39 protein-coding genes and 2 pseudogenes (2 of these 41 cut by a window edge) are annotated in these 57671 nt (G+C 60.4%); 25 read left to right on the top strand and 16 right to left on the bottom strand.

The annotated features are described in order from the left end of the window. Both ACTG20_RS13635 and ACTG20_RS13640 read right to left on the bottom strand, forming a co-directional pair. On the bottom strand, positions 1-763 hold the beginning of the coding sequence (locus tag ACTG20_RS13635) for an ATP-dependent endonuclease (RefSeq protein WP_194496334.1). Its footprint begins 875 nt before the window's first position; only the first 763 of its 1638 coding nucleotides appear in the window; the start codon lies at positions 761-763; its stop codon lies beyond the left edge, outside the window. A 262-nt stretch (positions 764-1025) separates the two neighbouring features. Then, positions 1026-1904 carry a helix-turn-helix domain-containing protein gene (locus ACTG20_RS13640; RefSeq protein ID WP_194496333.1) on the bottom strand — a complete coding sequence of 293 codons (879 nt, stop codon included), beginning with the start codon at positions 1902-1904 and terminating at the stop codon, positions 1026-1028. A gap of 168 nt (positions 1905-2072) precedes the next feature. Here ACTG20_RS13640 and ACTG20_RS13645 point away from each other — a divergent pair, with 168 nt between their 5' ends. Both ACTG20_RS13645 and ACTG20_RS13650 read left to right on the top strand, forming a co-directional pair. After that, positions 2073-2990 (top strand): DMT family transporter, encoded by a 918-nt coding sequence (locus tag ACTG20_RS13645; RefSeq protein ID WP_064338078.1) that lies wholly within the window; start codon positions 2073-2075, stop codon positions 2988-2990. Positions 2991-3059: 69 nt separating this feature from the next. Then, positions 3060-3926, top strand: a complete 867-nt coding sequence (locus ACTG20_RS13650; RefSeq protein ID WP_194496332.1) for a LysR family transcriptional regulator — start codon at positions 3060-3062, stop codon at positions 3924-3926. A gap of 76 nt (positions 3927-4002) precedes the next feature. Here the strand turns inward: ACTG20_RS13650 and ACTG20_RS13655 are convergent, their stop codons facing one another. The 4 genes from ACTG20_RS13655 to ACTG20_RS13670 all read right to left on the bottom strand — a co-directional run bounded on the left by ACTG20_RS13655 (position 4003) and on the right by ACTG20_RS13670 (position 8927). Continuing rightward, positions 4003-4779 (bottom strand): TSUP family transporter, encoded by a 777-nt coding sequence (locus ACTG20_RS13655; RefSeq protein WP_005333472.1) that lies wholly within the window; start codon positions 4777-4779, stop codon positions 4003-4005. Positions 4780-4982: 203 nt separating this feature from the next. After that, positions 4983-5738 carry a tRNA-uridine aminocarboxypropyltransferase gene (locus ACTG20_RS13660; protein WP_042080946.1) on the bottom strand — a complete coding sequence of 252 codons (756 nt, stop codon included), beginning with the start codon at positions 5736-5738 and terminating at the stop codon, positions 4983-4985. A gap of 177 nt (positions 5739-5915) precedes the next feature. Next, positions 5916-7127, bottom strand: a complete 1212-nt coding sequence (locus ACTG20_RS13665; RefSeq protein ID WP_005333476.1) for an ROK family transcriptional regulator — start codon at positions 7125-7127, stop codon at positions 5916-5918. 132 nt (positions 7128-7259) lie between these two features. Further along, a complete protein-coding gene (locus tag ACTG20_RS13670; protein WP_005352447.1) occupies positions 7260-8927 on the bottom strand; it encodes a methyl-accepting chemotaxis protein in 1668 nt (555 codons plus the stop codon). Positions 8928-9050: 123 nt separating this feature from the next. On the opposite strand from ACTG20_RS13670, the gene ACTG20_RS13675 reads away from it, so the two are divergent. The 4 genes from ACTG20_RS13675 to glpC all read left to right on the top strand — a co-directional run bounded on the left by ACTG20_RS13675 (position 9051) and on the right by glpC (position 13931). After that, positions 9051-9506, top strand: a complete 456-nt coding sequence (locus ACTG20_RS13675; RefSeq protein WP_194496331.1) for a YchJ family protein — start codon at positions 9051-9053, stop codon at positions 9504-9506. A gap of 242 nt (positions 9507-9748) precedes the next feature. Then, positions 9749-11422, top strand: coding sequence for an anaerobic glycerol-3-phosphate dehydrogenase subunit A (gene glpA / locus ACTG20_RS13680; RefSeq protein WP_194496330.1), 1674 nt, complete (start codon positions 9749-9751; stop codon positions 11420-11422). After that, positions 11412-12677, top strand: a complete 1266-nt coding sequence (gene glpB / locus ACTG20_RS13685; protein ID WP_439987728.1) for a glycerol-3-phosphate dehydrogenase subunit GlpB — start codon at positions 11412-11414, stop codon at positions 12675-12677. Before glpA ends, glpB begins: the two co-directional genes overlap by 11 nt. A 51-nt stretch (positions 12678-12728) precedes the next feature. Further along, a complete protein-coding gene (glpC, locus tag ACTG20_RS13690; RefSeq protein ID WP_075115084.1) occupies positions 12729-13931 on the top strand; it encodes an anaerobic glycerol-3-phosphate dehydrogenase subunit GlpC in 1203 nt (400 codons plus the stop codon). A gap of 98 nt (positions 13932-14029) precedes the next feature. On the opposite strand, the gene ACTG20_RS13695 is transcribed toward glpC, so the two are convergent. Beyond that, a complete protein-coding gene (locus ACTG20_RS13695) occupies positions 14030-24718 on the bottom strand; it encodes a retention module-containing protein (RefSeq protein WP_194496328.1) in 10689 nt (3562 codons plus the stop codon). Positions 24719-25442: 724 nt separating this feature from the next. Between ACTG20_RS13695 and nrfA the strand changes: the two genes are divergently transcribed. The 7 genes from nrfA to nrfF all read left to right on the top strand — a co-directional run bounded on the left by nrfA (position 25443) and on the right by nrfF (position 33151). Further along, positions 25443-26879, top strand: coding sequence for an ammonia-forming nitrite reductase cytochrome c552 subunit (nrfA, locus tag ACTG20_RS13700; RefSeq protein WP_376787913.1), 1437 nt, complete (start codon positions 25443-25445; stop codon positions 26877-26879). A gap of 53 nt (positions 26880-26932) precedes the next feature. After that, positions 26933-27532, top strand: a complete 600-nt coding sequence (nrfB, locus tag ACTG20_RS13705) for a cytochrome c nitrite reductase pentaheme subunit (protein ID WP_106843831.1) — start codon at positions 26933-26935, stop codon at positions 27530-27532. Continuing rightward, on the top strand, positions 27529-28209 hold the full coding sequence (gene nrfC, locus ACTG20_RS13710) for a cytochrome c nitrite reductase Fe-S protein (protein WP_194496327.1): 681 nt from the start codon (positions 27529-27531) through the stop codon (positions 28207-28209). Before nrfB ends, nrfC begins: the two co-directional genes overlap by 4 nt. An 87-nt stretch (positions 28210-28296) precedes the next feature. Then, complete coding sequence (nrfD, locus tag ACTG20_RS13715) at positions 28297-29250, top strand: cytochrome c nitrite reductase subunit NrfD (RefSeq protein WP_194496326.1); 954 nt, start codon at positions 28297-28299, stop codon at positions 29248-29250. Positions 29251-29412: 162 nt separating this feature from the next. Further along, positions 29413-31380 carry a heme lyase NrfEFG subunit NrfE gene (gene nrfE / locus ACTG20_RS13720; RefSeq protein ID WP_439987730.1) on the top strand — a complete coding sequence of 656 codons (1968 nt, stop codon included), beginning with the start codon at positions 29413-29415 and terminating at the stop codon, positions 31378-31380. Next, positions 31377-31952: a DsbE family thiol:disulfide interchange protein gene (locus tag ACTG20_RS13725; RefSeq protein ID WP_194496324.1), complete on the top strand. Its 576-nt coding sequence runs from the start codon at positions 31377-31379 to the stop codon at positions 31950-31952. The genes nrfE and ACTG20_RS13725 overlap by 4 nt, the downstream gene beginning before the upstream one ends. Beyond that, a complete protein-coding gene (gene nrfF, locus ACTG20_RS13730) occupies positions 31949-33151 on the top strand; it encodes a heme lyase NrfEFG subunit NrfF (protein WP_194496323.1) in 1203 nt (400 codons plus the stop codon). The genes ACTG20_RS13725 and nrfF overlap by 4 nt, the downstream gene beginning before the upstream one ends. Positions 33152-33292: 141 nt before the next feature. Here the strand turns inward: nrfF and phnX are convergent, their stop codons facing one another. From phnX to phnW, 3 genes are read right to left on the bottom strand one after another with little or no spacing between them, the layout of a single operon-like run. Continuing rightward, positions 33293-34132: a phosphonoacetaldehyde hydrolase gene (gene phnX, locus ACTG20_RS13735; RefSeq protein ID WP_194496322.1), complete on the bottom strand. Its 840-nt coding sequence runs from the start codon at positions 34130-34132 to the stop codon at positions 33293-33295. Beyond that, positions 34125-35564 (bottom strand): aspartate aminotransferase family protein, encoded by a 1440-nt coding sequence (locus tag ACTG20_RS13740; RefSeq protein WP_439987732.1) that lies wholly within the window; start codon positions 35562-35564, stop codon positions 34125-34127. Before ACTG20_RS13740 ends, phnX begins: the two co-directional genes overlap by 8 nt. Then, on the bottom strand, positions 35561-36703 hold the full coding sequence (phnW, locus tag ACTG20_RS13745) for a 2-aminoethylphosphonate--pyruvate transaminase (RefSeq protein WP_439987733.1): 1143 nt from the start codon (positions 36701-36703) through the stop codon (positions 35561-35563). Before phnW ends, ACTG20_RS13740 begins: the two co-directional genes overlap by 4 nt. A 265-nt stretch (positions 36704-36968) precedes the next feature. On the opposite strand from phnW, the gene phnR reads away from it, so the two are divergent. The 6 genes and pseudogenes from phnR to ACTG20_RS13775 all read left to right on the top strand — a co-directional run. Then, positions 36969-37676 carry a phosphonate utilization transcriptional regulator PhnR gene (phnR, locus tag ACTG20_RS13750; protein ID WP_219263784.1) on the top strand — a complete coding sequence of 236 codons (708 nt, stop codon included), beginning with the start codon at positions 36969-36971 and terminating at the stop codon, positions 37674-37676. Between the two features lie 120 nt (positions 37677-37796). Then, a complete protein-coding gene (locus tag ACTG20_RS13755; RefSeq protein WP_043824248.1) occupies positions 37797-38816 on the top strand; it encodes a putative 2-aminoethylphosphonate ABC transporter substrate-binding protein in 1020 nt (339 codons plus the stop codon). Positions 38817-39088: 272 nt separating this feature from the next. After that, the gene (locus tag ACTG20_RS13760) at positions 39089-40183 is read left to right on the top strand and encodes a putative 2-aminoethylphosphonate ABC transporter ATP-binding protein (RefSeq protein WP_439987734.1); all 1095 of its coding nucleotides are present in this window, start codon (positions 39089-39091) and stop codon (positions 40181-40183) included. Beyond that, the gene (locus ACTG20_RS13765; protein WP_439987735.1) at positions 40180-41916 is read left to right on the top strand and encodes a putative 2-aminoethylphosphonate ABC transporter permease subunit; all 1737 of its coding nucleotides are present in this window, start codon (positions 40180-40182) and stop codon (positions 41914-41916) included. Before ACTG20_RS13760 ends, ACTG20_RS13765 begins: the two co-directional genes overlap by 4 nt. An 18-nt stretch (positions 41917-41934) precedes the next feature. Beyond that, complete coding sequence (locus ACTG20_RS13770) at positions 41935-43341, top strand: FAD-dependent oxidoreductase (RefSeq protein ID WP_194496316.1); 1407 nt, start codon at positions 41935-41937, stop codon at positions 43339-43341. A gap of 359 nt (positions 43342-43700) precedes the next feature. Next, a pseudogene (locus ACTG20_RS13775) lies at positions 43701-44330 on the top strand (SDR family NAD(P)-dependent oxidoreductase); the annotation flags it as partial. 68 nt (positions 44331-44398) lie between these two features. On the opposite strand, the gene ACTG20_RS13780 reads toward ACTG20_RS13775, so the two are convergent. The 4 genes and pseudogenes from ACTG20_RS13780 to ACTG20_RS13795 form a co-directional block, all read right to left on the bottom strand. Next, the gene (locus ACTG20_RS13780) at positions 44399-44866 is read right to left on the bottom strand and encodes a GNAT family N-acetyltransferase (RefSeq protein WP_194496314.1); all 468 of its coding nucleotides are present in this window, start codon (positions 44864-44866) and stop codon (positions 44399-44401) included. Positions 44867-45045: 179 nt separating this feature from the next. Next, positions 45046-45378 (bottom strand): annotated as a pseudogene (locus tag ACTG20_RS13785) (helix-turn-helix domain-containing protein); the annotation flags it as partial. 135 nt (positions 45379-45513) lie between these two features. Continuing rightward, on the bottom strand, positions 45514-46275 hold the full coding sequence (locus ACTG20_RS13790) for a zinc-dependent peptidase (RefSeq protein ID WP_196783551.1): 762 nt from the start codon (positions 46273-46275) through the stop codon (positions 45514-45516). 76 nt (positions 46276-46351) lie between these two features. Beyond that, positions 46352-46789 carry a GNAT family N-acetyltransferase gene (locus ACTG20_RS13795; RefSeq protein WP_194496312.1) on the bottom strand — a complete coding sequence of 146 codons (438 nt, stop codon included), beginning with the start codon at positions 46787-46789 and terminating at the stop codon, positions 46352-46354. 350 nt (positions 46790-47139) lie between these two features. Here ACTG20_RS13795 and ACTG20_RS13800 point away from each other — a divergent pair, with 350 nt between their 5' ends. Next, entirely contained in the window at positions 47140-48639 is a 1500-nt protein-coding gene (locus ACTG20_RS13800) for an alanine/glycine:cation symporter family protein (protein ID WP_139476900.1), read from the top strand. 71 nt (positions 48640-48710) lie between these two features. On the opposite strand, the gene ACTG20_RS13805 is transcribed toward ACTG20_RS13800, so the two are convergent. Continuing rightward, entirely contained in the window at positions 48711-49517 is an 807-nt protein-coding gene (locus ACTG20_RS13805; protein ID WP_194496311.1) for a crotonase/enoyl-CoA hydratase family protein, read from the bottom strand. Positions 49518-49685: 168 nt separating this feature from the next. On the opposite strand from ACTG20_RS13805, the gene ACTG20_RS13810 reads away from it, so the two are divergent. The 5 genes from ACTG20_RS13810 to ACTG20_RS13830 all read left to right on the top strand — a co-directional run bounded on the left by ACTG20_RS13810 (position 49686) and on the right by ACTG20_RS13830 (position 55928). Further along, a complete protein-coding gene (locus ACTG20_RS13810) occupies positions 49686-51473 on the top strand; it encodes a putative nucleotidyltransferase substrate binding domain-containing protein (RefSeq protein WP_194496310.1) in 1788 nt (595 codons plus the stop codon). Positions 51474-51475: 2 nt separating this feature from the next. Next, the gene (locus ACTG20_RS13815; RefSeq protein WP_194496309.1) at positions 51476-52102 is read left to right on the top strand and encodes a 3'-5' exonuclease; all 627 of its coding nucleotides are present in this window, start codon (positions 51476-51478) and stop codon (positions 52100-52102) included. Positions 52103-52207: 105 nt separating this feature from the next. Continuing rightward, a complete protein-coding gene (locus ACTG20_RS13820) occupies positions 52208-52519 on the top strand; it encodes a DUF485 domain-containing protein (RefSeq protein ID WP_040068110.1) in 312 nt (103 codons plus the stop codon). Then, complete coding sequence (locus tag ACTG20_RS13825) at positions 52516-54168, top strand: cation acetate symporter (protein ID WP_194496308.1); 1653 nt, start codon at positions 52516-52518, stop codon at positions 54166-54168. The genes ACTG20_RS13820 and ACTG20_RS13825 overlap by 4 nt, the downstream gene beginning before the upstream one ends. 167 nt (positions 54169-54335) lie before the next feature. Further along, positions 54336-55928, top strand: a complete 1593-nt coding sequence (locus ACTG20_RS13830) for an ABC-F family ATPase (RefSeq protein ID WP_040068106.1) — start codon at positions 54336-54338, stop codon at positions 55926-55928. 205 nt (positions 55929-56133) lie between these two features. Here ACTG20_RS13830 and ppiD read toward each other — a convergent pair whose 3' ends face one another. Then, a protein-coding gene (gene ppiD / locus ACTG20_RS13835) for a peptidylprolyl isomerase (RefSeq protein WP_194496307.1) crosses the window boundary here: on the bottom strand, positions 56134-57671 show its 3' portion. Its footprint extends 376 nt past the window's final position; the window shows 1538 of its 1914 coding nt (coding positions 377-1914); its start codon lies off the right edge, out of view; the stop codon is at positions 56134-56136.

Consider the following 57671-nt stretch of genomic DNA (forward strand, 5'->3'; position numbering starts at 1 on the left):
TGTCGGCGCGGCGCAGCAGGGTATGCAGGTTGCCAGGATTGCGCAATGTCATGGGGCGATTGATGATGTCGCGCTGACTGCGCGGCTTGTTCTTGATGGGGGCCAGGGCGTTGAAGTAGTGATCCATCAGCTGGCGCACCGCCTGCAACGCCTCTTTGAGCTCCGGCTCGCCGATCCGCTGGGGTTCGTCGATCAGCTTGTCCGCCAGCTCGCTCAGGCGATGCTCGGAGAGATCACCCCACTGCAATGTCTCCACCCCGTTGCGAGCGGTACGAGCGTCCCGCAGCCGGAACACCGGGTTCATGGTGATGAGCATGCAGACCAGCTCGTGGGTGTTGGCGATGGGCAGGCTCTTGCCTACCCCGTCGAGAAAGTCGTGAATGGTGAGCACAGAGCCATCCGCCTGCAGCTCGGCGCTGGCGCGATAGTGAATGCGGTGGAATTTGTCCTTGTGCAGCACCCAGGAGGGGCAAAGACGGGCCAGCCGACGGGAGTGCTGACACATCTGGGGTCTGTGCTCACTGAAGGTGAGCACCAGTTGCAGGTGGCGCGCCGGGACCAGTTCGGGATCTTCCGGTTGGTGAAAATCCTCGGCGGTGAACTGATAGGGCTCGGCATCCTGCCCCAGCAGACACCAGAGGGCGCGCAGCAGGCTCGATTTACCCCAGGTATTCTCACCAATCAGCACTGTGGTCTGATCCAGCCCGAGCGACAGGCGATTAATCCCGCGAAAACCTTTTACTTCAATACGTTCCAGAAACATCCAGCCATGTCCACATCATTGTGATGGGGCAATAGTGGCAAAGTTACCGGAAAAATCCTATCGCAGGCGGGGCTTTTTCAACGTGAACTGTGAGGCACTGCAGGTTCGGGAGGGGTAACAACAGCGGTGCGATCTTGCGGGGCATTCCAGTGGCTGAACCAGAGATGACGGGTACGGATTTGACGTTTGCGATAATTCAATGGGCATTCCTTTCAATGGATAAGTGGTAGAGAGTACACCTCTTTTGCCCAAAGTCTCAGGGTTATCTGTGACGAGAAGATGACAATTGCGCCCGCCACTGCCCCGGCGTCAAACCAAACGCCTCGCGAAAACGATTACCGAAATGGGCCTGGGAAGAGAAGCCACACTGACTGGCGATGCTGGCCAGCGGCTCGGGGCCAGCCAACAGCTGCTTGGCCCGTTTGAGCCGCAGCCCAAGCAGATAACGATGGGGCGGGCAGCCGAGACTCTGACCGAACATGCGGGCAAAGTGATACTCGCTCAGCCCCGCCTGCTGGGCCAGCTCTGCCAGCGTGACCGAATCGGCCAGATGGGCCTGCAGATACTCCTGCACCCGTTTGATCACCACGGGCGCCAGCCCACCGCGTAGAGGCGGCAGACCGGGAGCCTCCTCGGTGTGGTGGCGATAGGCGTGGAGGATCAACATCCAGGCGCCGTGGGAGAGTGCCAACCGATCGACCCCGTGCTGCCACTGAAGCGGCATCAACTGGCGCTGCACCAGTCCGGCCGCCTGCGGATCGTCGATAAAGGTCTTGTCCACCAGTTGCAGGTGGCGCCCCTCCTTGTCACACACCTCCTCGGCGATACGGGTGAGGTGAGCCGGGGTGAAGTAGAGATGAAAGAAGCGAAACTCTTCGCGCACCAGCCACTCGGATCTGTGGTGATCCGGCATGATGCACACCTTGCCGGTGCCGCCGTGGCCACCCGGCCCATCGAGTCGCTCGGTCTGCTCGCCTCCTTGCAGATAGACGCTCAGGGTGTGGTGGCCCGGCTTGTGATAGCGGGTCTGGTCATAGCAGTTGCGCCAACTGGCGACGCCAAGCCCGGGTTCGAGCCAGCAGGCGTCCTCCAGCCGGGCGCCGGTGCTGACCAGTGCATCAAATACCCCTGCTGTTTTCATTCGCCCCTGCCGCCTGTTCCGGTGTACATGTTATGCCGCTGCCATCCATCTTACCGACCGCGCCCGCAGATGACAGCGCGTGACGATGAAAAACCGCAAGATGGTGCAATCCAGCCATCAGGGCTCGCCCCATAGTGGGTCATCTCTCCCTGACTCACCGGAACTGTGATGAATCTGATGCTCTATCTTGCCACCGTGCTTATCTGGGGTAGCACCTGGATTGCCATCGCCTGGCAACTTGGCCCCATCCCCATCGAGGTGTCGGTGCTCTATCGCTTCCTGCTGGCAGCGGTTGCGCTGTTTGCACTGCTCACCGCCAGCGGCCGCTTTCCGCGCCTCCCCTGGCACGGCCAGCGTTACGCAGCACTGCTCGGTGCCCTGCTCTTTTCCACCAACTTTCTCTGCTTCTACCACGCCACCCGTTACATCCCGAGCGGCATGTCGGCAGTGATCTTTGCCAGTGCCAGCATCTTCAACGGCCTCAACCTCTGGCTGTTCGAGCGCAAGCGCCCCACCCTGCGCTGGTTGCAAGGCTCCTTGCTGGGGCTCTTTGGCACCCTGTTACTGTTCTGGCCGGTGCTGGCAGATGCACAATTGGGTGCAAACGGCTGGAAGGGGCTGCTGCTCGCCTGCGGCGGCACCCTCTGCTTTTCGCTGGGCAATCTGGTCTCGGCCCGGGGCCAACGCCGCGGCTACCACGTACTGCAACTGGTGCCCTGGGGCATGGTTTACGGCGTGGTGCTGTTGCTGGGCTGGGTCACATTGCTCGGGCAGCAACTGGTGGTGCCGACCGATGGCCACTATCTGGCGGCCATGGTCTATCTCGCCCTGTTTGGCTCGGTAATCGCCTTTACCGCCTACCTGACCCTGGTTGGGCGCATCGGTGCCAGCAAGGCCTCCTACGCCACTGTGCTCTTTCCGCTGGTGGCGCTTACCCTCTCCACCTTTTACGAAGGTTTTGTCTGGCAGCCGGTCTCGGTGGCCGGAGTGGTGATCAGCCTCATCGGCAATCTGGTGATCTTCGCGCCGCCCTTAAGTGAGTGGCGCATTCGACCGGCCAAGACAGCAAACGACCCTTGCTCCTGAGCCAGTCAGCCCCTAAGGTAGCGCTGATCAATCTGTGACGATCCTGATGGCGATAAACAAGGGGGCGAGATGTTACTGGAAGGGCTGGAGACGCTGAGCCTGCTGGCAAGTGAAGGAACCATGGCCAAGGTGGCCAGTCGCCTCTATATCAGCCAGTCGGCGGTGAGCAAGCGGATTGCCCAGCTGGAGCAGCGCCTTGGCAAGAAGTTGATTGAGCCGGAGGGGCGCCAGATCCGGCTCACCCCGCAGGCGCAGGAGCTGCTGGAGAGAGTTGCCCCGAGTCTGGCAGAGATGAAGGGGGTGCTTGCCGATAGTCAGGATCTGGCGGATCAGAGTCCCCTCCCCATCGCCTGCTCCGAAACCCTGCTGGCGGGTTATCTCGCCCACTTTATGCGCGACTATCTGGAGCGCGATCCACACCTTGCCCTCTCCACCCACCACACGCCGGTCATTCTGGCGCGGGTGCGCAGCGGTGATGCCCTGCTCGGCATCTGCGCCGGTCGGCTCCCACCCGGCCATGGCCTCGGCGCCGATCTGCTGCTTGAGGAGCCCTTTTATCTGGTGGGCGAAACGCAGCAGAGCCTGCCACCAGCCAACACAGAAAGCAGGCGCAAGATCCTCACCATGGATCTGGAGAACCCCTCCAACCGCTACCTACGCGAACCGCTGGCAGATATGGGATTGGAGCCCACCATGGAGCTCGACTCCTATCTGGCGCTCATCGAACTGGCCAAGGCAGGCATTGGCCCTGTGCTGCTCCCCGCTGGCCTGCTGGGGCTGGTGGGAGAACAGGGGGAGATGGCGCGCCCACTGCCCGGACTGGGCCGCCCCCTGCATCTGGTCTACCGACCAAACAGCCTCAAGCGAGAGCGGATCGCCAGGCTGGTGAGCGCCCTGCACCAACACTTTCACCACTGCAGCGACACGCCGCGCTAGCCGTGTAAAACACCAGATATGACAACGGGGCCCAAGGGCCCCGTTAACAATTGCGATGCGGCAAGCAAGGCGCACATCAGATCCAGGCAAACAGCTCCGGATACTGGCTCCACACCAGCTTGGCAGACATCAGCAAGGAGACGGTCACCAGCAGCGGCTTGATCAGCTTCACCCCTTTTTTCAGCACCATCTTGGAGCCGAAGCGGGCGCCGATAAACTGCCCCAGCGCCATGCAAAAACCGACACTCCACACCACCTTGCCACCGAGCGCAAAGAACAGCAGGGAGGCGATATTCGAGGTGAAGTTGAGCAGCTTGGTATGGGCGGTGGCGCGCGCCATGCCAAAGCCCGCCAGCGCCACGAAACCGATGGCAAAAAACGAACCTGTGCCCGGCCCGAAAAACCCGTCATAAAAGCCGACACCGCCCCCCACCAGCAACGCAAACAGCATGGGAGTCAGACGGCGGGAGCTCTCGGCATCGCTTACCCGCGGCGAGAAGTAGAAGTAGCAGGCAAAGGCCATCAGCAGGAAAGGGAGCAGGCGCTCGAGAATGGCCGCGTCTATGGTCTGCACCGCCAGCGTGCCGATGGCCGCACCGATAAAGGTGCAGATTACCGCAGGCCAGATCATCGCCCACTCAAGCAGCCCCTTGCGGGCATAGAACCAGGTGGCGGAGAAGGAGCCAAAGCTGCTCTGCAGCTTGTTGGTGCCAAGCACCAGCGCGGGCGGCATGCCGGTGGCCAGCAGAGCAGGCACCGTCAGCAGACCGCCGCCACCGGCGATGGCATCGATAAAACCGGCGACAAGCGCCACACCGAACAGGGCAAACAGGGTAACCAGTTCCAATTCCATCCATAGACCTCACGAGAGTGGGTTGCCCGAAGGGTCGAGCAACCGGATATAACCAAAACGACGTTGTGCGGGGGGCTGCACAGGCTGCCCGCTATCCTAGCGGGCCCCTGAACATGAATCTAACGAAACAGTGGCAGCCAATTGATTCCTGATTTTCATTAATTTGAGCGGCCATGCCCCTGCCCCAACCCTCAGAGGGCCCGTTAGCAAGCCGATGAAGCGACGTTCGCTTCCTTGATGGCCGCCAGCGCCTCACAGAGATGATCCTCATCGGCACCGGGGAAACGGCTGACCCGACCGGCCATGTAGCGGCTGCTGAACAGATTGAACCAGTGCTGCAGTGCCTGCCCCGCCTTGAGCTCTCCCGCCACTTCCAGCACGCAGGCCGCCACTTCGGCGGTGCAGAGGTGCTCCTCGCTGTTGGCCACCCGCATGCCGTAGGTGGAGAGCGCATCGGGTTTGATGGCGAGCACAGGAAAACCGTCCAGGTAGGGGCTCTTGTTGAACATCTTGCGCGCCTCCGGCCAGGTGCCGTCGAGCAGGATAAAGAGCGGCTTCTTGCCCGGAGCCAGCGTCACCTCGCCGGTCAGGCGGGCAGGCTCCTTCTCGCAAGCGGGAAAGACTACATAGGGCTGCCACGCGGGATCGGCCAGCAGGGCCAGCAACTCTGGATGGGGCTGGGTACGTGACCAGAGAAACGCCCAGGTGGTATCCGGCAACACATCGGCGATGAGGCGACCGGTGTTGGAGGGCTTCATCGGCTCGCTGTCATACATCAGCAGGCAAAAGCCCGCCTCCGCTTTGAGCTCGGGGCGCCACTCGCAGGCACACCAATCCTCGCGCAGCTGACAGGCCGGACAGCGGGCCAGGGTGCCGCCACGGGCAAGAAACGGTCGGGTAGAGATACTCTTGCGCCAGGCCCGCAGGCGGTTGACGGCGTGATCAGGAACAGGCTTCATCTAGGTTCACAACTGGAGTCAAAACAGGAACGGCAGCAATACATACCAACATGCCACGGCGCGACAGGGCACGATAACAGGGGGCTGCCGGAAAAGCGCAAGATTGTACCGAGTTACGCGCTGGCGGAACAGCAATCCGTGCCCCTTTCGCCAAACGCAGTGCCAACCCCTCTTGCCTTACGACTCCTGACAGCTGCGCAGCAGCTCCAGCAACAGGCTGCCATCGCGCAGTGCCTTGTGCACCTGCACCGAGGTGGGCTTGGTGGGGTCTTCGTAGAAGTGGGTGGATTCAATCTGCAGCCGCACCAGATATTCGGCGGGCAGCTGGCTGGCTAGCGACTGGTGCAGCATGGGGAACAGCAGCCGATCGGCACGGGTGATTTCCCCCCCCAGCAGCAGCTTGCCCGGATTGAGCAGGCAGATGAGATTTGAGAGCACCTTGGAGAGGCGACCCGCCGCCTGATGGAGAATATCCTGACAGAGGCTGTTGCCCGCCAGCGCCAGCTCGCACAGCTCGCGGATGGTAACGCTCTCGGGCAAGTCATGCTCCTGCATCCGCTCGCGCAGATCCCGGTATTGCGCCTCCAGCGCCTGATTGGTCACCAGGGTACAGGCGCAGCCAAAGCCGCCGCAGTAGCAGCGCTGGCCATAGGGCTCGAGCTGCAGGTGGCTGAGATCACCGAGCAGCGCATTCTCGCTCTCGATGAGCTGGCCATTGACCACCATGCCAACCCCGATGTCGTTGTGGACAAACACCAGCACCGCATCGGCGCAATTTTTGGCGGCCCCCCACTCCCGCTCGGCCTGGATCCAGGTACGCACGTCACCGCTCACCAGCACAGGTACCGAGAACGCCTGTTGCAGAGTCGGGCCAAGGGGCCAGTTGCGCAGATCGTAGAAGGGGAAGTGCTTGACCATGCCGGAGTGGCGCTCTACCTGACCCGGCAGGCAGAGGGCGATACAGGCCAGACTGAGGGACTTTCTCGGCAAAAACACCTTGATGGCGTGCACCAGACTGCCCAGCAGATCGGCGCGCTCCTCCTCGGTAAAGAGGTGGCGCTGGCGAGCCAGCGAGCGACCGGAAAAGTCAAACAGCGCCATATCCACGTAGCCACGGCCGAGACGCATGGAGAGAAACTGGAAGCGGCGCTCGTTAATGCGCAGCAAGGTCTGACGACGGCCGCGCCCCACCGAACTTTCACCACAGGTGACCACCAGACCCCCATCGAGCAATTCCCGGGTGATCTTGGTGATACTGGCAGGTGAGAGGCCGGTCAGGCGGGAGAGATCGGTGCGCGACAGCTCCTTGTGCTCTTCCAGGCTGGCATAGACCAGGCCGTAGTTGAGCTGCCGGATCAAATCGATACTACCTTTCACGATCTCATTCATAGGGTATGGGGCAAAGGCTGAAAAAAAGAGGCTGGCAATTTTCACACATTATTGGTCAATCCCCAAATAAAGTGCGGCCTGAACCGGGGGTCAGGCCGCATCTTGTGGTTGCCGTCACGGACCATTGCAAGATCAATAACGGAATTGCGATACCAGTTTGCGCAATTTGTCGCCGGTACTGGCCAGATCGCGGGTGGTGCTGTTGGACTCTACCGCCGCGCTGGTCAGCTCGCTGACAATCTGCTGAATGGCCACCAGGTTCTTGTTGATCTCCTCGGAGACCGCGTGCTGCTCCTCGGCGGCGGTGGCGATCTGGATGTTCATGTCGTTGATGGTACTGACCGCCATCACCATGCTGTCGAGGGAGCTGGCGATATGGCTTGCCTCCTGCACCGTCTCCTGACTGCGATCCTCGCTCGCCTGCATCACCTCCACCGCCTGCTTCACCCCGCCCTGCAGACGTTGCAGCATCTCGTTGATCTCCTTGGTACTCTGTTGGGTACGACCGGCCAGCGAACGCACTTCGTCCGCCACCACCGCAAAACCCCGCCCCTGCTCACCGGCGCGGGCCGCCTCGATGGCTGCGTTCAGCGCCAGCAGGTTGGTCTGCTCGGCAATGCCGCGAATAACCTCCACCACCGATCCGATCTTGGCGGTCTCTTGCGCCAGCTGTTCGATAACGCCGGAGGCGGTATGCACCTCCCCCACCAGCCGGTTGATACTGTTGATGGCCCCGCTCACCACACCCCGGGCGGCGTCCGATTCACGGGCCGCATCGCTGGTTGCCGTCGCGGCATTGGAGGCACTGGCAGCCACCTCCTGCGCGGTGGAGCTCATCTCGGTCACCGCTGTGACCACCTGATCGGTCTCGCGACTGTGGCCCTGCATCTGATGGTCATAGTGTTCGCTCAGATGGTGCAGCTTGTCGACCGCGCTAAAGAGGTGGTTGCTGGTCTCGCCCACCTGACTCACCACCGACTGGATCCGCTCGACAAAGCGGTTGAAAGCGCTGGCCAGCTGGCCAATCTCGTCCTGGCTCTGCACCTTGAGCCGCTGGGTCAGATCCCCGTCGCCGTTGGCGATATCGTTCAATGCCAGTACCGCATCCGCCAGCGGCTTGGTGACCCGGTTGCCCACAATGACGGTCGCCGCCAGGGTGATACCCAGGATCAGCAGGATCACCAGCACACTGCTCTGCAACGAGGCATGCATGTTGCTCTCGCGCTCTGCCCGCAAGGCCGCCAGCTCGTTGTCGATATCATCGATATAAAAACCGGTGCCAATGGCCCACTGGTATTTGTCCAGCACCAGAGTAAAGGCCAGTTTGGGAGCATCGCGACCGATGGAGGGCTTGGCCGTCCAGTATTCGGTAAAACCATCCCCCTGACGTGCCGATTTAAGGATCTCCTGGATCAGCAATTTGCCCTTGGCATCCTTGTCGTTCCAGCGGTTTTTCCCCTCCAGCTCGGTACGCACCGGCAACAGTATGGTGTTGCCCTCGAAGTCATAGACAAAGAAGTAGCCGTCACTGCTGTAACGCAGCGGCCTGAGCAACTCTTTGACCTTTTGACGATTTTCCGGAGAATCCGGCAGGGAATACACGGCATCGACGGCGGTTTTGGCCATCATGATGTAACTGCTGAGCAGCGCTTTACGCTCCTTGATGGCATTTTCCCTCGCCACCACCAGATCAGACTCCAGATCGCGCTTGGAGACCATGTAGTTACTGAGATTGACCACCAGGGCCATCAACAGTACGGGGACTGCACCCAGTAACAGGATTTTCTGCTTTAGCGTCATCTTTCACATCCTTGCAGCTGTTTTTATTGGAATTCCTTGCTTACTCATCAGTATAGGTGCTGGCAGGGCGAGCCCAGCTTTCGTTACAATTCCCTTAAACAAATCGGCCAGAACGTGAAAATCATGAATCTTTGTCCTTGCGGCTCAACCCTTTCTCTCGAATTGTGCTGTGGCTCACGTCACAGTGGCGCTGTGGCTGACACCCCGGAACAGCTGATGCGCTCGCGCTACAGCGCTTTTGTGCTTGGTCTGGGGGAATATCTGGTCCATAGCTGGCACCCGGCCCACCTTGGCGGTCTCACCGCCGAAGAGCTTTCACGCATCGACACCCGCTGGGATGGTCTCGAGATCATCGCCAGCCAGGGCGGCCCGGAGGATGAAACCGGGATGGTGGAGTTCAAAGCCTGGTTTCTGGAAGGGGATGAGCGTCACTACCTCCATGAGCGTTCCCGCTTCGTGCGTTATCAGGGGCGCTGGGTCTACACCGAGGGAGAGCAGGATCCGGCGCCCCTCAAGGCGGGGCGCAACGATCCCTGCCCCTGTGGCAGCGGCAAAAAGCACAAGAAGTGCTGCGGCTGACGCATCACACACCCACCAGACTCGTCAAACAGTGACAAGGGGCATCCGATGCCCCTTTTTTGTGCCTGCCATTCGCTACCAGCCCATTAACCGCTGCGATAACAAGCGTGACAAATGTCACATAATGCTCATTAACGCGCGAGCAAATGAGCGTTTGCGAGCGCAAATTTGGCCCGTATCAAACATTTCCACTCAGAAGTAGGCCACACTGGCCTCATCTGGAAGAGATGAGACGGGCAACAATGAAAAGAATAACTACACAAGTCGTCATCATAGGCGGCGGTGCCACAGGGGCCGGCATCATGCGCGATTGCGCACTGCGCGGCATCGACTGCATCCTGCTCGAGCGCGATGATATCGCCGCCGGCACCACCGGTCGCAACCACGGCCTGCTCCACTCCGGTGCCCGCTACGCGGTGACGGATCAGGAGTCCGCCCGCGAATGCATCCAGGAAAACCGCATCCTCAAGCGGATCGCCAGCCACTGCGTCGAGGACACGGGCGGCCTCTTCCTCACCCTGCCGGAAGATGACATCAATTTCCAAACCACCTTTATGGATGCCTGCGCCCTGGCCGGTATCGAAACCCGCCAGCTCGATCCCGGTGAAGCCCTGCGCATGGAGCCCAACGCCAACCCGGCGATGATCGGCGCCATCCATGTACCGGATGGTACGGTCGACCCGTTCCGCCTCGCCGCCGCAAACGTCTTGGACGCCAAAGAGCACGGCGCCCGCATTTTCACCCACTGCAAGGTGCTGGGGCTGCTGCGCACGCAAGATCGGGTACACGGGGTCAAGGCGATCAATACCCGCACCGGCGAAGCGTTCGAGGTGGAGTGTCAGGAGGTGATCAACGCCGCCGGCATCTGGGGCCAGCAAATTTGCGAATACGCCGATCTCGGCATCCGCATGTTCCCGGCCAAGGGCTCCCTGCTCATCATGGATTACCGGATCAACCAGCTGGTGCTCAACCGCGCCCGCAAACCGGCGGATGCGGACATTCTGGTGCCGGGCGATACCATCTCCCTCATCGGCACCACCTCCAGTCGCATCGATTACAACAAGATTGACCAGCTCACCGTCGAGCCCGAAGAGGTCGAGGTGTTGCTGCGCGAGGGGATCAAGCTCGCTCCCATCATGGCGCGCACCCGCCTGCTGCGCGCCTACGCCGGGGTACGCCCGCTGGTGGCGGTGGACGGTGACGACACCGGCCGCAACATCAGCCGCGGTATCGTGCTGCTGGATCACGCCGAGCGCGACGGTCTCAAGGGCTTCAACACCATTACCGGCGGCAAGCTGATGACCTACCGTCTGATGGCGGAGTGGGCCACCGATCTGCTGGCCAAGAAACTCGGCAACAGCACACCCTGCCAGACCGCCGAACTGAGCCTGCCCGGCTCGCGGGATCCGGAAAAGGTCTCCGCCCCCGGTCTCTCGGTGCCGGTCGAAGGCTCCGCCCAATACCGCCACGGCGAGCGGGTCATCGCCTTCTTCCGTGACAATCCCAAGGCCAACGCCCTTATCTGCGAGTGCGAAATGGTCACCGCGGGCGAAATCGAATACGCCCTGCGCGAACTGGATGTGGACAACCTCATCGATCTGCGCCGCCGCACCCGTCTGGGAATGGGGCCCTGTCAGGGCGAGCTGTGTGCCTACCGCGCTGCCGGCCTGATGCAGGAGTATGGCAAGGCGGACGGTCGTCAGGCCTGCGTCATGCTGCGCCAGTTCCTCGAGGAGCGTTACAAGGGAACCCGCCCCGTCCTGTGGGGCGATGCCCTGCGCGAGGCCGAGTTCACCTACTGGATCTACGAAGGGCTGTTTGGCCTGGGGGAGTGGACGGCACCGCAGCTGGTTGCCGATACCCCACGAGGCTCAACCAACGAGACCACTCACAAGGAGAGCCGTCATGAAGTTTGACAATATCGTTATCGGCGGTGGCATGGCGGGACTCTCGGCAGCCCTGCGGCTGGTGGAGGCGGGCCAGAAAACCCTGCTGATGGCCTCAGGCCAGAGTGCCCTGCACTTCTCCTCCGGCTCGGTCGATCTGCTCGAAAGCGAGGGAGATCCCCGCGCCGCCCTGCCCGCCTTTATGGCTGCCCATCCGGATCACCCCTACAGCAAGGTGGGAATGCAGAATATCGAAGCGAGTCTGGCCGATCTGCAGCGCCACTGCGCCGAGCAGGGATTGCCGCTGGTTCGCCACGACACCAATCACCAGCGCCTGACTCCCATCGGTACCCTCAAGCGCACCTGGCTCTCCCCCGATACTTGTGCCTGCGTGACCGATGCGCCGATCCCGGATGTACTGCTGCTGGCCACCCTCGAGGGCTTTCGCGACTTTCATCCGGCACTGGCGGCCGCCAATCTGGCGACCCATCCGCGCTTTGCCCACTGCCGCATTCTGACCGGCGAAATCCGCCTGCCCCAGCTGGCGGAATTTAGCCGCAACCCCCACGAGTTTCGCTCAGCCGATATCGCGCGCCTCTGTGACAAGCATCATCTGGTGGCCGATCTGGCCCGCGAGATCAGCCGCATGGTGCAGGAGAGCGGCGTACCCGACTGCCGCCATATCGTGCTGCCCGCCTGCATGTCGCTGGGGCTGGTTGGCCCGCGTCTGGCGGAGCTGGAGCAGCGCACAGGCTGCACCATCAAGGAGGTGGCCACCATGCCGCCGTCTCTGATCGGAATGCGGATGCAGGAGGCGCTCAAGCGCCGCTTTATGGCCCTTGGTGGCACCTTCCTCACCAGCGAGCGGGTGCTGGGCGCCCGTTATGAAGGTGACCGGGTGGTCGGCGTACATACCCAGAATGGCGATGATCAACTGTTCGAGGCGGACAACTTCGTGCTTGCCTCCGGCAGCTTCTTCAGCCGCGGGCTGGAGTCCCGTCTGCGCGGCATTCGCGAACCCATCTTCGATGCCGATGTGCTGAGTCTGGAGGAGCGTGATGCCTGGGCCGGTCGCCGCCTGTTCGACCACCACCCCTTCATGGGCTTCGGGGTCAAGACCGACGACAAGCTCAGAGTGCTGCGTGGCGGCAAGCCGCTCACCAACCTCTATGGCGCGGGCAGTGTCTTGGCCCATTACGACCCAATTCGTGAAGGTTCCGGCTCCGGCGTTGCCGTTGCCACCGGCTGGCAGGCTGCCGGCCATATTCTGGGCGCGGCCCAATGATTACTACGTCCCATATCCCGTGTCTTCATCATCGCCGGGAGGAGAACTGACATGCTACTGGATCACGCCAATCAAACTTTCGATCAGTGCATCAAATGCACCGTCTGTACCGCCTACTGTCCGGTGGCCAAGGCCAACCCTGCCTACCCCGGCCCGAAACAGGCTGGCCCGGATGGGGAGCGGCTGCGGATCAAGAGCCCCGAGCTCTTTGACAGCGCCCTCAAGCACTGCACCAACTGCAAACGCTGTGAAGTGGCCTGCCCGAGCGGGGTGCGCATCGGCGACATCATCGCCAAGGCCAAGCACCAATACAGCGGCTTCAAACCGGGGATCCGCGAGTTCGTGCTCTCCCACACCGATCTGATGGGCAGCATGTCTACCCTGATGGCCCCGGTAGTCAACTTCACCACCGGCCTCAAGCCGATGAAGCTGGTGCTGGACAAGGCGCTGGGGGTCTCATCCCACCGCGACCTGCCCAAATACTCCCAGGGCACCTTCCGCGGCTGGTACAAGAAGCAAAAAGAATCTCAGGCCCGCTTTGCGCGGCAGATCGCCTACTTCCACGGCTGCTATGTCAACTACAACCACCCGCAGCTTGGCAAGGAGCTGGTGCAGGTGCTCAACGCCATGAACATCGGCGTGCAGTTGCTGGAGCGGGAGAAGTGCTGCGGCGTGCCGCTGATTGCCAACGGTTTTATGGACAAGGCCAAGCAGCAGGCGGCCTTCAACATCAAGCAGATGGAGAACTCCCTGCTGGGCAACGAGATGCCGCTGCTGGCTACCTCCTCCACCTGCGGCTTTACCCTGCGGGACGAATACCCCCACCTGCTGGAGCAGGACAACCACAAGGTGCGAGATCGCATCTCGCTGGTGACCCGCTTCCTGTGGAACGAGTTCTACAAGGGCAACAAACCGGCGATGAAGCCGCTCAATCTGCACATCGCCTACCACACCCCCTGCCACATGGAGAAGATGGGGGGCGTCATCTACACCCTCGAATTGCTGCGCGCCATTCCCGGGGTCAAGGTGACGGTGCTGGAGTCCCAGTGCTGCGGCATCGCCGGCACCTACGGCTTCAAGTCCGAAAACTACCAGACCAGCCAGACCATCGGCGAGGGGCTGTTTGATCAAATCAACCGCCTCTCCCCCGATCTGGTGATCACCGACTGCGAAACCTGCAAATGGCAGATCGAGATGAGCACCAGCTTCCGCTGTGAACATCCGATCCACCTGCTGGCCCAGGCGCTGGCCTGACTACTCCGGCCCTTGCGGCCACATAAAAACAATCCACGCAGAGATAAACAAAGAGCCGGCAATTGCCGGCTCTTCTTTTTTAAGCTTCACGCTCGCTATCAGGGGTGCTGGATGATCAGGCTATGTTGATCTTCCAGCATGCTCTGCAGGATATCGTGGGACGAGGTGCTGGTGAGATTCCAGCTGGTTAGATCCACATCCTTCAGGGTGATCTGCTGAGTTATCTGGCCATCACCCGCGGGGGAAACCGAGAGATTCACATCGCTCAGGCCATTGCTCCCTGTGGTCACCGAGGCGGAGAGATGCTTGAGCAGATCATCGACACCATTGCCAGTGACCCCTTGCAGCATATCAGCCAGATCGATCTTGTCCCCCTGTTCCGGATGGAAGTCGGTGATGGTATCGATGGCGGGCTGCCCCTGACTCCCCTCGTCCCCGTGCTGCCAAACGAAGAGATCGCTGCCAGCCCCACCGGTGAGAATGTCGTTGCCATGCCCCCCCAATAGACGGTCATCGCCGGAGGAGCCAAACAGCCAATCCCCCTGATCGGAACCGACCAGCTCATGACCACTCTGGCCGTGCACAGTGATGGTCTCAAGGGGCGTGCTGACGGTTGAGCCGCCGATACTCGACTCGGCACTGATCCCCAGCACATGGTCACCGTCGCCAAAACCGCTGAAGTAGAGCGGAACCGAGTGATCGGCCGGGATCAGCCAGTCGCCATTGCCATCGGCATGACCAACGATCTGACCATGCTCGTCCTGCACCTGCGCCCCATTCAGGCCGCTGATGCGGATGGAGAGCTCGCCGGTGGCCGGATTGACCACGCTGGCATTGATGCCAAGGGGGATAACGGCCCCCTGCAAGGCATGGAACGCATGCTGATCCACCGTCAGACCCGGCATATCCGGCTCGGGAGTGACCGTGATGGTCACCTGATCGGTGTCGCTCAGAGAACCGCCCGCACCGCTGTTGCCCTGATCGGAGGTAGTAACGGTAAGGGTATCCTCTCCCCAGAAATCTTTGGCCGGTTCATAGTGCAGGTTACTTGCCAGCAACTGGTTGAGATCGGCCAGCGACCCCACCAGGGTGATCTCGCTGGTACCCGCCCCCTGCACCATCACTGCACCGGTTGCACCCAGCAAGGTCAGTACACCATGCTCGACCCACAGCACCATGGAGACAGGCGCACTGCCTGCATCCACATCCTTCACGCTGACACCGGATAGCGACAGGGAGCCATCCTCCTTCACCGTCATGCTGCCAGGCAGCTGATTGACCGGGGCATCGTTGACCGGCTGCACCTCGATAGGCAGCACATCGGTATCGCTGAGTGCCCCGCCACTACCCGTGTTCCCCTGATCGTTGGTGACCATGGTCAGGGCGTCATTGCCGTAGAAATCACTGTTGCCCTGATAGGTGACCCCGCCAGAGAGCAAGGCATTGAGATCGGCCAGCGTGCCGGTCAGCACCAGCGAACCGGTGCCGTTGCCGACCACCGTCACGCCGCTGCCAGCAGGCAGCGTCAAGGTGCCATGCTCCACCGACAGGGTGATCTTGATGGGGCTGTTGCCCGCATCCACATCTTTCACCTGCAAACCGTGGATGACAAAAGGCTGATCTTCCTGCGCGACCTGAGGGGTCGTTGGCAATACGTTGATTGGCGCATCGTTGACCGGGCTTACATCCACATGGATGGTGCCATTGACCTCGGGGCCAAGGGCGCCGTTGTCGAGGCTCTGGGCGGTGATCTTGAGATCCAGTGCACCGTTGGCATCATTGGTCACCAGCTCGACCGCACCCAGCTTGCCGCCCTCGGTAGTGACCTGCCAGCGACCGCCACCCAGATCAACAACCGTCCCCGCCACGCCATTTGGCAAGCGGATCTCGGCGCCATCAGGCACCCCTTCGATGGTGACCCGTACCTGCTCGGGCTTGTTCTCATGCACATTACCTGCACTGCCGCCGGTTGGCTGGGTATCCCGGGTCTCCAGCCCCAGATCCAGAGTAATCACATCCCCTTCGGTACCGCTCGCCTGACCCTGAATGTCGGCGATAAGGGCATCCCCCACCGGATTGACGGTGACGGTAAAGCTGCCACTGGTTTCGAGCGGGATGGTGAGCCCCTTGTCCAAGGTAAAGGCGCTCAGCGACAGCTCCACGGTGCCGCTGAAATCAGCTGGCGGGATCAGGGTCAGCTTGGAGAAATCGGTCCCCACCGGGATCTGCCAGACGCCGCCACCATTGTTGACCGCCGGAGCCGACAGGGTGAAGCCATCCGGTACCCCCTTGATCTGTAGCGCGACGATCTGCTCCGAGCCATCGCTATCGATTAGGGTAGCGCCAAATCCGGCAAGGTTGACCGTGCCATCCTCGCTCCCCGTGACGCTGTGCACCGAAAGCTGGGCCGGATCGTTGACCGGTCTCACCTCAAAGCCGACCTGTCCGCTCCAGCTGCCGCTGTCAGTCACCTGTTGGCCGCCGACCAGCGCGGTATCGACGATATCGACCTTGATGTCGAGCGGTACCTGACCGCTGAAGTGCTCTTTGGGCACAAACACCAAGTCCTTGAGGGCTGCCACATCGTTGACCACCAAGGTGTTGACCGGCTTGCCACTGCCATCAAGGAAGTAGCCATATTTGGCATCCACCGTGATGGTGACCCGCTCCACGGTTTCGAGGCCACCATTGGAGATGGAGGGGCTGATATCGGCCAGTTTCACCGAGAGATCGAGGTGGATCTCGCTATCTTCCAGATTGTCCGGCTGCCCGTCCTGATTGGTGTCCTGCACGGTCAGTGTCAGTTCCGGATGCTCGCCACGACCACCATTCACATCGACCACGGGGGCCACATCGACCCTAACCGTGCTGCTGTCGACCTTGATATCGCCACTGGCGGTATCGGTATTCACCACCTTCACCTCGATATTGAGCGAACCGGCAAAGTCCTGTGGCAAGCCGAGGGTCAACCCTTCCAGGCCCGCCAGTGACGGCGGCACCTTGATGACGTACTCACCGGTCGAGATGTTGTACTCGGCGCCGCTGATGGTGACGCCTGCTGGCAACCCCTTGAGGACAATGGTCACCTCGTCGCTGGCCTGATCGGCGGCGCCGATATGGATCACGCCTTTGAGCTGCTGACCAAAATCAACCCGGATATCCTCCTTGCCCACCAGTACGGCGTTGTCGTCGATATCGACAGTCGCCGCCGGCGTCTTGGGCGTCACTGGCTTGTTTTCAAATTCGGCACTGGTTTCCAGGCTCACTTTGACATGGGCGCTGGCATCGCCATCATCGCCCCGGTCGATCACCATGGCATCGATGCGGATCGGTTCGACCTTGCCGACAAACCCGTCCGGCGCATGCAGCTTGAAGCTACCGAGATTGCCCGCCGGCACGATCCAGCTGCCGTTACCGTTGTTGATACCGCCAACCACCACAAACTGATCGCCTGCACCACCGTTCAACACCGGCAGGTTGATCACCAGATAGTCGATCTCCTCCACGCTCGAGGGATCGAGGTCGGTAAAGACGAAGCGTCCACTCAGGTCTATATCAGCCCCACTCTGCCCCACGAGAGCTCCACCGCTCTGGGTCAGCACGCCATCGGGCTCCACCACGGCCTGGATATCGACATGCAGATTGCCATCGATCACCTTCTCGGCCACCGCGCCCGAATCCACATCATGCTGGGTCACGGTGACGTGGCTCTGGATAGTGGTATCCCGATCGCTATCCTCCGGCGCCTTCACCAGCAGTTGCCCCCCGTTGAGCAGGCTGTCGAGCTGGGCGGCAGTCAGGGTGACCTTGCCAGCCACCACGGTCAGCTGGCTCTCCAAGCCGCCGACTCGCAGCCAGATCTGGTAGCCATCCTCCACCCCGGAGAGACTCAGCGCCGTGACCTTCTCGGCGCCGTCAGTAAGGGTCGGATGCCAGTCCAGCACTGTGAACTGATCTTCCAGGCCATGACTGGTCTTGCTGTAGTCGGTGACGTCAATCTCCGGTTCCACCTTGATATGCAGCGGCACATCGAAGCTCTTGTGGTCGCCATCGTTCTCGGTCACCACCACCTTGGCGATCAGGTTCAAATCCGCCGTGCTGTTATGGGGCGGCTGAATAAACAGGTTGCCAAAATCGGAGACATCGACCTGATAGGTCGGCTTGCCATGGGCGTCGAGTCCGGCAAAGGTGAGGGTCAGCTCCCTGCCATTGGCATCAAAGACCCGGGCACCTTCCGGCAGCCCTTGCAGCACCACGTTGAGGCTCTCGGAGGTGTCGTGCGGGGTATCGACCCACTCGCCCGAGGTGAGGGTAAAGTTGAGCGGTGCCCGCCCATCCTCGCCCACTGTGGTGGCATAGCCTGTCCCCTCGACCTCCCAGCCGGTATTGCCAAGCTCGAAGTGAGGCTGATCCACCACCCCCACCAGATCCACATGAAGGGTCTGGGAGCCCGTCTCCTTCTCGTTCACCACGGTATGGGTCTGGCCACTGGCATCGGTCAAGGTCGCCGTGTCTTTCACCACCCCCTTGATGGTCAGGTCGAAATCGACGTTGCTGTTTTTCGGCGGTTGCAGCTTGAGTTCGCCAATCCGATCAAAAGGAACCTCATAGTAACCGGCTATGTTCTGTGCAACGGCGGAACCACCCAGCAACAAGGTTGCACCGTCAGGCAGGCCACTGATGCGGACAAACATTTGCTCGGAGCCATCGAGTTTGTCACCCAGATGAGCAAGGGCAATCTTGCTGCCCAGATCGAGCAGGGTGTCTTCCTTGCCCTGAATGTCACGCACGGTGAGCTTGGCGTCATCGGCCACCGGATTGACATTGATCACCAGATCAATTTTGTCTCCCTGCGCCGTACCCTGACCCTGAGCGATCGGGTTCTTCTCGGTGCTGATCGGCGTCACCGACAGCTTGATGTCACCACTGAAATCCTTGCCGGGAACCACAATCACCTTGTTGATGTTGCCTGCCGAAACGGTGTAGATGCCATTGCTATTTGGCTTGAGCTCGACACCGTTGAGCATCAGGGTTCCCTTGCCCGCTTCCAGCTTGATCTGATAGGTCAACGTCTCGGAGCTGTCGGTGTCAGTCAGGCTCGCCTTGACGTCCAGCTTGATACCCGTGCTGTCTTCATTGGTGTCATAGTGGCGAGTGGTGTTGGCTGTGTCCCACATCGGCTTGTCGGCAACACCGCGTACCGTCACAGCCAGATCCCCCGTTACAGCCGCAGGTGCCGCCCCTTCGGTGACACCGACCTGCAGTTGCACCTGGAAGTGCAGCGGCTGACCGCCATTGCTCCAGCTCGACCAGTTGCTTGAAGGCACAAATGTCACCCCCTGAGTGGTGTAGTGAACATTATCACTGGTCACCATGGCCGCTGGCGGCACGATAAACCACTTGCCATCAGCCGTGGTGGTGAGGGCAACGCCGTTGTAATAGAAGGTGCCATGGGCATTGGCAGGCGCCTGGATAAGCAACTGATCCACATGCTCACCGCGATCGAAATCGCCAATATCGAGCTGCATGTTGATAGGGATACCCAGCCTCGGGTCTTGCGCCCCCTGATCTTCGTTACCAATGGCTGCGCTAACGGTAAAACGCACCGCTTCATCCTGCAGATTGAGGGTCAGGGTGCTGTCTGCTCGATCGCCATCGCCATCGACCAGATGGGCTGTCACCACCTGGCTGAGCTGACTTGCATCGTGATTGAAACCGGCCGCAGGATTGAAGGAGTAGGAGCCATCGGCAGAGATGGTAAGGGTTCCCATCACCTGCTTGCCATCGGGGCTCATCACATCTTGTATCAAAGAGCCATTGATGGCGTACGTCTGGCCATTGATGGTAATCGACTCGACGCGGGCACCATCCGCACCTTCATTGGCGGTAGGCAGCAGATCGCCGGTCACGGTACTGCTCCCCTCGCTCAGGGTATGTGCCAGCACAGTGCCGATAGGCATGTCATCTTGTACCGTCACGGTCACACTGACGTTCGGACTGCGATCGCCATCATGATCGGTGACAAACAGCGGCACTTCGATGGTCAACTCATCCTTGCCTTGTGCACCGTGATCAAGCTGGCCTACCAGATGAACGCTGTAACTGCCGTTAACATCGAGGTGGACCCAGAAAACGGGCTTGCCCCCCTCGGCCGTAGCCAGATACCAGCCGGTGCTGTGTGGAGCCAGCGTAACCGCTTTGCCACCCGACATGAGGTGATTGGCCTGATTGAATGCAGCCACATCCAGCTCAAGGGAGGCAACCCGATCCGAACCGGCGGTGATGGTCACCTTGCCACTATCGGTTTCTCCACTCCCTGCAGGTGTGGTCCCCGGATGCTGACCGTTCACTGCATCGAGATCAGACTCCTCGACCCGAACCGGTTCAATGGCGGATATGATCGGGTTGATGCCATCAGTCACCGTGACAGTGGCGGTGCCCTGATTTTTGCTGCCGTCGCTGTCGGTGACTTCGACCGGCAGATTCAGTTCCAGCTTGTTGTCTGCCCCGTGATCCAGGTTGGTATGCACCGTTACCTGATAACCTATCTCTGCGCTGGTGTGAGCGGCGATGGTGGCGGGCACTGTGGGGATGGAGACCGTCATCACTACCAGACCACCACTGGTCACCGCCTGGAAGGTGTGACCATCCGTGCCAACCGCTTTCCAGATCAGGGTTTCGCCGTTATGGGTGATGGGCTTGCCGCTGGCATCCATGACCTGACCGGAGAGGGTCAGTCGCACATCAGTCACCGGATCCGAGTCAGCCTTGATGGTGATCTTGCCGCTCGTCTGCTGGTCATCAGTGGCAGAATTGGCGCCATCGAAACGCCCTTCGCTTAAGGTGACGCCAGTCAGGGTGAGGGTTGGTTTCTCCCCTTCCCCAATCTGGATATTGAGGGTGCCGCTGGTGCTGTCGTTGTTACCGCCCGCCTTGTCGTAGTCGTTGACGATCACCTTGATGGGCAGCTCGGTCACGGCGTTACCGCCCTGATGAAGCCCCTGATAGAGGGTGACCTGATAGTCAAACCCGTTCTTGCCCGCCTGATCGAGGCTGCCAACCAGCTTGACCTCGAACACCTCGATCCGCTGGCCATCCACCATCACATAACCCTTGATCAGCTGGCTACCGGGGATGGCGGAGTCCCCATCAACCAGCTCGTATTTGACGGGCTGGCCAAGTGCAGTGAGCGCCGGTTGCTGGCTGCCATCGGCAAATGCCACCTCGATCACCCGATCCGACCCGGCTTGCACGTCAAAGTGACCGGTTTGGCTCAGGCTGTTGCTGCCAGTGAGGTCCCCCTCATCCAGGGTTACACCGGTGCCCGGAATAAAGCTTGGGGCCTTGCCATCCACGATGGTGAGCGGCAGCGTGGTACCGATGCGATCGCCATCCTTGTCAGCCAGAGTAACGGCAAGCGGCAGGTTGAGGGATTCACTCCCCTTGTGATCCAGCTCGCCGCTCAGGGTGACCTTGGCGGTGACGCTCCAGTTACCGTTGTTATCGACCAGGCTCAGCTCGGCGCGCAGCACCACCTGCCCACCGGCGGTTCCGACCAGCTGGCCGGTTGCGGGATCAACGGCGAAAGTGACCGGGTTACCGTGGCTGGTCAGTCCGGTCAGGGTGCTCTGGATAGCGGCGATATCAAAACCAAGAGAGTTGGGGTCAAGGACATCGCTGCCGTGCGCGACCGAGAAACTCATGGTGCTGACGGCAGCCGTCTCCCCTTGCGCCATCTCGGTGATGGTGGTGCCAGTCACGGCAGAGATGGTCGGATTGGCACCATCCCCCACCGCCACGGTAATGGTGGAGGAGACCTTGTCACCATCGCTGTCGAGCAGGGTAAAGCCCGCCTTGAGCAGGCTGTCGGCACTGCCCTGATCCAGCGGTTGATGGAGGGTGAAACTGTATTTGCCATCGTTACCGAGGGTCAGCTCAAACACCAGCTTGCCATCTGGGGTACGTCCCTCGATACGATGATCGGCCACCGCGATGGTCACGGCCTGCTTGTCCGAGGTGAACCCTTGCAGCCCCGGCTGATTGGCATCGAAAGTGATGCTGGCCAGCGGATCGCTGCCCGCAGTGATCGTCAGATCACCGTCAAGGGTCTGGCCCTGCTGCCAGTTGCTATCTTCGGTGAGCGTGAGGGAGACTGGATTAACCTGCGGCAAGGCTCCATCGGTAATGGTGATATTGAGGGTGCCGAGATTGCTCTTGTCGCCGTCAAAATCTGAACCCTGTACCTTCAGGCCAAGATTGAGGCTGTTGGTCGCTTCCGGTTCGTCAAACACCCCGGTCAGGGAGACGCTGTATTTGCCATCCAGTCCGATGGTAACGGTGAGGATTGCCTTGCCCTGCCAATCCTTGACGATCAGCTGGTTGTCCTGAACCTCGTAACTCGTCGCCTTGCCCTGGCTGGTGAGCCCCGCCAGCGCCGGTTGGCTCGCCTCAAAGTTGAGGGAGACCAGACGATCGCTGCCCACCGTCACCGGCAGTTGGCCATCGATGCTCTGGTTGCCACCTTCTTGCAGGGCGACCCCCTTGTCGATGCCCAATGCGGGATCACTGCCATCATTGACTGTCAGGGTCAGGTTGGCACTGGTGCTGTCGCCATCGATCTCGTTGGCGCTTACCTGCAAACCGAGGGAAAGCGTGTCGCTACCCTGATGATCGAGCGGGCCGGTGAGGGTGACCACCACCCGACCAGCCAGATCGCTGCCCTGCTGCTGCGCATTCAATTCGGCGCGCAGCACCTCCACTCGTTGACCACTGCCATCCAGGTAGTAACCCACCAAGGTGCGATCATCGGCAAATTCAAAGGTCAGCGGATGACCATCGCTGGCAAGACCCGAGCCGTTGAGGGTAGTCAGGGTGTTGCTCTGATTACTGAACACCAACGAATCCACCAGCAGAGGATCGGCGGTGTGTTTGACCACAAAGCTGCTCTCGCCCACCACGGCGGCGCCGTTGGTAAAGGCATCTTCAGTCAGAGGAATGGCCGGGATCTCGAAGCTGGGCGGATTGCTGTCCACCAGATTGATCACCAGCGGCGCCTTCACCAGATCGCCGTCGCTGTCGCGATATTCGAGGTTGAACGGCAGGCGCAACGCGTCCTGACCGTGATCCAGGCTCTGACTCCAGACGATGCGGTAGCTGCCGTCATTGTTGAGGGTCAGGGTGAAGACAGTCGCCCCACCAGCACTGGCGGTCAGGGTCTGACCGTTGATGGTGTAGCCAAGAGGCGCGCCATGGCTGACGAGCCCCAGCCCTTCCAAGGCACTCTGATCAGCGGCGAACTGGACTTGCAGATTGCCATCCAGGCCAGCACCGGTATTTAGACTGCCGGTCGCGGAGATCGGGCCACCGGCCAATCCGGCTTCGGAGAGCGTCAGAGTCTCGCTCTGACCTATCAGCGGTGCCCCATCGCTGGCGCTGTTGCCCGCCAGATCGGTGACACTGGCACGCACTTCAAAGGATTGATTGATACCGGAGAGATCAAGACCTGATACCTGCCAGCGGCCATCGGCCCCCACCAGTGCCGAGGTGGTCAACAGCGGCTGGCCATTGCTGTCGACCAAAGTGATGATGACACTCTGACCCGCTTCCACATTGCTGGTGGAGCCGCTCAGGGTGGCGCTGCTGTTGCCAAACAGGGCAGTGGTATCGAGATCATCGATGTCGATAGATGCCTGAGTATCGACATTGATAACGAGGGTATCGCTGGCACGGTTGCCGGCAATATCCACGGAATTGACCTGAAACTGGTACTGGCCATCGGCCAGGGTCTGCGGCAGCTGATATTGCCAGTTACCGGCGGCATCCACCGTCAGGACGGTGAGCACGATGCCGCCAAGGCTCAGGGTGACGGTGGCGCCGGGCTCCCCCTTCCCTTGCAGCAGCGGGGTATTGTCGCGGGTCAGATCATCGATCTGGCTGGCGCCGGTGTCGCTCTCATCGGCGAGATCGAGGGTAATGGTGGTGATGGTATCGAGCAGAGTCTGTCCGGTATCGCTGGCGTTGTTGCCCGCCTGATCCTGGGTATTGGCCACAATCTGCAACGGGCCATCCACCAACTTGCCGGTCACATCGCCAAAATTGGCTTCCCACACCAGGCCGGGCAGCACCACTGTCGTCACCGTCAGTGAATTGCCCGCCTGATCGATAAGGGTCACAGTGACTGGCTGGCCTACCTCCACATCATCCACCACACCACGAATGATGACGCCAGCCGCTTCATCGGCGTTGATAATGTTGTCGCTGGTTTGGGGCTCAGTGATGGTGATGGCGGCAAAGAAATCGCGCTCTTCGGAAAACAGCAGCTCATCGCCGACAGGTTGAACCGCATGGTCGGTATCAAAACCGGCCTCGGCCAGGGTGGCATCGTTGGTACGATCGACCACCACAAAACCACCCGAGCTGGAACCGGCTACACCACCGATATTACCGGCAGCGGCTGCGTTACCGGCGGCGGTCTCCTGGAACAATTCGGTCGGGTCAATACCCTGACGGATCGCCTCCTGCAACGAGGCCAGTTCCGGATCGGTCGGTTGTCCATCAGCAGCAGGCGTCGTGGGCTCAGGTTGGGCGGCCATATCTTGCTCACCAGCAGGATCACTGCCCGGCTTGGCTAGTTGAAAGTGGCCCCCTTGGGCAGCTTGCAGGCGATCCCCCGGCTGCAATGCCATCCCCACCTTTGCTCGTATGACAGATCCATCTGCACTGATGACAAACACGGAGCCCTCGAGTTGGGAGATCACCGTGGACTTTTCAATTTGCAACTCAGCCATACAACCTCCAGCAAAACCTTAACCACAACGTCAGTACCTACAGGGTACTTGTCTGTTCAATAATCATACCGCACCAGACTAATAGGGTCTTTTCGCTATTTTCGACAATGATTGCCATAAAATGGCCATAACTTACAAGATTGTGCATCTAACAGGCCCTTTTTAATAAAATGAGATTTGGATGAACCCAATTCCATCACCTTTATTAACAGGTCTATCAGACTTCATATGACCATTTCTGTCGTTTGACGATAAATCCACTGCAGCTTCAATAAATGGATCATAATCCGAAGGTCAAAAGCTCACACCACAACACCGAGAATTTGCATATTCAGTCAATTATTAGCATAAGAGACTGCCAGAATATGTGAACAATACGGCAGCAATCAGGATCAGCAGCAAAAAGTGCCAGTACGCAACTGTATCGATCAAACGCCTGCCATCGAATGCTCGGCAGTTAACAAGAAGTTGAGTTTCCATAAAATTTAATCCAGATCTCATTTCAGCGATCAATCCTGTGCACCAATTGATCTGGCACAACTCTCCCTCCTATAAATCATCATTAAATTTACCTATTTGTTAGGGTAACCCTCGAGCAATCATATATTGCGCGGTTTTATTCACCCGCAAGCGAATGTCTGCCCACCCCGCCCGACGGGGGAAGATCCACACCAAGATGGAACGGGTCAGACGAGACCAAAACATTTATCTGGGAGTGATAAACGTGGGTTCACAACACAGGCATATCAAACTGGGCCTCGCCACCCTGCTGCTGACTACCAGCCTTGGCACCAGCGGCTGGGCACTAGCTGATGACGCAACCACCAATGGCAAGATAGAGGCGCGCAGCGAGCTGTTCGCCAAGGATCACGCCGATCAGTTCACCAGCTGGCAAGCCACCAGCGAGAGCAAGGAGCGCATCGACGCGCTGGCGGAAGATCCCAATATGGTGGTGCTGTGGGGCGGTTACCCTTTCGCCAAGGATTACAACAAGCCGCGGGGCCACTTCTATGCGCTGACCGACGTGCGGGAAACCCTGCGTACCGGCGCCCCCAAGACAGCCGAAGATGGCCCGCTGCCGATGGCCTGCTGGAGCTGCAAAGGCCCGGACGTGGCCCGCGTCATCGACGAGCAGGGTGAAGATGGCTACTTCAAAGGGATGTGGGCCAAGGGTGGGCCGGAAGTAGTCAACACCATCGGCTGCGCCGACTGCCACGACACCGCCTCGAAGGAGTTCAAGGAGGGCAAACCGGCCCTGCACCTCTCCCGTCCCTATGCCGATCGGGCCATGACAGCCATCGGCAAGCCGTTCAAGGAGCAGGGGCGCTTTGATCAGCAGTCCCAGGTGTGCGGCCAGTGCCACGTGGAGTATTACTTCAGCGGCCCCACCAAGGCTGTCAAATTCCCCTGGGACAAGGGCACCACTGTGGAGCAGATGGAGGCCTATTACGATGAAATCGGCTTTGCCGACTGGACCCATGCCCTCTCCAAAACCCCCATGCTGAAAGCCCAGCACCCCGAGTACGAAACCTGGCGCGCCGGCATTCACGGCCAGAACAACGTCGCCTGTGTCGATTGCCACATGCCCAAGGTGCAAAACGAGCAGGGCAAGGTCTACACCGATCACAAAGTGGGGAACCCCTTCGATCGTTTCGAGCAGACCTGCCGCAACTGCCACACCCAGAGCAAGGAGATGCTGCAAGGGATCGTCAAGCAGCGCAAAGAGGCGGTGATCGACACCAAGCTGAAGGTCGAGAAGCAGCTGGTACACGCCCACTTTGAAGCCAAGGCGGCCTGGGATGCCGGCGCCACCGAGGCAGAGATGAAGGATATTCTGCAGGACATCCGTCACGCCCAGTGGCGCTGGGACTACGCCATCGCCTCCCACGGGGTGCAGATGCACGCCCCCGAAGTGGCCCTCAAGGTACTTGGCAGCGCGCTGGATAAAGCCGCTGACGCCCGCACCAAGCTGGCGCGCCTGTTGGCCAGCAAGGGGATCAGCCACGAGATCGCCATCCCCGATATCTCCACCAAGGAGAAAGCGCAAGCCGCCCTTGGCATGGACATGAAGCAGTTCAACAGCGACAAGGCCCAGTTCCTCAAGACCACGGTCCCCGCCTGGGATGCCGAGGCTAAAGCGGCCGGACGGCTGGCACAGTAACGGCGCCTGCGGGTCCGGCGCCAAGTCGGACCCGCAGCGGATGGAGGTTTCCTATGGGTGATTTAACGATGGATTTCTTACGACTGATGCTGATGGCAGCCATGCTACTCACCAGCCTGCAGGGTCAGGCGGCCGAGCCGGCAGCAGCCCCTGTACCAGCTACACATGAGGTGGAATTTTTACGCAATCCCGACAAGGCCTGCACCGACTGTCACAAGGAGCAGAGCGAGGGAATGCACGGCAAGCATGGTCAGGCGACCAATCCCAACAACCTCAAGCCGGTGACCTGCACCAACTGCCACGGCCAGCCCTCCCCCCAGCACCGGGAAGGGGTCAAGGATGTGATGCGCTTCAGCCACAGCCTGAAGGATAAAGAGAGCATCAAGCTTTATCCCATCAGCGAGCAGAATGGAGTCTGCATGAGCTGCCACGAGCCCAAACCACTGCGCGAGGCGCTCTGGGCCCACGACGTGCACGCCACCAAGCTCACCTGCACCAGCTGCCACCAGTTGCATCCGGCCAAGGAGCCCATGGTGGGGATCCCGGAAAAATCCCGCATCAAGCTCTGCGTCGACTGCCACAGCAAGCAACATGAGGCCAGCAAGGCCCGGCAGGAGCAGTCCAAACCGGCTACCGGCAAGGAGGCATCATGAGCTGCTCTCGCCGTGACTTTATGGCGGGCGTGGGCGCGGGGGCCCTTATCATGATGACGGGGCCGACTCGTTCCCTTGCTACCCCCCTCGCCCACAGCCAGACCATCGACGGGATCCGCTATGGCATGATCCACGATGAGACGGCCTGCATCGGCTGCACCGCCTGCATGGATGCCTGCCGGGAGGTCAATAAGGTGCCGGAAGGGGTCTCGCGCCTCGAGATCATCCGCTCAGGCCCCATCGGTGAATTTCCCGACGCCGAGTACCGCTTCTTTCGCAAGTCCTGCCAGCACTGCGACAACGCCCCCTGCGTGCATGTCTGCCCCACCGGCGCCTCCCATATCCGCCAGGAGGATGGCATCGTCGATGTCAACGCGGATCTCTGCGTCGGTTGCATGTATTGCCTGGCCGCCTGCCCCTATCAGGTGCGCTTTATCAACCCGGTCACCCGAGTGGCGGACAAATGCGATTTTTGCCGCAAGACCAACCTGGCGGCGGGCAAGGAGCCAGCCTGCGTGGAATCCTGCCCCACCAAGGCGCTGGTGTTCGGCAATCTGGATGACCCGGACAGCCCCATCGCCCAACGGCTGGTGAAGGAGACCACCTATCGCTACAAGCAGGCACTCGGCACCTCGCCCAAGATGTACCGCGTGCCCAAAGGGGAGATAACGTCATGACCATGCAAGCGGCATTTCACTTCACCTCTCTTGTCTGGGGATTTACCCGATCGCCATCTACTGCTGTGACAGAGGGAGGAATGGATCATGTTGCATGACGCATTTCACTTCCCTTCCCTTGTCTGGGACTGGCCCATCGCCATCTATCTCTTTCTGCTAGGCATCTCCGCCGGGGCCACCACCCTCTCGGTGCTGCTGCGCAGCAAAGGGGCCGGCAGCGAGAGCGGCATCATCAAGGCAACCGCCATTCTGGCGCCAGCGAGCGTGATATTGGGGCTGCTGATCCTTATCTTCCATCTGGCCCGCCCCTGGACCTTCTGGAAGCTGATGTTCCACTACCAGTTCGACTCCGTGATGTCGATGGGGGTCATGCTGTTCCAGCTCTATATGGCGGTGCTGTTCGCCTGGCTGGCGGTGGTGTTTCGGGCCGAGATCGAGACAATGCGCAGCCGGTTGCTGAAAGAGAAGTTCGCTTTTGTGGATGGGCTGATTGGCTGGCTTGCCCGCATCGAGCGGCTGCTGGCCCCGCTGTTGCTGCTGCTCGCCGTGCTGCTGGGGGCCTACACCGGCTTTCTGCTTTCCGCGCTCAAGACCTATCCGCTCTTGAACAACCCTGTGCTGCCGGTGCTGTTTCTGGTCTCGGGCATCAGCTCAGGTATCGCCTCCACCATCTTGCTGGCGGTGACGCTCTTCAAGGAGAACCATCACAGCCAGGGGGTGAGCTTTGTTCACCGCTTCGAACGGCCAGTGCTGGTGATGGAGGTGTTGCTGCTGGTCTGCTTCTTTACCGGCCTCTACTTCGGTGGCGGCCAGAAAGAGGTGGCGATGTGGGCGGCCATCGGCAGCGGCTTCTGGGCTCAGGTGTTCTGGGTCGGCGTGGTGGGGGTCGGCATGCTGCTGCCCCAGCTGCTGGCCCTGCTGACCCCGGCGCCCCTGCGGGAGCGAAACGGCCATCTGGTGCTGGTCTGCAGCCTGACCCTGGTGGGGATCTTGCTGCTGCGCTACTTCGTGCTTTATGCCGGTCAAATGACGGTCGTATAACGGTATGATCACCAGCGCCAGCCGCCCTCGGGTGACTGGCGCTTATTTGTGGCGATGAGTTTTTGCGATTGGTTGTTGCCAGGAGTGTGGATGTTATCCCCCAGCGCCGGTACGGTGCAGACGCTGCGGCATAACATAGACGAATGATTGACTGGAGGTTGTGTGCTAGCGGAGCTCGGCTATCTCTCACTGTTGCTGGCGGCGGCACTCTCCTTGCTGCAGGGCACACTGCCTTGGCTGGGATTACGGCTCGCCTCCCCGACCCTGCTGCGCTGCGCCAAGCCGCTGGCGCTGATCAATGCCGTCCTGCTATTGGCCTCCCTGCTGCTGCTCGCCAGCTGCTTTGGCCAGGATGATTTCACCGTCAGCTATGTGGCCCAGCACGCCAACAGAGCCCTGCCGCTGGGCTTCAAGCTGGCGGCGGTGTGGGGCGGCCATGAAGGCTCCATGCTCTTTTTCGTCTTTGCGCTGGGGTTGTGGGGCGCGCTGGTGGCCCTTTGCTCCAGGCGGGTCGATCCGCTTATTACAACCCGGGTATTGGCCATCATGGGGCTGATCGTCGGGCTCTTCGGCCTCTATACCCTGATCTTCTCCAGCCCGTTTGACCGCCAGTTTCCGGGGCCGCAGGAGGGGCGCGATCTCAACCCCATGCTGCAGGATATCGGCCTCATCATCCACCCACCCCTGCTCTATCTCGGTTACGTCGGCTTTGCGGTCAACTTCGCCTTCGCCATGGCGGCGCTGCACTCGGGCCGGCTCGATGGCGCAGTAGCCCACTGGAGTCGCCCCTGGGCGCTCGGCTCCTGGGTGTTTCTCACCGCCGGCATCGTGCTGGGCTCCTGGTGGGCCTATTACGAACTGGGCTGGGGCGGCTGGTGGTTCTGGGATCCGGTAGAAAATGCCTCCCTCTTGCCCTGGCTGCTGGGCACTGCCCTGCTGCACGCCCTGATTGTCTGCGAGAAGCGCGGCGCTTACGGCCACGCCGTGCTGTTGCTCTCCATCTTCACCTTCGCCTTGAGCCTGCTCGGCACCTTTGTGGTGCGCTCCGGGGTACTCACCTCGGTGCACGCCTTTGCGGTGGACCCCAGCCGCGGCCTCACCCTCTTGTTGCTGCTCGGCTTGCTATTGACCAGCGCCCTCACCCTGTTTGCCCTGCGGGCGGACATTCGCGCCCCCTATGCCCGCTTTGGCTTGCTGTCAAAAGAGGGGCTGCTCGGCACCGCCATCCTGCTGCTTTGCGTGGCCTGCGCCAGCGTGCTGCTCGGCACCTTCTACCCCATGGTGTTCCAGTCGCTTCATCTGGGTTCGCTCTCGGTGGGCGCACCCTATTTCAATACCATCTTCGTGCCGCTGGCCCTGCTGCTGATGGGGCTGATGACCCAGCTGCCGCGCCTGCGCTGGCAGCAGCTTCCGGCACATTCCCGACTCAACGCTTTGTTGCCGCCACTATTTGGCCTGCTTGGCGGCGGGCTGCTTAGCCTTGCCTATCTGGAACAGGGATCGTTTTCCGGTAGTTGGATTGGCATCCTCGCCAATATGGTGAGCCTCTGGCTGATGGCCAGCCTGCTGCTCCCGCTCTTGCAACCTACATTGCTGCGCGAGCTCACCCTCAATAGGTTCGGCAGCCTGCTGGCCCACCTCGGGGTGGCGGTGTGCGCCCTTGGCATTGCGCAGGTGAGTCACCACAGTCAGGAAGGGGGCACAGTGCTTGGTGCCAACCAACCCTACCAACTCGGCGCGTTCGAGTTTCGTTATGAGAGGCGCGAGCCGGTGATCGGCCCCAACTATACCGCCGAGCGGATCACGCTTAGCGTGCATAAAGACGGTAAAGAGGTGGCGCGGCTGACGCCGGAGCGGCGCCACTACAGCGTGCGCACCATGAACATGAACGAGCCGGGCATCGCGTGGGGAATGCTCGGCGATCTCTACGTGGTGCTGGGTGAGAAGATGGGGCCAGATGCCTATGCCATGCGGCTGCACTACAAGCCGCTGGTACGCTGGATCTGGCTCGGCGGCCTGTTGATGATGGCAGGCGGCACCCTGCGCCTGCTCGCACGTCGCCCCTTGCTTGCCTCCCGTTACGTTACGGTTGGCACCTCCCGTCCCCGGCTCGAACAGGAGGCGTTATGAGACCCCGCCTGCGCCTCTTTGTTCCACTGCTGCTGACCCTGGGCCTCGGCGCCCTGCTCTGGCTCGGCCTTGGCAACAACCCCTACAGCCAGGATGAGGCAACGCTCGGACGTACCCTGCCTGCGTGGCAAAGCAACAGTCTGCTGGACGGGAGTCAGATCCAGACCACCAGCCTCAAGGGGGAACCCTTTGTGCTTAACATCTGGGCCAGCTGGTGCGCCAACTGCCGTGCCGAGCATCCGCTGCTCAGCGAGTTCGCGGGCACAGTGCCCCTCTATGGCCTCAACTACCGGGACAAGAGGGACGCCGCCCGTGCCTGGCTTGCGCAGGCGGGTAACCCCTATCGCGCCGTGCTGGCCGACCCCGACGGCCGACTGGCGCTGGAGCTCGGCGTCTACGGCACGCCGGAGACCTATCTCTTTGACAGCGACGGCACCCTGCTGACCCGCCATACCGGCCTGCTCACCCGGGAGATCTGGCAACGCCAGTTTGCCCCCCTGCTTGCAAAGGCCCGCAGCAACACCGCTAGCCAGCCCGATGTGGAAAGAGAAGTGCAGGAGAGCAAGCCATGAGCCGCCTCGGCCACACCCTGATCGCGCAGCTCTTGCTGGCCTTGAGCCTAGGGGCCCTTGCCAGCGGGGTCGATACCTATCAGTTTCGCCATCCCGAGCTGCAAAATCGGGCGCAAGAGCTGGCCCGCGCCCTGCGCTGCCCCCAGTGCCAGAACCAGAATCTGGTGGAGTCCAACTCCCCCATCGCGCGGGATCTGCGGCTCGAGGTATACCGCTGGGTGGACGAGGGGCAGAGCGACGAGCAGGTAATCACTCGCATGACTGAGCGCTTCGGCGATTTCGTCCGCTACGATCCCCCCTTCAAGGCCAGCACGGCGCTGCTGTGGGGCGGCCCCCTGCTGCTGTTGGGGCTGGCGCTGTTAATCCTGTTTCGCCGCCTGACGCGCACAAAGGTGCAACCCATCCCTGCCGTTAAGGCAATCGATGAGTCAATCCATCAACCCGCCGCCGATCCGCGCAGCGAATTGAATCTGCTGATCATGCACGGGGAACAGGCAGGCCTCTCCCCCGACCAACCACTCTACAGTGAGCTAAGCGCCGCCCGCCTGGCCAACGCCATCCCGGCGGCTGAGCTGGCCCTGCGCGCGCAACTGACCAGCGAGCATGACAATCGCGGCCGCAATCATCGGCACGGGCGGGCCTTGTTGCTGCTTGGCCTCCTGGCCATCGCGGCCGTTGCCGCTGTGTATCTGGGCACCGGCCGTTATCAGGCGTGGCAGGCGTATCAATCCCGTCCCGATCCGCTGGCGGGGTTGAGCCCGCGGGATCTGCAAGACAAGGAGCTGGGGAGTCTGCATCAGAAACTTCAGCGCAACCCTGCCGATCTCGACAGCTGGGCGGCGCTCGGCCAGCTCTATCTCTATCGGGGCGAATATGACAACGCCCTGCTCGCCTATCAGCGCCTCGCTCTGCTGGAGGGGGGCGCCAGCGCGGCGACACAGGCCGCCCAAGCCACCGTGCTCTACTATCAGGCGGGCCAGCAGCTGACACCCGAGGCAACCCGCCTGCTGGAGAGCGCCCTCAAGCAGGACGCGGGGGAAGTGAGCGCCCTGATGCTGCTCGCCTCCGATCACTTCCTGCATGGCCGCTACAGCCAGGCCATTGCCCTGTGGCAGCAACTGCTCGATGAAGAGCGCCCCCGCATCAACCGAGCCGCGCTGATCGAGGCGATCCAGACCGCCCGCATGATGGGTGGCTAGCACGGCAGATCCGTTGCTTCTTTTCAGGACGTTGGCACCTTCTTCCTGCCAGGCCCTGCGCAATGTCAATCAATGCAAAACACCCCCATGCGGGGGTGTTTTGTTATTGGGCCACCTTGGCAGGTTTATCTCGACGTGCGCTTAAGGTCGCTCGCCAGCGGCCAGACGGCGGTTGATATCGGCGATAACCGGGGCGATGTCGGCCAGGGTATCAATCACATAGCGCGCCCCCGCCGCCCGCAGTTTGGCCTCAGCCGGTGCGCGCCGGGCGGCGATCTCCGCCTCGCTCATGGCGGCAAACTCTTCCCAAGTGGCACCAAATTCGTTGCCAGAAACCGACAATCCCACCGTCCACATGCCCGCGTTAAGCCCTTCGCTGATACCCGGCACGGCGTCATCCACCTTGATGCAGCGATGCACCGCGCTCACGCCCAGCTCAATTACGTTGGCCAGCGCCATCCAGGGACCGGGGCGACCACCAGCCTTGAGGTCATCGGTGGCGACCCAGTGATCCGGGCGATAGCCGTGATCGGCCGCCGCTGGCACCAGCGCCTCCATCACCGGACGGGGGTAACCGGAGCAGGAGCCGATTCGCAGCCCCTGACCCCGCAGAGCGTCCAGCACCGGCAGCACACCTGGGATGGGGGCAGCAAAGCGGGTCACCGCGGCAATCTGCAGCGGCATAAAGGTGTGATAAATGTGGTCCACCTCGGCATGGCTCATGGGGTGGCCGAAGCGTGCCTGCCAGCGCGCATCCACCGAGGGCAAACGGCCCAGCGCGGCGATATGATCCCACTTGCCAAGGCCCATGGGCTGGCGTGCCTCGTCCAGGGTCACGGGAAAGTCATAGGCGCGGGCGAAGGCCTCGACGAAGATGGAGGTGGGGGCGAAGGAGCCGAAATCGACGACGGTGCCAGCCCAGTCGAGGATCAGCGCCTCTACGTCGGTGGTCGGGTCTACAGCAATCTGCAAGTCAGTCATGGTGGTGTTCCTGTTTCGGTGAAAGTGTGATCTCGCCAAGGGCGCGATCGAGAATGGTGATGGCGCGCACCAGATCGACGCGAGCGATATTGAGCGGCGGCGAAAGCTGGATGACATTGCCCTGGGAGACCTTGAAGCTGAGCCCCAGCTCCAGACAGCGATAGAGCAGGCGCTCGGCGGCCTGGCTATTGCGGGTGCGACTCTGGTGATCGACCACCAGATCGAGCGCCCACAGGAGGCCGATACCTCGCACCTGCCCGATCAGCGGGTGACGCTCGGCAAGCTCCGCGAGCTCTGCCGCCATAAAACGGCCATCCTCCCGCACCTTGGCCAGCAACCCCTCTTCACGGATGGTACTGATGGTGGCGAGAGCCGCCGCGCAACCGATGGGGCTCTTCTCGTGGGTGTAGTGACCGAGCGAAATAGCTGCGGCCTGATTGAAACGGTCGCGGGTGATGAGCGCGGCAAACGGCACCACCCCGCCCCCCAACCCCTTGCCCAGACAGATGATGTCGGGCTCGATGCCGAACACCTCGAAGCTGAACCAATGGCCGGTGCGACCCAGTGCATTGGGGATCTCGTCGACAATCAGCAGCACCTTGTGGCGATCGCAGATCTCCCGCACCCGCTGCCAGTAGGCCTTCGAGGGCACCTGTACGTCAGTGTTGCGGATCGGCTCGGCGATAAAGGCGCCGATCCCTCCCTCCTTCTCGATGACGTACTCCAGATAATCGGCATAGTGCAGGTCATCCCCCTCCCCGCGATACCAGACACCGCGATAGCGGGTGGGAGGCGGAATGCGTTCCACTCCGGCCATCAGCGGGCCCATACCGGCGCGAAAACAGGCCTCGCCACCAACTGAGATAGCATCAAGGGAGGCGCCGTGAAAGGCATCCCAGAGGGACACCACCTTGCTGTTGCCGGTGATGAAACGGGCAAGCTTCAGGGCAATCCCCACCACCTCGCTGCCGCCGGGGGCGAACAGCACCCGGTTGAGATCGCCGGGGGCTAGTTCGGCCAGGGTACGGGCGCAGTCGATAGCGACCTGATGGGTGTAGCGGCGGGGCGCGAACGGCAGATCGGCGAGTTGCTGCTGCACCGCGGCCACCACCCTGGGGTGACCGTGGCCCAGCTGATGGACGCTGTTGCCGTGAAAATCGAGGTAACGCTTGCCCGATACGCTGGTCAACCAGCTCCCCTGCGCCCCCTCAATCAGATCCAGACAGGGGGTGGAGAGGGCCTGATGGAGGAAGTAGCGGCTATCCTCCGCCAATCCGGCCTGTACATCTTCGCTCTGGCCCGCCCACCAGCGCGCCCGCCCCTCGCCGAGGTTGATATCCCCTTCGCTGTCGGCGCGGCCGCTGCCGTGCAGCTTATGGTCATGCAAATCGCGGCCACGCAGATCACGACCCTGAGCCAGCATGCTGGTCATTGCGCGTCCCCTTGCCAGTAACAGGCGCTGGCCATGGCGGCGAGCAGATCCCGCACCCGCTCCGGGGTCACATCGCCGATATTGCCGATACGGAAGCAATCGGCTTGTGAGACCTTGCCCGGGTAGATAACAAAACCCTGTGCCTTGAGCCGCTGGTAGAAGTCGGCGAAGCGGTAGTCAGGGTGGGCCGGAGAGTAGAAGGCGGTGATGATGGGGGATTGCCATTTTTCTGGCAGCAGCGGCGCAAAGCCGAGCGCCGCCATCCCCGCCACCAGCGTGCGCTGATTTTCACTGTAACGCTGATGGCGGGCTTCAATGCCCCCCTCTTCGTCCAGCTCGCGCAGGGCCTGGGCAAAGGCGAGCACGGTATGGGTGGGCGAGGTAAAGCGCCACTTGCCCCCCTGCTGCTCCATGGTCTGCCACTGGGCGTGCAGGTCGAGGGAGACCGAGCGAGCACGACCGGCGCAGGCCGCCAGCGCGGCGCGGCGAGCGATGACAAAGCCAAAACCCGGCACCCCCTGAATGCACTTGTTGGCCGAGCTGATGAGAAACTCGATGCCAAGGCGCCCCATGTCGATGGGGATACCGCCAAAGCTGCTCATGGCATCGACGATCAGGCGAATGCCGCGGCGCTGGCAGAGCGCAGCCACCTCCTCCAATGGGTTGAGCATGCCGGTGGTGGTCTCGCAATGCACCATGGCCAGATGGGTGATCTCGGGGTGGCGCGCCAGCATCGCCTCGATGGCGGCGGGCTCCGGGCGGGTGGTCTCGCCGCAGTCCAGCTCGTGGTGGCTCAGGCCAAGGCAGCGGGCCATCTCCCCCATGCGGGCACCGTAGGCGCCGTTGTTGATGATCAGCAGACACTCATCGAGGCCTATCGCCGAGCCCAGCACGCTCTCCACCACATAGCTGCCACTCCCCTGCAGCAGCACGGCGCTGTAGTCACTTTCATATTCCGGGCCAGTGGCGAGGCGCACCAGCTCGCGGCGGATGGGCTCCACCACGCCCTGGTTGTAGTCCGCATCCCAGGTGCAGCTGTCTTGCAGCATGGCGGCGCGCACCGTGGCGGTGGTCGAGAGGGGGCCCGGGGTCAGCAGCAGGTAATCGACGGCAGCAGGGGCCGCAGGAATATGGGTCATGACTTCGCTCCTTTTGGTATATACCAGAATGAGCGCATTGTGGGTAACTGCCCCGCCAAGGTCAAAGGGGTGGGGCTACGTGCAACAAAAAATTCATTTTCAGCGCCGGGATCGCGATAATCTAGGAAGCCTGAACAGCAGGGGCACTGCTGGTATCTACCAACGCATGTTGATGTTGCCGTGTAACGACCGGGCAGATGACCTGCCCTGTGCCCACCCCATTGCCCAACTTATTGCACAACTTATTGCAAAACCAGGGATTTTCATGAGCAAACCGCAATATCTGCAGATCAAGGATGCCCTCGCCAACCAGATCCTGGCGGGGGGGCTGGCTCCCAATGACAAGCTCCCCTCCGAGCGGCTGCTGGGGGAACTCTATGGCACCACCCGGGTCACCATTCGCGAGGCACTGGTGCAGCTGGAGGCCAACGGCCTTATCTATCGGGAGGATCGCCGCGGCTGGTTCGTCACCCCGCCGCGCTTTCGCTTGAACCCCAGACGCACCTCCAACTTTCACCAGATAGTGCGGGAGCAAGGGGGTGAGCCGCGCACCGAACTGCTGGAGAAAAGCCGTCAGGCGGTACCGCCCGAATTGATGGCACAACTGCAGCTCAAGCCGTTCGACAGCCTGTTTCTGCTAAAACGGCTGCGCTACGCCAACGGGCGCGCCATCTGCTACTGCGAGAACCACTGCCTGCCAGAGCGGGTCCCGGGCCTGCTCGAGCTGGATCTCAACGGCAGCCTGACCGAGATCTATCAGGCCCATTACGATCTTCACTACGCCCGCATGCAGGTGCGTTTCTTCCCCACCGCCCTGCCGGACGAGGTAGCCAAGGCGCTGGGGGCCACCGCTGGCCTACCCGCCCTGCGCCTCGAGCGGCTCAACTTCGATCAGCACGGCCGGGTGCTCGACTTCGATCTGGAGTACTGGCGCCACGACAGTCTGGAGATCGAGGTGGATACCCAGGATTAGTCACGGATAAATCAGGAACGGCAAAACGTCACGGGGCTGTCACGGTCACGTCATAAAGATCCCCTAGCCTCTCTCTCGACCAATCTGGTTTATACCAAACCAATTTAACTGGAGAAGAGGATGAAACAGGGAACCCATCTGCTGGCCGCCGCCGTGCTGGCTGCCATGACCGCCCCGGCACTGGCCGCGACCGATCTCACCGTCTACACCGCCTTCGAACCGGAGCAGCTCAATGAGCTGAAAACCGCGTTCGAGCGCCAGCATCCGGACATCAACATCAAGTGGGTGCGTGACTCCACCGGCGTGGTCACCGCCCGCTTGCTGGCAGAAAAAGCGCAGCCCAAAGCGGATGTGGTATGGGGACTGGCCGCCACCAGCCTGATGCAGCTCGATCAGCAGCAGATGCTCAATGCCTATGCACCGAAAGGACTGGAGAAGCTCGACAGCCGCTTTCGCGACAGCAAGGCCGAGCCGCACTGGATCGGTCTGGACGCCTTCTTCAGCGCCATCTGCTTCAACAAGGTAGAGGCGGAGAAACAGGGGATCCCGGCCCCCACCAGCTGGGCCGACCTCACCAAGCCCATCTACAAGGGCAAGGTGATCATGCCCAACCCCAGCTCCTCCGGCACCGGTTACCTGAGCGTTGCTGGCTGGCTGCAGACCATGGGCGAGCAGCAGGGTTGGCAATTTATGAACGGCCTGCACCAGAACATCGACCGTTACACCCACTCGGGCTCCGCCCCCTGCAAGCTGGCCGCCAGCGGTGAAACGGTGATCGGTATCTCCTTCGACTTCCCGGCTACCAGCCTCAAGGCCAAGGGAGCCCCCATCGAGGTGGTGTTCCCGAAAGAGGGGTCGGGCTGGGATATGGAAGCCGCCGCCATCATCAAGGGCACCCCCAAGCTGGAAGCAGCCAAACAGCTGCTCGACTTTGCCGCCACCGAACAAGCCAACGCCCTCTACAACAAATCGTTCGCCGTGGTCGCCATCCCTGATGTGGCCCAACCGAGAGCGGGCTATCCGGCGGATATCAAAGGCCAGATGATCGACAACGACTTTAGCTGGGCAGCCCGCGAGCGTAACGCCATCCTGGCCCAGTGGAGCGCCAGCTTCGACGGCAAGACCGAAGCCAAACAGTAAGCGTGAAGGGCGGCGGTTTGTTCACGCCAGACACACAGCCACCAATAAACTGCCAGTCGAAGGCCAACAGCTGTTGGCCTTCGCTTTTTGGTTTTAACTTCCCGAGTGTGTATTGTCTTCAATTAGCGATGCTTAGTCCATTCGCACAGGGCCCAGCCACTTGCTGGCGACCCGATGTCATTTGACTGTCATCAAGCTGTCATCCCCCGATCACCTGACCGTCACACTTCACCCGCAAACTGGTATATACCAAATCAGTAGCGAGTCGAACCATGACCCAGCCCTATCTGGACATTCAATATCTCAACAAGCAGTTCGGTGCTTTTCAGGCCCTTAAAGGGATCTCTCTGACCATTGAGCCGGGGGAGTTTATCTGCTTTCTCGGCCCCTCCGGCTGCGGAAAAACCACCCTGCTCAGAGCCATCGCCGGCTTGGATCTGCCGGACAGCGGCGAGATCTGGCAAGGAGGGCGCAATATCTCTCGCCTGCCGCCCCAGGAGCGCGATTTTGGCATCGTGTTTCAGTCCTATGCTCTCTTCCCCAACTTGACGGTGGCCCAGAACATCGCCTTCGGCCTTGAAAATCAGGGGTTGGCGCGGGATCTCATCAAGGAGCGGGTGGACCACTGGCTGGGGCTGGTGGATCTCACTGCCCAGTCCCACAAATACCCGAGCCAGATCTCCGGCGGCCAGCAGCAGCGGGTGGCGCTGGCCCGGGCGCTCGCCCTCTCCCCCGGTCTGTTGTTGCTGGACGAACCGCTCAGCGCGCTGGATGCGCTGGTGCGCACCCACCTTCGCAGCGAGATCCGCGCCCTGCAGCAGCGCCTTGGCATCACCACCATCATGGTGACCCACGATCAGGAAGAGGCGCTGACCATGGCCGATCGCATCGTGGTGATGGAGGGCGGCCGCATCGTACAGGTGGGCACCCCGCAGGAGATCTACCACCAGCCTGCCAGCCGCTTCGTGGCAAGCTTCGTCGGCACCATGAACTTCCTCGAGACCCTGGTGCTGAGCCCCACTCAGGTGCGCCTCAACGAACAACCGCTGACACTTGCCAACCAGGCCGCTGCCGGCAGCAAATTGCAGGTGGCGATCCGCCCCGAGGCGATCACCCTGAGTGCGCCGAGCGAGCCGCATCTTGGCCAACATGGCGTTGAAGCAACCATCGATCAGGTGGAGTTTCTCGGCGCTGCCCAGCGTCTTATCTGCACCGCCGACACCTATCTGGGCCCGCAGCAGATCCTGGTGGAGCGCCCGACCCACGAGCTGCCCCGCCACGAACAGGGTGGCTGGCGCAGCGGCATGCGCTGCTCGCTGCACTGGCCCGCCGCGGCGATGCAGCTGTTTGAAGGAGATCGCCCATGACAGCCCCCTTCGCGACCTCCTCCCTGTTGCCGCCAGCGACAGCCCGCAAAGACTCTCGCTGGCAGCGGCTTTGTCGCGGCTGGAGCCGGGATCAGCTGCTGCAACTGTTCCTGCTTGCGCTCGGCATCGCCCTGCTCACCGGCGGTCTGCTGCTGCCACTGCTCACCATGCTGCAAAAAAGTCTGCAGGATGAGAACGGCCTCTGGGTGGGCCTTGCCAACTTCAGCGCCTACTTCGACTCCCCTCATCTGGGACGCACCATCGGCAACACCCTCTGGCTCGGGGTGCTGATCACTGCGCTGGTGGTGACCATCGCCTTTGGCTACGCCTACGCCCTCACCCGCACCTGTATGCCGGGCAAGCCCCTGTTTCGCCTCATCGGTTTGATCCCGCTCCTGATGCCCTCCCTGTTGCCCGCCATCAGTCTGGTCTACTGGTTTGGCAATCAGGGGATGGCCAAGGGGCTGCTCGGCGGCGAGAGCATCTACGGCCCCATCGGCATCGTCATTGGTCTGGGCTTCTGGTGCTTCCCCCACGCCCTGATGATCCTTATCACGGCGCTCGGCCAGAGCGATGCCCGCCTCTATGAAGCCTCCCGGGTGCTCGGCAGCAGCGGCTGGCGCACCTTTGTCACCGTCACCCTGCCTACCGCCCGTTATGGCCTGCTCAGCGCCGCCATCGCCGTCTTCACCCTCACCATCTGTGACTTCGGGGTAGCCAAGGTGATTGGCGGCCAGTACAGCGTGCTGGCTACCGACATCTACCGGCAGGTGATCGGGATGCAGAACTTCTCGCTGGGCGCCGTTGCCAGCGTCACTCTGCTGCTGCCGGCGCTCTTGAGCTTTGCGCTGGAGCACAGAGTGCGCAGCAAGATGCAGGAGCAGAGCAGCACCAAGGCGGTGCCCTATCAACCCAAACCCCATCGGCTGCGGGATCTGCTGGCGCTCGGTTGGTGCACGCTCTGGGCCCTGCTGTTTCTGGCACTGGTCGGGATGGCGGTTTACGGCTCCCTGGTGCAGTTCTGGCCCTACAACCTCGGGCTGACGCTCGATCACTACGCCTTTGACAGCAATAGCGTCTATGGCTGGCAGCCCTTTACCAACACCTTGCAGTTGGGCCTCTATACCGCGCTTATCGGTACCGTGCTGGTGATGGTGCTGGCCTGGGCGCAGGAGAAGGGACGCCACTTCCCATGGCTTCGCCAGTTGCTGCATCTGCTCGCCATGCTGTCGCTGGCGGTACCCGGCATGGTGCTGGGGCTGGGTTACATCTTCTTTTTCAACGGCAATCCGCTCTTTGGCAGCCTCTATGGCACTCTGCCGCTGATGGTGCTCTCCTGCGTCATCCACTACTACACGGTGGGCCATATGACGGCGCTGACCAGCCTCAAGCAACTGCCCAAGGAGCTGGAGCTGGTGGCCATCTCCTTGCGCATTCCGCTCTGGAAGGCGTTCTGGCGGGTTACCCTGCCCGCCTCCCTGCCCGCGCTCTTGGAGATCTTTATCTATCTGTTCGTCAACGCCATGACCACCACCTCGGCGGTGATCTTCCTCTATTCGAGCGACAGCGTGCTCGCCTCCATCGCCGTGCTCAATATGGAGGATTCCGGCGATACCGCCGCGGCCGCCGCCATGGCCACCCTGATCCTGCTGGCCGCCGCCACCATCAAGCTGCTCCAGCTCTTTTTGAGCCGCGCCCTGCTGGATCGCACCCAGCGCTGGCGCCACCAATAACCTTATCGAGGAGTCATCATGTCCACTCTCCCCTTCTGGCTGGCCGAAGCGCTCGCCGCCGAACAACCCGCACCGCCCACGCCCCTAGTCGGCAACCACGAGGCCGATGTCTGCATCGTCGGTGGCGGCTTTACCGGGCTGTGGAGCGCCATCGCCCTTAAACAGACCGAGCCCCACTTGCACGTCATAGTGCTGGAGAAAGATCGCTGCGGCAGCGGCGCCTCCGGGCGCAACGGCGGCTGTTTGCTCACCTGGTCGGCCAAATACCTGACCTTAAAGCGTCTGTTTGGCGAAGAGCAGGCCGCCTGGCTGGTGCAAAGATCCGAACAGGCGGTACACGAGATCGCCCGCTTCTGCGAAAAGCACAACATAGAGGCAGAGCTGAGGGTCGAGGGCACCTGCTACACAGCCACCAGCGAGGCGCAGCGCGGCCTGATGGAGCCGGTATTGCGGGAGCTACAGCGCGCAGACCTTAACCAGTGGCAGGCGATTGAAGAGGGTGAACTGGCGAGCCAGAGCGGCTCCCACGTTCATCTGGAGGGGCTCTACAGCCCCCACGCCGGTTCGGTGCAACCGGCACTGTTGGTGCGCGGCCTGCTGCGGATAGCGCGGGAACTGGGGGTCGAGGTCTATGAGCACTCCCCCATGCAGCGCCTTGAGGCGGGCCAGCCAGCGCGGGTGCAAACACCGCAAGGTGAGGTACGTGCCCGCAAGGTGGTACTGGCCCTCAACAGCGCCATGGTGCAGCACTTTCGCGAGTTTCGCCGCAGTATCGTGCTGGTCTCCTCCGATATGGTGATAACCGACCCCGCGCCGGATGCACTGGCCGCCCAGCAGCTTGCGCACGGCCGCTCTGTGGTGGATGGCCGCACCTTTGTCCATTACTACCGCTCCACCCCGCAAGGGCGGCTGATGCTGGGCAAGGGGGGCAACACCTTCGCCTTTGCCAACCGCCATCTGGCCGAGTTTGATGCGCCGAGCCGTTATCTTGCCCCCCTCACCCGCACCCTGCGCCGCTTCTTTCCAGCGCTCAAAGAGGTGCCCATCGCCGCCAGCTGGTGCGGCGCCTCCGACCGCTCGGTAGATGGCCTCCCCTTCTTCGGCCACTGGCGAGGGCAGCCCAATATCGTCTATGGCCTCGGCTACTCCGGCAACGGGGTGGCCCAGAGCTGGATGGGCGGCCAGATCCTGGCGGCGTTAGTGCGCGATGAAGTGCGGGAGGAGGACAAGCCGTGGCGCGACTGCGCCCTAGTCAGCGGCCCGCGTGGCTACTTCCCGCCAGAGCCATTCCGCTGGCTGGGCGCCATGGCGGTGCGCAACGCCATCAGGCGCAAGGAGCGTGCGGAAGATGAAAACCGCCCGGTGGCCTGGTATGACAAACAGCTGGCCAAACTTGCCGATGCAGCGGGCAAGGCGGATAAATAGCTTGGTGATAACGGTCAAACATTACCCATACTGTTCGCCCCACACCCTATTTCTTGAAAATGCCGACCCGAGGGTCGGCTTTTGAATCACTAGGCTTACTCGCGATATACAGTGATACCACGTCATCTAAATTGGTTGTGGCAGCATAAGAAGCTTGACGACTCCAATAGCTGATAGCAGGCAATCCATGTGGCATACTTGCCACCAAATGCTCGAATACGCATCGATACTCGATACTGAAGGTAGTGATAAATGACAGTGATAAATGACAATGTGCAAAATGGGACGAGTGATGAAAGCAGTGTTGATAACAGGTGCCAGCAGAGGATTAGGGTTAGCGCTAGTTCAGACTTTTTACGAGCGGATATCAGGTTTATGCCGTGGTCAGAACCACCAGCGCTTCTGACATGCTCACTACTATCTACCCTGCCGTCTCTGTGCTGATAGCCGATGTCAGCCATGAAAATTATGAAGAACAGCTATTTTGTTTTATCCAAGACAGAGCAGTTGATATCGTCATAAATAATGCAGGCTCTGCTGGCACTCCAGGGATCGAAACAAGGCATAGCACCGGCGACCAGCTGGTTTATGAATTTAAGACCCACTGTGTCGGTGCGCTATCAACCGTTAATGCCGTATTGCGCAATGAAAATGTATTACCCCCATCCTTGATCGTAAATATCAGTTCAAGGAGAGGCTCATTAAATATGCAATCGGCAGGCGCAACCAAAGGAGTTAAATGTTCTTTCTCCTATCGTATAGCAAAGGCTGCTCAAAACATGCTGTCGCTGTGCATGGCCGATGATCTGGAGAGCATGGGCATAAAAGTTATCTCCGTTCACCCCGGAGCATTACTTACCAAAATGGCACCTGCTGATGCGACACTGACACCAGAGCAGTCAGCAAACAGATTGATAAAAATCCTAGAGAGTAATGACTTTAATACGCGAGATTTTATTTGCCTTGAAACAGGGAAACTTCCGTGGTGAATTACAGGGCGAACTCAAACGAGTTCGCCAAATGTAACCAGTCTAGCGACCTCCCCTTTCAACCATTTTTATACAGCCACGTGCCATACCATGATGGTTGTTTCCCAGTGACCGTGGGTTGATTTATGTATTGCGTTGAAGCCTTGCTCACGATAGAAATCCACGTTATGTGTTTCACACTGCAAGTAGAGTGTCGCAACACCACGGGAAACAGCCATATTCTTGGCAACATTGATCATTTTTTTTGCGATACCTTTCCTGCGGTACACTGCAGGAACATAGATCCCACCAATCCAGAACTCATATTCAGGGTGATTTTTATTTTCCTGAATTTTCAGCTCCAATGTTCCAACCAGTTCTCTATCGTCATACGCCACCAAGCTAAATGGGATATCTCTATTTAAGGCTGCAACTTCAACCTTTTTACGCACCATCTCATTCGTAACGCCTGGGACATGAGATGCCCACTCATCGAAATACCATTCAACTATTTTCGATACGTGATGTGGATGATCCGCTAGCAAAGAAATGTCCATACACCCTCTTTACATAACCAAATTCCTTCGGTGTTTATAGTAACAACTGATATTTACACTATAAAAATAGATCATATCAAACGATCGCCCAACCACATACTTCATCAAGAACGGGCTAATCCATATAATAGCCGAGCACTAGGATAAGCGATAACAACACCGAGCATTACGATTCCAGCCCACACGCCACGCACACCGCCCGCACTGCCATTGATGCCTTGCAGAGCCAGTTCTTGGGCGACCCGCAGCGGGCCTTGAGTTGGTCTGGTGAGGGAGTAATCGAGGATGGCCTGTTCAATCTCGGGCGCAACCCGATTGGGATGAGCCCCTTTACAGCCCGGCAATTTGTCGAGCAAGCCCTCGGCGCCATAGGTCTGGTAATTACGGCGAATTTCGTAGAACTGCTGGCGGCTGTAACCAATGAGCTTGCAGGCTTTACTGACGTTATTGAGCTCTTTGGCGAGCGCTAGCAGGCTGAGTTTACGACGTGCTACTTTCTCGTTGGTGGTCATACGGTGACTCCGGATAACACGGTAGGGGTACCGTTTTGTTATCCGGTTTGAAGCCGTATGACCACTCCCTACCATCTCCATACAGACCACAATTAAGCATTTCCACTGTTTTACCATTTTTGTTGTGCATTGATGTCACAGAATTCCGTAACCTCCCTCCCCCGCCAGCAAGCGGGTCACGGGGAAACGCAGTGCTGGATCCTGGCTAAAGAACTGGCTCATTTGCCGGTATACGTCGGGATAGACCTGCTGCAGCCGCAGCGGATCGGTAAAGAAGCACTCACAGCTGACGGCAAAAAATTCGGCAGGATGTTCGGCGGCATAGGGATCGATGGCAGTTACCTCATCCCGATCTAGCTGCTGGCAGAGCGCATCGAAGGCGGTCTGAAAGGCCTGTTGCCACTGCTGGCTGCTCATCAGCCCCGGCAACGGCGGCGCGCCGTCCGCCTCCCCCCCCAGCATGTCGAGCTTGTGGGCCAGCTCGTGGATCACCAGATTAAAGCCGTCCCAGTCGCCATCCTGCTGCAGTTCGCTCCAGGCCAGCACCAGCGGCCCTTGCGGCCAGGATTCGCCTGCATTCTCCTCTTCAAACTCGCTCACCAGCCCGAACTCATCCTGCACCTCCTGACGCCGTGTCACGGGCTCGGGGATGATGATGATTTCGTGAAAGCCGCGATACCAGTCAAGGCCGAGGTGCAAGATGGGCAACGCCGCCTGCAGCGCCAGCACCGCCTGTTGACGGCGGCTGAGCTCGACCCCGATCAGGGTCAGGGTCTTGCGCTTGAGCAGCTGTTGCCCCAAGCCGATAAGCGTTGTCTGCTCGGTGTCGCTGAGCCCTTGCAAGATGGGTACAGCCGCCAGCGCCTGACGCCACAGCGCCAATTCATCCTCACTCATGGGCGTTTGTGGGCGACCACCCAGCCATTTGAACCATCCCAGCACGCCTACTCCTTCTTTTGATGCAAACAACAGGTTACAGCAGTTTGACGAACCGTTTCGGCCGCTCCTGATAATCCTGCGCCAGATAGAAACGGTGGGCCGCCTCGCGCTTGAGACTGCTGGATAGCTCCAGCTGGGCGCAACCTGCGGCCCGCGCCATCGCTTCGGCGCCCTTGAGCAGGGCTGCGCCCACTCCCGCCCCTCTTGCCCCTTCATCGACAACCAGCGCCGAGATCAGGCCCCAAGCTGGTGCAACATGCAATGGTGCCAGCTTGTGCCAGACCAGCACGCCGACCACCTTGTCGCCCTGGGAGGCGAGCAGCACAACGCTCGCGGGATCCGGCGCCAACAGGCGCGCCGTCACGTCAGCGCCTTCGGCAGGATACCCCAATTGGCTGAACAGGTGGGCGATGGCGCTCCCGTCGTCGGCCTCAGGGGGACGGATCGTCAACGTCTCAGGATCATTTTTCATTGTTGGCCTCATGTTTGCTTTCCATTGTGTTACGCCCGTCACATTGTCCGGCGCAGATCAACAAGGAGGATCTCATCTTTACTCATAGAAAACGCTGCCTGCCATTATCCACCCACCCTTGTCAATTCACAAATTTGCAACAAGACAACATTTTTAGCTGGGAAGAATGGATGCAACTCGATATGTTACCTCCCATGCATGGCGCGGGTTTGCGCCCTGCCAAACCACTCGGAGCCACCCTCGTTTGCTTACCTCAGACTGTTAACAAATGAGCCCCGAACTGTGACAGAGAGCGAGGCCAAGATCTCGCCAAGACAGCGCCACAAAACACAACAAAGGAGTTGTTGTACATGAATGAAATCGTCAATGCCATCAATGGTGTAATCTGGAGCCCTGCGCTCATCTACCTGTGTCTGGGGGTCGGTCTTTACTTCTCCCTGCGTACCCGTTTTTTGCAACTGCGTCATATCAAAGAGATGGTGCGCCTGATGTTTGATGGCAAGAGCACCGATGCCGGTGTCTCCTCCTTCCAGGCGCTGGCCATGACCCTGGCAGGTCGCGTGGGTACCGGTAACATCGCCGGTGTGGCCACCGCCATCACCTTCGGTGGCCCGGGCGCCCTGTTCTGGATGTGGATGGTCGCCTTCCTCGGCGCCAGCTCTGCCTTCGTGGAGTCCACCCTGGGTCAGGTTTACAAAGAGAAGATCAACGGTGAATACCGCGGCGGCCCGGCCTTCTATATCGAGAAAGGGCTTGGCATGAAGTGGTACGCCTGGACCTTCGCCATCGCTACCGTCTTCGCCTGCGGCGTGCTGCTGCCGGGCGTGCAGGCCAACTCCATCGGTTCAAGCCTGCAGACCGCCTTTAATATCGATCCGAACGTCACTGCCGCCGGTCTGGCGCTGCTGCTCGGCTTTATTATCTTCGGTGGCGTCAAGCGTATCGCCAACTTCGCCAGTACCGTAGTGCCCTTTATGGCGCTGGGCTACATCATCGTGGCTTGCGTCATCATCGCCCTCAATATCGGCCAGCTGCCGGGCGTGATCCTGCTGATCTGGAAGAGCGCCTTCGGTCTGGATGCCGGTTTCGGTGCCATTCTGGGTCTGGCCATCATGTGGGGGGTAAAACGCGGGGTCTACTCCAACGAAGCGGGTCAGGGTACCGGGCCGCACGCCTCCTCTGCGGCGGCAGTGAGCCACCCGGCCAAGCAGGGTCTGGTTCAGGCGTTCTCCGTCTATATCGACACCCTGTTCGTCTGCTCCGCCACCGGCTTTATGCTGCTGATCACCGGCCTCTATAACGTACAAGGGCCGGACGGCGCCGCCATCTACACGGGTATTGCCGGTATCGCAGCAGGTCCGGGCTATGTACAGACCGCCATGGAGAGCATGATGCCGGGCTTTGGCAGCATTTTCGTGGCCATCGCGCTGTTCTTCTTCGCGTTCACCACCATCGTTGCCTACTACTACATCGCCGAAACCAACATCGCCTACATCAACCGTAAGATTAATCGCCCCTGGCTCACCTTCTTGCTGAAGATTGCGCTGATGGCTGCCACTGTCTACGGCACCGTCAAGACGGCAGATCTGGCGTGGGGCATGGGTGATATCGGGGTTGGCCTGATGGCATGGCTCAACATCATCGCCATTCTGCTGCTGCAAAAGACCGCCTTCACCTGTCTGAAGGATTATGAAGCGCAGCAAGCACAAGGTATTGACCCCGTATTCCACCCGGAGAAGCTCGGCATCAAGAACGCCGATTACTGGGTGGGCAAACGCTCCGAAGAGAACCTGGAGCGGGAGAAATCGGGCCATCAGTTCGAGCCGGATCAGGATCGCAAGACCTCCTGAATCAAAACGACATAAGACATCAATAAAAAATGGCAGCCTCGGCTGCCATTTCTTTTTCCTGTCACCTCATCTCAGAGCGGATTGCGGCGCGGCCCGAAGGGCAGCCGCCAGCGAAACAGGCTGTTAAGGGTGGCCCGCCACTGATTGGGTCGCCCCAGGATCTGCTTTTGCAGCCGAGTCTCCTCTTTGAGCATCGCCTCGTCACTGCGGGCCCAGGCCTGGCTGTAGAGCTGCTTGATCCCCGCCAGTGCATCCGGCGACTTGGTGATCAGGGTGCGGGCAAACTCCCGCGCCTCCACCAGCGGATCGGCGCAGACCCGGCTCACCATCCCGAGAGATTTGGCCTCGACGGCATCCAGCTCGCGCCCGCTCATGGCCAGCTCCATGGCGGTATCCACCCCCATCAGGTTGCGCATGGTGACGCTGCCACTCATATCGGGAATGATGCCCCACTTGATCTCCATCACCGAGAAGCGGCAATCGGGGGTGCTGAAGCGAAAATCGGCCCCGAGCGCAATCTGCAAGCCACCGCCAAAACAGACTCCCTGGGTCACCGCAATCACCGGCACCGGCAGCTGGTGCCAGCCATAGGCGACCCGCTGGGCCAGATTGGTCGCTTCGTCTGCTTCACGCTTGAGAATATCGAGCGCCGCTACCGGCTGCTTGAGCATGGATTTCACATCCAGTCCGGCGCAGAAGGCCCGCCCCTCGCCGTGCAGGATCACCGCCCGCAGCCCCTTGTGCCGGGCGAGCTGTGTCAGCGTCTCGTCGATAGCACTGAACATGGCGCGGTCCAGCGCATTGAGTTTGTCCCCCCGCGTCAGCATCACTTCGGCAATCCCGTCGTGGATCTCGCACTTGATCCTTGGTTTTTCCATCTCCCTTGTCCTCTCCTTGATCCCTGAAACTGACTCACTGGTCATACCACCACGTTATCAGAGTGTGAACAGGCGGTACAGCTGAGACTAAAGTCGGCTGGTCGCCTTCCCCTCCCTTTGTCACACTGGGAGCTGCATGAGTGCCGCAAGCCAGCAGAGGACGCTGTCATGTCAACCCTGTTCAATTTTGCCAGACCACCTTTCGACCGACTGGGCGAGGAGGCGCGCGAGCGGCTCTCCCGTCACCTCTCGCTCTGCTATTTTCGGGCCGGGGATCTGCTGCTCAAGGAGGGGGACGAGCCTCCCGGCCTCTATCTCATCATCAAGGGGGCGGTGGAAGAGTCGGCCCCTCACCACCAGTTTGGTGATTACGGGGTCGATGACCTGTTCGATGTGCGCGCCCAGTTTGACGGCCGCTGCCGCCACCGCTTCACCGCACTGGAAGATAGCCTCTGCCAACTCATCCCTCGCCACACCTTTCTGGCGCTCTGTGAGCAGGATCCGCAGTTTGCCAGCTACTTCACCGCCAATCTGGCCGAGCGCCAGCGCCAGCAGGAGCAGCGCGAACAGCTGGGTCAGAAGAATCTGGCGGAATTTATCCTGACCCGCATCGAACCCGGCCACCTGCAGGCACCGCTTATCGTCGACAGCAAGCTATCACTGCTGGCGGCGACCGAAGCCATGGTGAGCAAGGGGACCGATTGCCTGCTCTACCCCGCCCACGACGGCTCCCTCACGCTGGCAACCCGCAAGACCTTGCTCCATGCCCTGACCCTCAAGGGATTGCCGCTGACGGCCCCCCTCTCTGTGCTGACTCCCACGCCCTTGATTGGTCTGCCGCTGGAGAGCTATCTGTTTGATGCCCTGCTGCTGATGACCCGCCATCGCATCAAGCGACTGGTGGTGTGGCGTGGCAACGAGGTGGCGGGGATCTTGCAACTGACTCAGGTGCTGGGGCTCTTCTCGACCCACTCCCACGTACTGACCCTGCGCATCGCCCGCGCCGACAGCCTGCCGGCACTGGAGGCGGTGGCCCGCGAGCAGCAACTATTGACCCGCTCGCTGTTTACCCAGGGGATCCACACCGCCTTTTTGATGAAACTGATCGCCACCATCAATGAACAGCTGATCGCCAAAGCCTTTGCGCTGGTGATCCCCCCCGAGGTGCAGGATAAGGTCTGCCTGCTGATGCTGGGTTCGGAGGGGCGCGGCGAGCAGATCCTCAAAACCGATCAGGACAACGCCCTGATCCTGCCAGAGGGGCTGGCATGGCCCACCCAGGCAGCCGATCTGGCCGAATTTAGCGCCCTGCTGGAGCGCCTCGGCTACCCGCTGTGCCCCGGGCTGGTGATGGTGAACAATCCGGCCTGGGTGAAAACAGGTAGCGAGTGGCAAAGCGCCATTGCCAGTGCCTGCACCACGGCAAAAGAGGATGAGCTGCTCTGGCTCGCCACCCTGGCCGATGCTCACCCCATCGCGGGGGATCGACAGCTCCATCTGCCTGTTGCCAGAGCGCTGCGCGAGCAGTTGACCGACAGGCGGGATCTACTGGCGGAGATGGTGCGACCGGCGGTGGCCTTCCATGCCCCCCTCACCCTGTTTGGCCGGCTGGAACAGCCACCGGAAGGGCTGGATCTGAAGCGGGGCGGCCTGTTCCCGCTGGTGCACGGTATCCGCATGTTGGCCCTTGAGGCAGGCATTCTGGAGACTTCAACCCTGGGGCGTATCGACGCACTGGTTGCCGCCGATCGGCTCAGTGCCGACTATGGCAGCAATCTGGCAGAAGCGTTCCGGCTCTTTATCCGGCTGAGGCTGCGTAGCCAGCTCAAGGGAGGCGGTAGTCGGGTGCAGACAAGCGAGCTCAGCCACAGCGAGCGGGATCTGTTGCGTCAGGCGCTGCATCAGGTGAAGAAGTTCCAGCAGTGGCTCACCTTGCACTTTCGTCTGAGACAATAGCCATGTTGAGCCGCGTTCGACGCTACTGGTATGGCCGCGCGTTCCGAACGGGCGAGTTCGCGCCGCTCTTTGCCACCCCACCGGAAGATGAACGGATCGCCCTCGATTTCGAGACCACCAGTCTCGATCCCGAGCAGGCCGAGATCGTCTCCATCGGGGCGGTGCGCATTCAGGGTAACCGGCTGCTGACCGGCGAGGCCCTCGCCATCAAGGTACAGCCACCGGCCAGCCTGACCAGCCAATCTGTGGTGATCCACGGTCTGCGCCATCAGGATCTGCAACAGGGAATGGAGCTGGAAGCCGCGCTGCGCCTGCTACTCGACTTTATCGGCCCCCGTGAACTGGTGGGCTATCACATCGCCTACGACCTGCGCATTCTCAATCTCGCCTGCCAGAAATTGTGGGGATTGACCCTGCCCCAGCGAGGGATCGAGGTGAGCCAGCTCTATCACGACCACCTCTATCGCCGCTACCCCGATGCGGCCATTGACCTCCACTTGAGTGCCATCTGTAGCCACCTTGAACTGCCATCCCTGCCCGCCCACGATGCCCTTGCCGATGCCACCACGGCCGCGCTCATCTACCTGCGCCTGACCTGCGGCTCGCCGCTGGCTTATCCCAAAGTCTAATTGTCGAGAAATAACATTTAATTCACATTTTGCTTACATGAGCAGATTGCCTGCTCGTCGGGGTTACCCCATCCACCGCTGACACTCATGTCATGGAGAACTGCAATGGAACAGCAAAGCTATCTGAGGATCCAGCAAGATCCCAACTTCCAGGAGCTGGTCGCCAAGCGCCAGCGTTTTGCCTGGGCCCTCTCGGCTCTGATGCTGGGACTCTACCTGGCGTTTATTCTGCTCATCGCCTTTGCCCCCGGTTGGCTCGGCACCCCCTTGAGCGAAGGGTCGACCATTACTCGCGGCATTCCTGTCGGGGTAGGATTGATCCTCTCCTCCTTCGTGTTGACCGGCGTCTATGTCTTTCGCGCCAACGGCGAGTTTGATGAACTGAACCAGAAGATCCTCAAAGGGGTGCAATCATGAAAGGCAAGTTGCTGCTGTTGACCTCACTGGCCTCCTCTCCCCTGCTGGCGGCCGATGCAATCTCTGGCGCCGTGGAGCGTCAGCCCCTTAATGTCGCCGCCATCGTGATGTTTCTGGTGTTTGTGGCCGCTACCCTGTTCATCACCTACTGGGCCTCCAAGCGCAACCGCTCGGCTTCCGACTACTATGCGGCCGGTGGCCGTATCACCGGCTTCCAGAACGGTCTGGCCATCGCCGGTGACTATATGTCCGCCGCCTCCTTCCTCGGGATCTCCGCACTGGTCTACACCTCCGGCTATGACGGCCTCATCTACTCCATCGGCTTTCTGGTGGGCTGGCCCATCATTCTGTTCCTGATCGCCGAACGGCTGCGCAATCTCGGCAAATACACCTTCGCCGATGTCGCCTCCTATCGTCTGAAGCAGACTGAAGTGCGTACCCTCTCCGCCTGCGGCTCTCTGGTGGTGGTCGCCCTCTACCTGATCGCCCAGATGGTCGGTGCCGGCAAACTGATCGAGCTGCTGTTTGGCCTGCAATACCATGTGGCCGTGGTGCTGGTCGGTATCCTGATGGTGCTCTACGTGCTGTTTGGCGGCATGCTGGCCACCACCTGGGTGCAGATCATCAAGGCAGTGATGCTGCTCTCTGGTGCGTCCTTCATGGCCATCATGGTGATGAAGTCAGTCAACTTCGACATCGGCGCCCTGTTTAGCGAAGCGGTCAAAGTGCACGAGAAAGGCTCCGCTATCATGAGCCCGGGCGGGCTGGTCTCCGACCCCATCTCCGCCATTTCGCTCGGTCTGGCATTGATGTTCGGTACCGCCGGCCTGCCCCACATCCTGATGCGCTTCTTCACCGTGAGCGATGCCAAAGAGGCGCGTAAATCGGTGTTCTACGCCACTGGCTTTATCGGCTACTTCTACATCCTCACCTTCATCATCGGTTTTGGCGCCATCTTGCTGGTGAGCACCAATCCGGCCTTCAAGGATGCCACCGGCGCCCTGCTGGGCGGCACCAACATGGCAGCCGTCCACCTGGCTGATGCAGTGGGTGGAAGTCTGTTCCTCGGCTTCATCTCTGCCGTGGCATTTGCCACCATTCTGGCGGTAGTCGCCGGATTGACCCTGGCCGGAGCCTCTGCGGTCTCCCATGACCTCTATGCCAGTGTGTTGAAGAAGGGCAAGGCCAACGAGACTGATGAACTGCGCGTCTCCAAGATGACGACTCTGGTACTGGGTGTGGTTGCCATTGGTCTGGGGATCCTGTTCGAGAAGCAGAACATCGCCTTCATGGTCGGTCTGGCCTTCTCCATCGCCGCCAGCTGCAACTTCCCTGTGCTGTTCCTCTCCATGTTCTGGTCACGCCTGACCACCCGTGGCGCCGTCTACGGTGGCTGGCTGGGACTGGCGAGCGCAGTGACCCTGATGATCCTGGGTCCGACCGTGTGGGTGAAAGTGCTGGGCCATGCCCAGGCCATCTTCCCCTACGAATACCCTGCCCTCTTCTCCATGGGGTTGGCCTTCGTCGGGCTCTGGTTCTTCTCCATCACCGACAGCTCCCAGAACGCCGCCGACGAGCATGCCAAGTTCCTGCCGCAGTTCGTTCGCTCCCAGACCGGGCTGGGTGCCTCTGGCGCCACCTCCCACTAACAGCTCAAGTTCATCCTTCCAAGCCGGCTTCGCGCCGGCTTTTTTTATTGCCCATCAATCGGCTGCACGCCCCGCTTGCCCCGATCAAGATCACACTTCTCGCTAAAACTTTCGGGGGATCTGTGCCATAATGCGCGCCATTTGACAGACCAATCGGGACACATACCTTGTTAAGTAGCAACAACATCACCATGCAGTTCGGCGCCAAGCCGCTGTTTGAGAACATCAACGTCAAGTTTGGCGGCGGCAACCGCTATGGCCTTATCGGCGCCAACGGCTGTGGCAAGTCCACCTTTATGAAGATCCTCGGTGGTGATCTGGAGCCCACTGGCGGTAATGTGAGCCTGGACGTCAACGAGCGCATCGGTAAGCTGCGTCAGGATCAGTTCGCCTACGAAGATATGCGCGTACTGGACGTGGTCATGATGGGTCACACCGAGCTGTGGGCGGCTATCGCCGAGCGCGATGCCATCTACGCCAACCTCGAAGCCACCGACGAAGACTATATGAAGGCCGCCGAGCTGGAAGGTCTGGTTGCCGAGTATGACGGCTACACCGCCGAAGCGCGCGCAGGCGAGCTGCTGCTGGGTGTCGGCATTCCCCTTGAGCAGCACAACGGCCCGATGAGCGAAGTGGCCCCAGGCTGGAAACTGCGGGTGCTGCTGGCACAGGCGCTGTTCTCCAACCCTGACATCCTGCTGCTGGACGAACCGACCAACAACCTGGATATCAACACCATTCGCTGGCTGGAGCAGGTGCTCAACGAACGTGAAAGCACCATGATCATCATCTCTCACGACCGTCACTTCCTGAACTCTGTCTGTACCCACATGGCGGATCTGGACTACGGCGAGCTGCGCGTTTACCCGGGCAACTACGACGACTACATGCTGGCCGCCACCCAAGCGCGCGAGCGTCTGCTGGCCGACAACGCCAAGAAGAAGGCCCAGATTGCCGATCTGCAATCCTTCGTCTCCCGTTTCAGCGCCAACGCTTCCAAGTCCCGTCAGGCGACCTCCCGTCTCAAGCAGATCGACAAGATCAAGATTGAGGACGTCAAGGTCTCCAGCCGCCAGAACCCCTTCATCCGCTTCGAGCAGGACAAAAAGCTCTATCGCAACATCCTGGAAGTGGAAGGTGTCTCCAAGGGTTATGGCGACGGCCCCCTGTTCAAGGGCCTCAACATGATGATGGAAGTGGGCGAGAAGGTCGCCATTCTGGGTACCAACGGTATCGGTAAATCCACTCTGATCAAGACCCTGGTCGGCGCACTGGCACCGGATACCGGCACCATCAAGTGGTCCGAGAACGCCCAGATCGGTTACTACGCTCAGGATCACGCCGAAGACTTCGACACTGATCTCAACGTGTTCGACTGGATGGCCCAGTGGAAACAGGAGAACGAAGACGAGCAGGCTGTACGCTCCATACTGGGCCGTCTGCTCTTCTCTCAGGACGACATCAAGAAGCCGGTCAAGGTGCTCTCCGGTGGTGAACAGGGTCGCATGCTGTTCGGCAAGCTGATGATGCAGCGCCCCAATATCCTGATCATGGATGAGCCGACCAACCACCTGGACATGGAATCCATCGAATCCTTGAACATGGCACTGGAGCTCTACCAGGGGACCCTGATCTTCGTCTCCCACGACCGCGAGTTCGTCTCATCTCTGGCGACCCGTATCCTGGAACTGACCGAAGATGGTATCCGCGACTTCGGCGGCACCTACGAGGATTACCTGCGCACTCAGGGCGTGGTGTAACCCCTGCGCAGCACAAGCTAGCAATGAGAAACCGGCACTTATGTGCCGGTTTTTTTATATCCCGTATTTAGACGATTGAGATGGCGTATAGCAGTGATGTGACTACACGCTACAGAGCAGAGAGCATTGAGTCCCCCCTCTTTTGCCCACAGATAAAAAAACGGCTCCATCAAGGAGCCGTTTTCAATGGGTTGTGCAGTGCCGATTACTCGACGGTCGCTTCCACACTGGTGAAGTACTCGATCTTGGCTGCTTTGCGCAACTCGTCGATCAGAGACTTGTAATCCACCTGAGCTTTGCCCTGACCCAGCTGAGCTTGCAGCATGGCGGCCATGCCGGATGCGGCGGCAGGGACGTTGACCTTGTCCAGCGCAACCACAACGCGGTCACCATTGGTCTCGGCAACCAAAGCCACGCTCGGCTTGCCGTCGATCGGATGGGGCAGCGTGAACGCCTGGGCAATCAGGTTCTGATCCAGCTCGCGATCGAAGCGGGCAACCCCTTTGTGGGTCTCCACTTTCAGACCGAGTGCAGTCAGATCGGCGGTGATGCTCTCACCGACTTTCAGCTTGTCCAGCAGACCCTGGGCCTTGCCACGGGCCACTTCGCTAGCCTTGTCATGCTTGATGGCGGCAATCACCTGCTCTTTCACCTCGGCCAGCGGCTTGACCGCTTTGGGCTTGTGACCAGTGATGTGCAGCACCAGCGCCTTGCCATCAGCCAGCTCGATCACATCGGAGTTGGTGTTGTCATCGCGCAGCTGTTCGGAGAACGCCACGGAGAGCACCTTGGGATCGTTCAGCGGAGCCGGAGCAGTCTCCTGGGTGAAGAAATCGGAAGATTGGACCTTCATCCCCATGGCATCAGCGGTCAGATCCAGCGAGTCCGGGTTTTCGAAGCTGTTGTCAGCCATCTTCTGCTGCTCGGCGAAGAATTTCTCCTTGGCCTTGTCAGCTTGCAGACGAGTGATAGTCTCTTCTTTCACATCGGCAAACGGCTTGGTCTGGGCTGCTTCAACCCCCAGCAGCTTGATGATGTGGAAACCGAACGGGCTCTTCACCACGCCGGAGAGATCGCCAACCTTGTCCAGGGCGAACGCGGCTTTCTCGAAGGCCGGATCCATCACCCCTTTCTCGAACCAGTCCAGCTCGCCGCCTTTTTTGGCAGAGAAGGTATCGGAAGAGTCAGCCTTGGCCAGCGCAGCGAAATCATCGCCCGCCTTGGCTTTGGCCAGCACGGCTTCTGCTTTCTGCTCGGCCGCTTTCTCATCCTTGCCAAACGGGATCAGGATATGAGCCACATGGCGACGCTCGGCACGCTGGAACAGATCCTGGTGCTGATCGTAGTAATCCTGGGCATCCTGCTCGGTGACCTTGATATCTTTGGCGAGGTTGGCGGCGTCCAGCAGCAGATAGTCAACCTTGACCTGCTCGTCGTTCATGAAACGGGCGCCATTGGTCTTGTAGTACTGCTCCAGCTCGTTGTCGGAAACCTGAACATCAGCCATGTAGTTGGCGGCAGCCAGACGCACCAGACGCAGATCGCGAGTCTGGTTGTAGAGCTTGTCGAGCTGCTCCGCTTCACCCTTGAGGGAGAATTCGGTGCCCAGCAGGGCGCTCATCAACTGTTGACGCACCATGTCCTGACGCAGGGAGTCACGAAACATTTCGGGAGTCATGCCGGCACGACGGATCAGCTGCAGATAGCGGTCATTGTTGAACTTGCCGTTCTCGGCAAACTCGG

It is taken from the genome of Aeromonas sp. 84A, assembly GCF_051919345.1.
Taxonomy (GTDB): Bacteria; Pseudomonadota; Gammaproteobacteria; order Enterobacterales; family Aeromonadaceae; genus Aeromonas; species Aeromonas veronii.

What these genes read in the sequence shown, in the direction of transcription:
- glpC (WP_075115084.1), top strand. Translation starts at nt 12,729, where the DNA reads ATGCTACTGGATCACGCCAATCAAACTTTCGATCAGTGCATCAAATGC.
- ACTG20_RS13800 (WP_139476900.1), top strand. Translation starts at nt 47,140, where the DNA reads ATGAATGAAATCGTCAATGCCATCAATGGTGTAATCTGGAGCCCTGCG.
- ACTG20_RS13650 (WP_194496332.1), top strand. Translation starts at nt 3,060, where the DNA reads ATGTTACTGGAAGGGCTGGAGACGCTGAGCCTGCTGGCAAGTGAAGGA.
- ACTG20_RS13810 (WP_194496310.1), top strand. Translation starts at nt 49,686, where the DNA reads ATGTCAACCCTGTTCAATTTTGCCAGACCACCTTTCGACCGACTGGGC.
- ACTG20_RS13725 (WP_194496324.1), top strand. Translation starts at nt 31,377, where the DNA reads ATGAGACCCCGCCTGCGCCTCTTTGTTCCACTGCTGCTGACCCTGGGC.
- ACTG20_RS13765 (WP_439987735.1), top strand. Translation starts at nt 40,180, where the DNA reads ATGACAGCCCCCTTCGCGACCTCCTCCCTGTTGCCGCCAGCGACAGCC.
- ACTG20_RS13815 (WP_194496309.1), top strand. Translation starts at nt 51,476, where the DNA reads ATGTTGAGCCGCGTTCGACGCTACTGGTATGGCCGCGCGTTCCGAACG.
- ACTG20_RS13640 (WP_194496333.1), bottom strand. Translation starts at nt 1,904, where the DNA reads ATGAAAACAGCAGGGGTATTTGATGCACTGGTCAGCACCGGCGCCCGG.
- ACTG20_RS13820 (WP_040068110.1), top strand. Translation starts at nt 52,208, where the DNA reads ATGGAACAGCAAAGCTATCTGAGGATCCAGCAAGATCCCAACTTCCAG.
- ACTG20_RS13675 (WP_194496331.1), top strand. Translation starts at nt 9,051, where the DNA reads ATGAATCTTTGTCCTTGCGGCTCAACCCTTTCTCTCGAATTGTGCTGT.
- ACTG20_RS13790 (WP_196783551.1), bottom strand. Translation starts at nt 46,275, where the DNA reads ATGAGTGAGGATGAATTGGCGCTGTGGCGTCAGGCGCTGGCGGCTGTA.
- phnX (WP_194496322.1), bottom strand. Translation starts at nt 34,132, where the DNA reads ATGACTGACTTGCAGATTGCTGTAGACCCGACCACCGACGTAGAGGCG.
- ACTG20_RS13770 (WP_194496316.1), top strand. Translation starts at nt 41,935, where the DNA reads ATGTCCACTCTCCCCTTCTGGCTGGCCGAAGCGCTCGCCGCCGAACAA.
- phnR (WP_219263784.1), top strand. Translation starts at nt 36,969, where the DNA reads ATGAGCAAACCGCAATATCTGCAGATCAAGGATGCCCTCGCCAACCAG.
- glpA (WP_194496330.1), top strand. Translation starts at nt 9,749, where the DNA reads ATGAAAAGAATAACTACACAAGTCGTCATCATAGGCGGCGGTGCCACA.
- ACTG20_RS13755 (WP_043824248.1), top strand. Translation starts at nt 37,797, where the DNA reads ATGAAACAGGGAACCCATCTGCTGGCCGCCGCCGTGCTGGCTGCCATG.
- ACTG20_RS13825 (WP_194496308.1), top strand. Translation starts at nt 52,516, where the DNA reads ATGAAAGGCAAGTTGCTGCTGTTGACCTCACTGGCCTCCTCTCCCCTG.
- ACTG20_RS13760 (WP_439987734.1), top strand. Translation starts at nt 39,089, where the DNA reads ATGACCCAGCCCTATCTGGACATTCAATATCTCAACAAGCAGTTCGGT.
- nrfD (WP_194496326.1), top strand. Translation starts at nt 28,297, where the DNA reads ATGTTGCATGACGCATTTCACTTCCCTTCCCTTGTCTGGGACTGGCCC.
- ACTG20_RS13805 (WP_194496311.1), bottom strand. Translation starts at nt 49,517, where the DNA reads ATGGAAAAACCAAGGATCAAGTGCGAGATCCACGACGGGATTGCCGAA.
- nrfB (WP_106843831.1), top strand. Translation starts at nt 26,933, where the DNA reads ATGGGTGATTTAACGATGGATTTCTTACGACTGATGCTGATGGCAGCC.
- nrfF (WP_194496323.1), top strand. Translation starts at nt 31,949, where the DNA reads ATGAGCCGCCTCGGCCACACCCTGATCGCGCAGCTCTTGCTGGCCTTG.
- ACTG20_RS13665 (WP_005333476.1), bottom strand. Translation starts at nt 7,127, where the DNA reads ATGAATGAGATCGTGAAAGGTAGTATCGATTTGATCCGGCAGCTCAAC.
- ACTG20_RS13795 (WP_194496312.1), bottom strand. Translation starts at nt 46,789, where the DNA reads ATGAAAAATGATCCTGAGACGTTGACGATCCGTCCCCCTGAGGCCGAC.
- phnW (WP_439987733.1), bottom strand. Translation starts at nt 36,703, where the DNA reads ATGACCCATATTCCTGCGGCCCCTGCTGCCGTCGATTACCTGCTGCTG.
- ACTG20_RS13670 (WP_005352447.1), bottom strand. Translation starts at nt 8,927, where the DNA reads ATGACGCTAAAGCAGAAAATCCTGTTACTGGGTGCAGTCCCCGTACTG.
- ACTG20_RS13740 (WP_439987732.1), bottom strand. Translation starts at nt 35,564, where the DNA reads ATGACCAGCATGCTGGCTCAGGGTCGTGATCTGCGTGGCCGCGATTTG.
- ACTG20_RS13695 (WP_194496328.1), bottom strand. Translation starts at nt 24,718, where the DNA reads ATGGCTGAGTTGCAAATTGAAAAGTCCACGGTGATCTCCCAACTCGAG.
- ACTG20_RS13660 (WP_042080946.1), bottom strand. Translation starts at nt 5,738, where the DNA reads ATGAAGCCTGTTCCTGATCACGCCGTCAACCGCCTGCGGGCCTGGCGC.
- ACTG20_RS13780 (WP_194496314.1), bottom strand. Translation starts at nt 44,866, where the DNA reads ATGGACATTTCTTTGCTAGCGGATCATCCACATCACGTATCGAAAATA.
- glpB (WP_439987728.1), top strand. Translation starts at nt 11,412, where the DNA reads ATGAAGTTTGACAATATCGTTATCGGCGGTGGCATGGCGGGACTCTCG.
- ACTG20_RS13655 (WP_005333472.1), bottom strand. Translation starts at nt 4,779, where the DNA reads ATGGAATTGGAACTGGTTACCCTGTTTGCCCTGTTCGGTGTGGCGCTT.
- ACTG20_RS13645 (WP_064338078.1), top strand. Translation starts at nt 2,073, where the DNA reads ATGAATCTGATGCTCTATCTTGCCACCGTGCTTATCTGGGGTAGCACC.
- nrfC (WP_194496327.1), top strand. Translation starts at nt 27,529, where the DNA reads ATGAGCTGCTCTCGCCGTGACTTTATGGCGGGCGTGGGCGCGGGGGCC.